47 protein-coding genes and 1 CRISPR repeat array (2 of these 48 cut by a window edge) are annotated in these 57671 nt (G+C 65.2%); of the genes, 18 read left to right on the top strand and 29 right to left on the bottom strand.

Going from position 1 to position 57671, the window contains the following annotated elements:
• From paaN to AAG895_RS17975, 14 genes are all read left to right on the top strand, one after another.
• A protein-coding gene (paaN, locus tag AAG895_RS18040; RefSeq protein WP_345793350.1) for a phenylacetic acid degradation protein PaaN crosses the window boundary here: on the top strand, positions 1 to 1173 show its 3' portion. It extends 495 nt beyond the left edge of the window; only the last 1173 of its 1668 coding nucleotides appear in the window; its start codon lies beyond the left edge, outside the window; its stop codon occupies positions 1171 to 1173.
• A 10-nt stretch (positions 1174 to 1183) separates the two neighbouring features.
• Entirely contained in the window at positions 1184 to 1978 is a 795-nt protein-coding gene (gene paaG / locus AAG895_RS18035; protein ID WP_345793349.1) for a 2-(1,2-epoxy-1,2-dihydrophenyl)acetyl-CoA isomerase PaaG, read from the top strand.
• Entirely contained in the window at positions 1975 to 3534 is a 1560-nt protein-coding gene (gene paaH / locus AAG895_RS18030) for a 3-hydroxyacyl-CoA dehydrogenase PaaH (RefSeq protein ID WP_345793348.1), read from the top strand. Before paaG ends, paaH begins: the two co-directional genes overlap by 4 nt.
• Positions 3527 to 3994 carry a hydroxyphenylacetyl-CoA thioesterase PaaI gene (gene paaI, locus AAG895_RS18025; RefSeq protein ID WP_345793347.1) on the top strand — a complete coding sequence of 156 codons (468 nt, stop codon included), beginning with the start codon at positions 3527 to 3529 and terminating at the stop codon, positions 3992 to 3994. Before paaH ends, paaI begins: the two co-directional genes overlap by 8 nt.
• Before the next feature lie 37 nt (positions 3995 to 4031).
• Positions 4032 to 5357: a phenylacetate--CoA ligase PaaK gene (gene paaK, locus AAG895_RS18020; RefSeq protein ID WP_345793346.1), complete on the top strand. Its 1326-nt coding sequence runs from the start codon at positions 4032 to 4034 to the stop codon at positions 5355 to 5357.
• Between the two features lie 10 nt (positions 5358 to 5367).
• Positions 5368 to 6573, top strand: a complete 1206-nt coding sequence (gene pcaF / locus AAG895_RS18015; RefSeq protein ID WP_345793345.1) for a 3-oxoadipyl-CoA thiolase — start codon at positions 5368 to 5370, stop codon at positions 6571 to 6573.
• Positions 6574 to 6589: 16 nt separating this feature from the next.
• Positions 6590 to 7375, top strand: a complete 786-nt coding sequence (locus tag AAG895_RS18010; RefSeq protein WP_345793344.1) for an enoyl-CoA hydratase/isomerase family protein — start codon at positions 6590 to 6592, stop codon at positions 7373 to 7375.
• Between the two features lie 116 nt (positions 7376 to 7491).
• A complete protein-coding gene (paaA, locus tag AAG895_RS18005) occupies positions 7492 to 8496 on the top strand; it encodes a 1,2-phenylacetyl-CoA epoxidase subunit PaaA (RefSeq protein ID WP_345793343.1) in 1005 nt (334 codons plus the stop codon).
• Complete coding sequence (gene paaB, locus AAG895_RS18000) at positions 8493 to 8792, top strand: 1,2-phenylacetyl-CoA epoxidase subunit PaaB (protein WP_345793342.1); 300 nt, start codon at positions 8493 to 8495, stop codon at positions 8790 to 8792. Before paaA ends, paaB begins: the two co-directional genes overlap by 4 nt.
• The gene (paaC, locus tag AAG895_RS17995) at positions 8792 to 9574 is read left to right on the top strand and encodes a 1,2-phenylacetyl-CoA epoxidase subunit PaaC (protein ID WP_345793341.1); all 783 of its coding nucleotides are present in this window, start codon (positions 8792 to 8794) and stop codon (positions 9572 to 9574) included. Before paaB ends, paaC begins: the two co-directional genes overlap by 1 nt.
• 11 nt (positions 9575 to 9585) lie before the next feature.
• Positions 9586 to 10080 carry a 1,2-phenylacetyl-CoA epoxidase subunit PaaD gene (gene paaD, locus AAG895_RS17990; RefSeq protein ID WP_345793340.1) on the top strand — a complete coding sequence of 165 codons (495 nt, stop codon included), beginning with the start codon at positions 9586 to 9588 and terminating at the stop codon, positions 10078 to 10080.
• Positions 10081 to 10099: 19 nt separating this feature from the next.
• Complete coding sequence (locus AAG895_RS17985; protein WP_345793339.1) at positions 10100 to 11197, top strand: 2Fe-2S iron-sulfur cluster-binding protein; 1098 nt, start codon at positions 10100 to 10102, stop codon at positions 11195 to 11197.
• A 169-nt stretch (positions 11198 to 11366) separates the two neighbouring features.
• Positions 11367 to 14033: a GNAT family N-acetyltransferase gene (locus AAG895_RS17980; RefSeq protein WP_345795333.1), complete on the top strand. Its 2667-nt coding sequence runs from the start codon at positions 11367 to 11369 to the stop codon at positions 14031 to 14033.
• 182 nt (positions 14034 to 14215) lie between these two features.
• Positions 14216 to 14827, top strand: coding sequence for a hypothetical protein (locus AAG895_RS17975; protein ID WP_345793338.1), 612 nt, complete (start codon positions 14216 to 14218; stop codon positions 14825 to 14827).
• A gap of 27 nt (positions 14828 to 14854) precedes the next feature.
• Here the strand turns inward: AAG895_RS17975 and AAG895_RS17970 are convergent, their stop codons facing one another.
• Genes AAG895_RS17970 through AAG895_RS17960 form a run of 3 tightly spaced genes read right to left on the bottom strand, consistent with a single transcriptional unit; the run spans position 14855 to position 17813 of the window.
• Complete coding sequence (locus AAG895_RS17970) at positions 14855 to 15979, bottom strand: hypothetical protein (RefSeq protein ID WP_345793337.1); 1125 nt, start codon at positions 15977 to 15979, stop codon at positions 14855 to 14857.
• Positions 15976 to 17115: a hypothetical protein gene (locus tag AAG895_RS17965; RefSeq protein ID WP_345793336.1), complete on the bottom strand. Its 1140-nt coding sequence runs from the start codon at positions 17113 to 17115 to the stop codon at positions 15976 to 15978. Before AAG895_RS17965 ends, AAG895_RS17970 begins: the two co-directional genes overlap by 4 nt.
• Positions 17115 to 17813, bottom strand: a complete 699-nt coding sequence (locus AAG895_RS17960) for a hypothetical protein (protein ID WP_345793335.1) — start codon at positions 17811 to 17813, stop codon at positions 17115 to 17117. Before AAG895_RS17960 ends, AAG895_RS17965 begins: the two co-directional genes overlap by 1 nt.
• Before the next feature lie 427 nt (positions 17814 to 18240).
• On the opposite strand from AAG895_RS17960, the gene AAG895_RS17955 reads away from it, so the two are divergent.
• Positions 18241 to 19695 carry an integrase gene (locus tag AAG895_RS17955; protein ID WP_345793334.1) on the top strand — a complete coding sequence of 485 codons (1455 nt, stop codon included), beginning with the start codon at positions 18241 to 18243 and terminating at the stop codon, positions 19693 to 19695.
• Between the two features lie 575 nt (positions 19696 to 20270).
• Positions 20271 to 20801 (top strand): hypothetical protein, encoded by a 531-nt coding sequence (locus tag AAG895_RS17950; protein ID WP_345793333.1) that lies wholly within the window; start codon positions 20271 to 20273, stop codon positions 20799 to 20801.
• Positions 20802 to 20841: 40 nt separating this feature from the next.
• On the opposite strand, the gene istB is transcribed toward AAG895_RS17950, so the two are convergent.
• The 3 genes from istB to AAG895_RS17935 are packed head-to-tail and all read right to left on the bottom strand — an operon-like array spanning position 20842 to position 23220.
• Positions 20842 to 21630 carry an IS21-like element helper ATPase IstB gene (istB, locus tag AAG895_RS17945; protein ID WP_345793332.1) on the bottom strand — a complete coding sequence of 263 codons (789 nt, stop codon included), beginning with the start codon at positions 21628 to 21630 and terminating at the stop codon, positions 20842 to 20844.
• A gap of 42 nt (positions 21631 to 21672) precedes the next feature.
• Complete coding sequence (gene istA / locus AAG895_RS17940; RefSeq protein WP_345795332.1) at positions 21673 to 22713, bottom strand: IS21 family transposase; 1041 nt, start codon at positions 22711 to 22713, stop codon at positions 21673 to 21675.
• Positions 22714 to 22722: 9 nt separating this feature from the next.
• Positions 22723 to 23220, bottom strand: coding sequence for a hypothetical protein (locus tag AAG895_RS17935; RefSeq protein ID WP_345793331.1), 498 nt, complete (start codon positions 23218 to 23220; stop codon positions 22723 to 22725).
• 71 nt (positions 23221 to 23291) lie between these two features.
• On the opposite strand from AAG895_RS17935, the gene AAG895_RS17930 reads away from it, so the two are divergent.
• Complete coding sequence (locus AAG895_RS17930; RefSeq protein ID WP_345793330.1) at positions 23292 to 23606, top strand: hypothetical protein; 315 nt, start codon at positions 23292 to 23294, stop codon at positions 23604 to 23606.
• 30 nt (positions 23607 to 23636) lie between these two features.
• Positions 23637 to 25337, top strand: coding sequence for an IS1634 family transposase (locus AAG895_RS17925; RefSeq protein ID WP_345791802.1), 1701 nt, complete (start codon positions 23637 to 23639; stop codon positions 25335 to 25337).
• Between the two features lie 21 nt (positions 25338 to 25358).
• Here AAG895_RS17925 and AAG895_RS17920 read toward each other — a convergent pair whose 3' ends face one another.
• The 23 genes from AAG895_RS17920 to csm6 all read right to left on the bottom strand — a co-directional run.
• Positions 25359 to 27707 carry a type IV secretion system DNA-binding domain-containing protein gene (locus AAG895_RS17920; RefSeq protein WP_345793329.1) on the bottom strand — a complete coding sequence of 783 codons (2349 nt, stop codon included), beginning with the start codon at positions 27705 to 27707 and terminating at the stop codon, positions 25359 to 25361.
• Positions 27708 to 27815: 108 nt separating this feature from the next.
• Positions 27816 to 28304, bottom strand: coding sequence for a NucA/NucB deoxyribonuclease domain-containing protein (locus AAG895_RS17915; protein ID WP_345793328.1), 489 nt, complete (start codon positions 28302 to 28304; stop codon positions 27816 to 27818).
• A gap of 54 nt (positions 28305 to 28358) precedes the next feature.
• On the bottom strand, positions 28359 to 28733 hold the full coding sequence (locus tag AAG895_RS17910) for a hypothetical protein (protein ID WP_345793327.1): 375 nt from the start codon (positions 28731 to 28733) through the stop codon (positions 28359 to 28361).
• A gap of 191 nt (positions 28734 to 28924) precedes the next feature.
• Positions 28925 to 30097 (bottom strand): DUF4407 domain-containing protein, encoded by a 1173-nt coding sequence (locus AAG895_RS17905; protein WP_345793326.1) that lies wholly within the window; start codon positions 30095 to 30097, stop codon positions 28925 to 28927.
• A gap of 412 nt (positions 30098 to 30509) precedes the next feature.
• Positions 30510 to 32309 carry an AAA family ATPase gene (locus AAG895_RS17900; protein WP_345793325.1) on the bottom strand — a complete coding sequence of 600 codons (1800 nt, stop codon included), beginning with the start codon at positions 32307 to 32309 and terminating at the stop codon, positions 30510 to 30512.
• Positions 32310 to 32418: 109 nt separating this feature from the next.
• The gene (locus AAG895_RS17895; RefSeq protein WP_345793324.1) at positions 32419 to 33837 is read right to left on the bottom strand and encodes a hypothetical protein; all 1419 of its coding nucleotides are present in this window, start codon (positions 33835 to 33837) and stop codon (positions 32419 to 32421) included.
• Positions 33838 to 33871: 34 nt separating this feature from the next.
• Positions 33872 to 35446 carry a hypothetical protein gene (locus AAG895_RS17890; protein WP_345793323.1) on the bottom strand — a complete coding sequence of 525 codons (1575 nt, stop codon included), beginning with the start codon at positions 35444 to 35446 and terminating at the stop codon, positions 33872 to 33874.
• 1 nt (position 35447) lies between these two features.
• Positions 35448 to 36095 carry a 4Fe-4S cluster-binding domain-containing protein gene (locus AAG895_RS17885; RefSeq protein WP_345793322.1) on the bottom strand — a complete coding sequence of 216 codons (648 nt, stop codon included), beginning with the start codon at positions 36093 to 36095 and terminating at the stop codon, positions 35448 to 35450.
• Positions 36095 to 36736 (bottom strand): hypothetical protein, encoded by a 642-nt coding sequence (locus AAG895_RS17880; protein WP_345793321.1) that lies wholly within the window; start codon positions 36734 to 36736, stop codon positions 36095 to 36097. Before AAG895_RS17880 ends, AAG895_RS17885 begins: the two co-directional genes overlap by 1 nt.
• Positions 36736 to 37899 (bottom strand): DUF4407 domain-containing protein, encoded by a 1164-nt coding sequence (locus AAG895_RS17875; protein ID WP_345793320.1) that lies wholly within the window; start codon positions 37897 to 37899, stop codon positions 36736 to 36738. The genes AAG895_RS17880 and AAG895_RS17875 overlap by 1 nt, the downstream gene beginning before the upstream one ends.
• Positions 37900 to 38389: 490 nt before the next feature.
• On the bottom strand, positions 38390 to 41506 hold the full coding sequence (locus AAG895_RS17870; RefSeq protein WP_345793319.1) for a DNA-directed RNA polymerase: 3117 nt from the start codon (positions 41504 to 41506) through the stop codon (positions 38390 to 38392).
• A 104-nt stretch (positions 41507 to 41610) separates the two neighbouring features.
• The gene (locus tag AAG895_RS17865) at positions 41611 to 42870 is read right to left on the bottom strand and encodes a hypothetical protein (RefSeq protein ID WP_345793318.1); all 1260 of its coding nucleotides are present in this window, start codon (positions 42868 to 42870) and stop codon (positions 41611 to 41613) included.
• Positions 42871 to 42882: 12 nt separating this feature from the next.
• Complete coding sequence (locus tag AAG895_RS17860; RefSeq protein WP_345793317.1) at positions 42883 to 45204, bottom strand: hypothetical protein; 2322 nt, start codon at positions 45202 to 45204, stop codon at positions 42883 to 42885.
• A gap of 413 nt (positions 45205 to 45617) precedes the next feature.
• Positions 45618 to 46207: direct repeats of the CRISPR family, unit length 36 nt; unit sequence GTCGAACTGCCCCGAGCTTCAGAAGGGGATTGAGAC.
• 152 nt (positions 46208 to 46359) lie between these two features.
• Entirely contained in the window at positions 46360 to 46692 is a 333-nt protein-coding gene (gene csx16, locus AAG895_RS17855; RefSeq protein ID WP_345793316.1) for a CRISPR-associated protein Csx16, read from the bottom strand.
• A 196-nt stretch (positions 46693 to 46888) separates the two neighbouring features.
• On the bottom strand, positions 46889 to 47875 hold the full coding sequence (gene cas6 / locus AAG895_RS17850; RefSeq protein ID WP_345793315.1) for a CRISPR system precrRNA processing endoribonuclease RAMP protein Cas6: 987 nt from the start codon (positions 47873 to 47875) through the stop codon (positions 46889 to 46891).
• A 2-nt stretch (positions 47876 to 47877) separates the two neighbouring features.
• Positions 47878 to 49044 (bottom strand): TIGR02221 family CRISPR-associated protein, encoded by a 1167-nt coding sequence (csx2, locus tag AAG895_RS17845; protein WP_345793314.1) that lies wholly within the window; start codon positions 49042 to 49044, stop codon positions 47878 to 47880.
• Between the two features lie 90 nt (positions 49045 to 49134).
• Positions 49135 to 50424: a type III-B CRISPR module RAMP protein Cmr6 gene (gene cmr6 / locus AAG895_RS17840; protein WP_345793313.1), complete on the bottom strand. Its 1290-nt coding sequence runs from the start codon at positions 50422 to 50424 to the stop codon at positions 49135 to 49137.
• 9 nt (positions 50425 to 50433) lie between these two features.
• A complete protein-coding gene (gene cmr5, locus AAG895_RS17835; RefSeq protein WP_345793312.1) occupies positions 50434 to 50823 on the bottom strand; it encodes a type III-B CRISPR module-associated protein Cmr5 in 390 nt (129 codons plus the stop codon).
• Between the two features lie 15 nt (positions 50824 to 50838).
• Positions 50839 to 51768 carry a type III-B CRISPR module RAMP protein Cmr4 gene (cmr4, locus tag AAG895_RS17830; RefSeq protein ID WP_345793311.1) on the bottom strand — a complete coding sequence of 310 codons (930 nt, stop codon included), beginning with the start codon at positions 51766 to 51768 and terminating at the stop codon, positions 50839 to 50841.
• 127 nt (positions 51769 to 51895) lie between these two features.
• On the bottom strand, positions 51896 to 53053 hold the full coding sequence (locus AAG895_RS17825) for a type III-B CRISPR module-associated Cmr3 family protein (protein ID WP_345793310.1): 1158 nt from the start codon (positions 53051 to 53053) through the stop codon (positions 51896 to 51898).
• Positions 53054 to 53056: 3 nt separating this feature from the next.
• The gene (cas10, locus tag AAG895_RS17820) at positions 53057 to 56053 is read right to left on the bottom strand and encodes a type III-B CRISPR-associated protein Cas10/Cmr2 (protein ID WP_345793309.1); all 2997 of its coding nucleotides are present in this window, start codon (positions 56051 to 56053) and stop codon (positions 53057 to 53059) included.
• A gap of 12 nt (positions 56054 to 56065) precedes the next feature.
• Entirely contained in the window at positions 56066 to 57115 is a 1050-nt protein-coding gene (locus tag AAG895_RS17815; protein WP_345793308.1) for an RAMP superfamily CRISPR-associated protein, read from the bottom strand.
• 114 nt (positions 57116 to 57229) lie between these two features.
• Positions 57230 to 57671 carry the final stretch of a CRISPR-associated ring nuclease Csm6 gene (gene csm6, locus AAG895_RS17810; RefSeq protein ID WP_345793307.1) on the bottom strand. It continues 704 nt past the right edge of the window, so the window shows 442 of its 1146 coding nt (coding positions 705-1146); the start codon falls outside the window, past its right edge — the gene reads right to left on this strand; the stop codon is at positions 57230 to 57232.

Raw genomic sequence — 57671 nt, 5'->3', positions numbered from 1 at the left:
GAGCAGAGCTTCGTGCCTTCCGAAGCCACCTGGGAGAAGCCGCAGGGCAAGAACCCGCCGCTGGTCATGAAGAAGCACTTCGAGATCGTCGGCCGCGGCATCGGCCTGGTGATCGGCTGCGGCACCTTCCCGACCTGGAACACCTACCCGGGCCTGTTCGCTGCGCTGTCGACCGGCAATGCCGTCATCGTCAAGCCGCACAGCAACGCCATCCTCCCGGCGGCGATCACCGTGCGCACCATCCGCGCCGTGCTCGCCGAGAACGGCATCGACCCCAACCTGGTGAGCCTGTGCGTGGCGACCCAGCGCAGCGTCACCCAGGCGCTCGCCACCCATCCGGCGGTCAAGTCGGTCGACTTCACCGGCAGCAACGTCTTCGGCCAGTGGCTGATCGACAACTGCCGCCAGGCCCAGGTGTACGCCGAGCTCGCAGGCGTGAACAACATCGTCATCGACTCCACCAATGCCTACAAGGCGATGCTCGGCAATCTCGCCTTCACGCTTTCGCTCTACTCGGGCCAGATGTGCACCACCTCGCAGGCGATCTTCGTCCCGGCGGGCGGCATCGACACCGAGGACGGCCACAAGAGCTACGACGAGGTGTGTGCAGACCTGGCGAAGTCCGTCGAGCGCTTCCTGTCCAAGCCGGAAGTCGCCTTCGCCGTGCTCGGCGCGATCCAGTCCGCCGACACCGCCGAGCGCATCGACATCGCCAACAGCGGCGCCTTGGGCAAGGTCGTGCTCGCCTCGCAGGCGCTCGACAACCCCGAGTTCCCGGGTGCCAAGGTACGCACCCCGGTGCTGCTGGCCTGCGACGCGGCCGACGAGAAGGCCTACATGGAAGAGCGCTTCGGCCCGATCAGCTTCATCGTCAAGGTCGCAGACACCGCTGCCGGCATCGCCCTGTCCGAGCGCGTGGTCAGCACGCATGGCGCCCTCACCGTCGGCCTGTATTCCACCAGGCAGGACGTCATCGACGCCATGACCGAGGCCACCTGGCGCGGCAAGGTCGCGCTGTCGATCAACCTCACGGGCGGCATCTTCGTGAACCAGTCGGCGGCCTTCTCCGACTACCACGGCACCGGCGGCAACCCGTCCGCCAACGCCTCGTATTCGGATTCGGCCTTCGTCGCCAACCGCTTCCGTGTCGTTCAGCGTCGTTACCACGTCTGAGGAGCCGCTCGTGGAATACAAGAACATCCTGTTTTCCCTGGAGGCGGGCGTCGCCCGTCTGACGCTGAACCGCCCCGACAAGCTCAACAGCTTCACCGGCGAGATGCACGCCGAGCTGCGTGACGCACTCGACCGCGTCCAGGCCGACAACAGCGCGCGCGTGCTGGTGCTCACCGGCGCCGGGCGCGCCTTCTGCGCCGGCCAGGATCTCGCAGACCCCGACATGGCTGCGGTGGGCGGCAAGATGCCCGACATCGGCAACGTCGTCGAAAAGAACTACAAGCCGCTGGTGCTGCGCCTGCAGAACCTGCGCGTGCCCACCATCGCCGCGGTCAATGGCATCGCCGCGGGCGCCGGCGCCAGCGTGGCGCTGGCCTGCGACCTGGTGGTGGCAGCGAAGTCCGCCTCCTTCCTGCAGGCCTTCAGCAAGATCGGCCTGGTGCCCGACACCGGCGGCACCTGGTTCCTGCCCCAGCGCGTCGGCATGGCGCGCGCCATGGGCCTGGCGCTGCTCGCCGACAAGCTGCCCGCCGAGAAGGCCGCCGACTGGGGCCTGATCTGGGCCGCCTACGACGATGCCGAGTTCGCTGCCAAGGTCGACGCGATGGCCGTGCAGCTCGCCGCGATGCCGACCAAGGCGCTGGTGCGCACCCGCCAGGCGATGCACGCCGCACCGGGCCACACGCTCGAGCAGCAGCTCTCCTTCGAGGGCGGCTTCATGCGCGAGCTGGGCTGGAGCCCGGATTACGCCGAGGGCGTCGCCGCCTTCATGGAAAAGCGCGCACCGAAGTTCACCGGGGAATGAGTGTGACCGACATCCAAGCCTCCAAGGCCGCAGCGCAGCCCTTGGCCCTCTCGGCGGTCGTCGCCGTGGTCGGCACCGGCGCCATGGGTGCCGGCATCGCCCAGGTGGCGGCTGCCGCCGGCCATGTGGTCAAGCTGCTCGACAACCGCCCCGGCGCCGCCGCCAAGGCGATCGACGGCATCCGCGCCCAGTTCGCCAAGCTCGCCGACAAGGGCAAGATGAGTGCCGAGGCCGCCCAGTCCGCCGGCGCGCGCCTGGTCGCCGTCGAGCAGCTCGGCGACCTCGCCGAGGCCGCGCTGGTGGTCGAAGCCATCGTCGAGAACCTCGAAGCGAAGCAGAAGCTGTACCGCGAGCTCGAGGACATCGTCGGTGCCGACTGCATCTTCGGCACCAACACCTCGTCGATCTCGGTCACTTCGATCGGCGCCGCGCTGCAGCGCCCCGAGCGCCTGGCCGGCCTGCACTTCTTCAACCCGGCGCCGCTGATGAAGCTGGTCGAGATCGTCTCCGGTCTCGCCACCGAGCGCGCCGTGGCCGACACCCTGTTCGCCACCGCTGCGGCCTGGGGCAAGACGCCGGTGCATGCGCGCTCGACGCCGGGCTTCATCGTGAACCGCGTCGCCCGCCCGTACTACGCCGAGGCGCTGCGCGTCCTCAACGAAGGCGGTGGCGACTGCGCCACACTCGACGCGATCATGCGCGACGCCGGCGGCTTCCGCATGGGGCCGTTCGAGCTCATGGACATGATCGGCCATGACGTGAACTTCGCCGTCACGCGCTCGGTGTGGAACGCCTTCTACAACGATCCGCGCTTCACCCCCTCGCTGATCCAGCAGGAGCTGGTGGATGCCGGTTTCCTCGGGCGCAAGAACGGCCGCGGCTTCTACGACTACCGCGAAGGCGCCGAGCGCCCCGCGCCGCAGGTCGCGGTGGCGCAGCAGGCGCCCGACGCGGTCGTGCTGCACGGCCATTCGGCAGCCGTGCACGCGCTCGCCGACCGCCTCTTCGAGCGAAACATCCCGCACTCCTGGGGCGAGGCCGGCGACGGCCGCATCGCCGAGGTGGGGGGCGCGGTGCTCTTCGTCACCGACGGCCGCACCGCCACCCAGCGTGCCGCCGAGATGGGCATCGAGAACGTGGTGCTGATCGATCTCGCGCTCGATTACGCCACCGCGACCCGCATCGCGGTCGGTGCCGCGATCAACGCCTTCGCCCCCGCCGTGGGCGCCGCGATCGGCCTGCTGCAGGCCGCCGGCTTCGAGGTCTGCCGCCTCGGCGACACGCCGGGCCTGGCGGTGATGCGCACGGTGGCGATGCTCGCCAACGAGGCCGCCGACGCGGTCAACCAGGGCGTATGCGATGCCGCCGCCGCCGACGCGGCGATGAAGCTCGGCGTGAACTATCCGCGCGGCCCGCTGGAGTGGGCCGACAAGGTCGGCCTGCCGACGATCTGCACCGTGCTCGCCAACCTCGCGCGCTTCTACGGCGAGGACCGCTACCGCGTCTCGCCGCTGATCCAGCAGCGCGTCTTTGCCGGAAAGAAGATCCATGACTGACACCCGGACCCTCCCCACCGACCCGCAGGCGCTGGCAGAAGCCGTCGCCGCGGCGATGTGGTCGCGCGACCGCGCCGCCCAGGCGCTCGGCATCCGCATCGAGGCCGTCGGCCCCGGCACCGCCACGCTCAGCATGAAGGTGCGCGGCGACATGGTGAATGGCCACCACATCTGCCACGGCGGGCTGATCTTCAGCCTTGCCGACACCGCCTTCGCCTACGCCTGCAACGCCTACAACCGCAACACCGTGGCCTCGGGCTGCAACATCGACTTCGTCGCCCCCGGCAAGGAGGGCGACACGCTCACCGCCGAGGCAGTCGAGCGCTCGCTGTCGGGCCGCACCGGCGTCTATGACATCACCGTGCGCGACAGCGCCGGCAAGCCCGTCGCGCTCTTCCGCGGCAAGAGCTACCGCATTGCCGGCGAGGTGATCGCCGGACTCGACGCAGAACAGGCCTGAGCGGCCAAACCGAAAACAGAGAGGAGACGATCACACCATGACCGTGAAGACCCCCCAGCCCGGTGACCTCGAGCCGATCGAGACCGCCAGCCGCGACGAGATCTCGGCGCTGCAGCTGCAGCGCCTGCAGTGGTCGGTGCGCCACACCTACGACAACGTCGCGCCCTACCGCAAGCGCTGCGAGGAGAAGGGTGTTCATCCTGATGACCTGAAGTCGCTGCAGGACCTCGCCAAGTTCCCCTTCATGACGAAGACGGACCTGCGCGACAACTACCCCTTCGGCCTGTTCGCCGTGCCGCGCAGCCAGGTACTGCGCCTGCACGCCTCGAGCGGCACCACCGGCAAGTCGGTGGTGGTCGGCTACACCAGGAACGACCTCGACAACTGGGCCAACGTCGTCGCCCGCTCGCTGCGCGCCGCCGGCGTGCGCGCCGGCGACATGGTGCACAACGCCTACGGCTACGGCATGTTCACCGGCGGCCTCGGCGCCCACTACGGCATCGAGCGCGCCGGCTGCACCGCGGTGCCGATGTCCGGTGGCCAGACCGAGAAGCAGGTGCAGCAGATCATGGACTTCCGCCCCGACGCGATCATGGTCACGCCGTCCTACTCGCTGGTGATCGCCGAGGAGTTCGAGCGCCTGGGCATCAAGCCCGAGGAGATCTCGCTCAAGGTCGGCATCTTCGGCGCCGAGCCCTGGGGTGAAGGCATGCGCGCCGAGATCGAGCGCAAGCTCGGCATCGACGCCATCGACATCTACGGCCTCACCGAAGTCATGGGCCCGGGCGTGGCCAGCGAGTGCATCGAGACCAAGGACGGCCCGGTGATCTGGGAAGACCACTTCTACCCCGAGATCATCGACCCCGACACCGGCGAGGTGCTGCCCGACGGCGAGGAAGGCGAGCTCGTGTTCACCTCGCTGACCAAGGAAGCTTTCCCGGTCATCCGCTACCGCACCCGCGACCTCACCCGCCTGCTGCCGCCGACCGCGCGTTCGTTCCGCCGCATCGGCAAGATCACCGGGCGCTCGGACGACATGCTGATCGTGCGTGGCGTGAACGTGTTCCCGACCCAGATCGAGGAGCAGATCATGCGCGACAAGCGCCTGTCGGGTAACTACCAGATCGTGCTCACCCGCGACGGCCACCTCGACAACGTCGAGATCCGTGTCGAGGTCCAGCGCGAGCTCTCCGGCAAGCTCAGCCGCACCGAGACCGAGAATATCGCCCGCGAGCTGCAGCACCACATCAAGACCATCATCGGCATCTCCACCAAGGTGAACGTGATGGAGTTCGAAGCGATCCCGCGCACGCTGACCGGCAAGGCCCGCCGCGTCATCGACCAGCGCCCGAAGCAACTCTGAGGAGCCGGCGATGACTCAAGCCTTCATCTGCGACGCCATCCGCACCCCGATCGGCCGCTACGGCGGCACCCTGGCGGCGGTGCGCGCCGACGACCTCGGCGCCGTGCCGCTCAAGGCCCTGATGGCGCGCAACCCCCAGGTCGACTGGGCCGCGGTCGAAGACATCATCTACGGCTGCGCCAACCAGGCCGGCGAAGACAACCGTAACGTCGCGCGCATGTCCGGCCTGCTCGCCGGGCTGCCGATCGAGGTGCCCGGCACCACGGTGAACCGCCTGTGCGGCTCCGGCATGGATGCGGTCGGCCTGGCCGCGCGCTCGATCAAGTCGGGCGAGACCGAGCTGATGATCGCCGGCGGCGTCGAGAGCATGTCGCGCGCGCCCTTCGTGATGGGCAAGGCCGAGTCCGCCTTCTCGCGCCAGGCCGCGATCTACGACACCACCATCGGCTGGCGCTTCATCAACCCGCTGATGAAGAAGCTCTACGAGACGCACTCGATGCCGCAGACCGCGGACAACGTCGCCGCCGAGTTCAACATCTCGCGCGCCGACCAGGACGCCTTCGCGCTGCGCTCGCAGCAGCGCTGGGCCGCGGCGAACACCGCCGGGCGCTTCAAGGACGAGCTGGTGCCGGTGGAGATCCCGCGCAAGAAGGGCGAGCCGATCGTGTTCGACACCGACGAGCATCCGCGCCCCGAGACCACGCTCGAGATGCTGGCCAAGCTCAAGGGCGTCAATGGCCCCGAGCTCAGCGTCACCGCCGGCAACGCCTCGGGCGTCAATGACGGCGCCTGCGCGCTGGTGCTGGCCTCCGAGGCCGCTGCCGCAAAGCACGGCCTGACGCCGCGCGCCCGCGTCGTCGCCATGGCCACCGCCGGCGTGCCGCCGCGGATCATGGGCTTCGGCCCGGCGCCCGCGGTGCGCAAGGTGCTGGCCAAGGCCGGCCTGACCCTCGAGCAGATGGACGTCATCGAGCTCAACGAAGCCTTCGCCGCGCAGGCGCTCGCCGTGGTCCGCGATCTCGGCCTGGCCGACGACGAGGCGCGCGTGAACCCGAACGGCGGTGCGATCGCCATGGGCCACCCGCTCGGCATGAGCGGCGCGCGCCTGGTCACCACCGCCGCCTACGAGCTGCAGCGTCGCAACGGCCGCTACGCCCTGTGCACGATGTGCATCGGCGTCGGCCAGGGCATCGCGATGATCATCGAGCGCGTCTGAGGCACGGGACAGGGCCATGACCTACGAAACCCTCGCCATCGAACGCCGCGGCGCGGTTGCGACGATCTGGATGGACCGCCCGGAGGTGTTCAACGCCTTCAACGAGCAGCTCATCGCCGAACTGGCCGCCGCCTGCGCCGCGCTCGACGCCGACGCCAGCGTGCGCGTGGTGGTGCTGGCCGGTCGCGGCAAGCACTTCTCGGCCGGCGCCGACCTCAACTGGATGCGCCGCGCCTCGGACAGCACCGAGGCCGAGAACCTCGCCGACTCGCGCAAGTTCGCCGCCATGCTGCGCGCCCTGTCCGGGCTGTCGAAGCCGACCATCGCCCGCGTGCAGGGTGCCGCGCTCGGCGGCGGGACCGGGCTCACCGCGGCCTGCGACATGGCGATCGCGGCGGACGACGCCAGCTTCGCGACCTCCGAGGTCAAGTTCGGGATCATTCCGGCGGTGATCAGCCCCTACGTGCTGCGCGCCATCGGCCCGCGCCATGCGCTGCGCTACTTCCAGAGCGCCGAGCGCTTCGGCGCCACCGAGGCGAGGGCGATCGGGCTGGTCAACGAGGTCGTGCCGGTGGCCGAGCTCGACGCCGCCGTCGATCGCCTGGTGCAGGCGCTGCTCGCCTGCGGCCCGCAGGCCCAGCTCGCCGCCAAGCAGCTGATCGCGGCCCTTGCCGGGCGCCCGATCGACGACGCGGTCAGCGAGGAAACCGCCATCCGCATCGCCCGCCAACGCGCGACCGCCGAGGCGCGCGAGGGCTTCGCGGCCTTCTTCGAGAAGCGCCCGCCGGCATGGATGGCATGAACACCCGTCGCGCCCCGCGCGCGGCGGACCTTTGAGGAGAGGGCGGGGTCACAGCCGTGCGCGCCCCGCGTTCCGTTCCGGTATCCCCCGGAGCGGTGTTTGCTAGGAGGAAACACATGTACACGCAGGCAATGGACATTCCGGACGAGTCCGGCAAGAAGCTCGCCGTCGTCGCGACGCAGAGCGAGCAGGAAGCCGCGTTCGAGGCCCGCATCGACGCCGACGGCCGCATCGAGCCACAGGACTGGATGCCGGAGGCGTACCGCAAGACCCTGGTGCGCCAGATCAGCCAGCACGCCCACAGCGAGATCGTCGGCATGCTGCCCGAAGGCAACTGGATCAGCCGCGCCCCCAGCCTCAAGCGCAAGGCGATCCTGATCGCCAAGGTGCAGGACGAGGGCGGCCACGGCCTCTACCTGTATTCGGCTGCCGAGACCCTGGGTACCGGCCGCGACGAGATGCTCGAGGGCCTGCATTCGGGCAAGGCCAAGTACAGCTCCATCTTCAACTACCCGACGCTCAACTGGGCCGACGTGGGCGTGATCGGCTGGCTGGTCGACGGCGCCGCGATCATGAACCAGATCCCGCTCTGCCGCTGCTCCTACGGCCCCTATGCGCGCGCCATGATCCGCGTGTGCAAGGAGGAGTCCTTCCACCAGCGCCAGGGCTACGAGGCCCTGCTGGTGATGATGAAGGGCACCGACGAGCAGCGTGCGATGGTGCAGGACGCGGTGAACCGCTACTGGTGGAAGTGCCTGGCCATGTTCGGGCCGCCGGATGCCGACAGCCCGCACAGTGCGCAGGGCATGCGCTGGGGCATCAAGCGCATCAGCAACGACGACCTGCGCCAGAAGTTCATCGACGCCACCGTGCCGCAGGCGAAGGTGCTGGGCGTGACGCTGCCCGACCCCGACCTGAAGTGGAACGAGGCGCGTGGCCACTACGACTACGGGCAGATCGACTGGGCGGAGTTCTGGAACACCGTCGAGGGCAACGGCCCGTGCAACAAGGAACGCCTGGCGACCCGCGTCAAGGCGCACAAGGATGGTCAGTGGGTGCGTGACGCAGCCCTGGCTTACGCTCGCAAGCAAAAAGAACGCGCAATCAAGGAGGCAGCATGAGCACCGCACCCGCACTGAAGGATTGGCCCCTCTGGGAAGTTTTCGTCCGCAGCAAGCAAGGCCTCGAGCACAAGCACTGTGGCAGCCTGCACGCCGCCGACGCGGCGCAGGCGCTGCACATGGCGCGCGACGTCTACACCCGCCGCCAGGAAGGCGTGAGCATCTGGGTGGTGCCGTCGTCGGCGATCACCGCCAGCAATCCGGATGACAAGGGTGAGCTGTTCGATCCCGCGGCCGACAAGATCTACCGCCATCCGACCTTCTACGAAATCCCGGAAGAAGTGGGGCACATGTAATGAGCACGCCGATCGACTACCTGCTGCACCTGGCCGACAACGCCGTCGTGCTCGGTCAGCGCAACGCCGAATGGTGCGGCCACGGCCCCATCCTCGAAGAGGATCTGGCGCTGGCCAACGTCAGCCTCGACCTCATCGGCCAGGCCCGCCTGCTGTACCAGCGCGCGGCCGAGCTGATGGGCGGCGACGCAACCGAGGACAAGCTCGCCTACTTCCGCGATGCGCACGAGTTCCGCAACTACACCCTGCTCGAGCTCCCGCATCACGGCCCGCTGGTCGGCTACGCCGCGGCAGACCGCGACTACGCGACGACCATCGTGCGCAACTTCCTCTACGCCACGCTGATGGTGCTGGTGTGGGACAAGCTGCAGCACTCGAAGGACGAGAGCCTGGCGGCGATCGCCTCCAAGTCGCTCAAGGAAGCCAGCTACCACCTGCACCACTCGCGTGACTGGCTGGTGCGCCTGGGCGACGGCACCGAGGAGTCGCACGCCCGCGTGCAGGCGGCGGTGAACCACCTGATGCCCTACACCGAGGAGTTCTGGACCACCAGCCCGGCCGAAGGCGCCGCGGTGGCGGCCGGGGTGGGCATCGACGTGTGGGCGCTGCGCCCGCAGTGGGACGAGATCGTGAACGAGGCGCTGGAAGAGGCGACGCTGACGCGGCCGAACTTCCACGGCTACGTCACCGAGGGCAAGGTCGGCCTGCATTCCGAGCACCTGGGTTATCTGCTCGGCGAGATGCAGGTGCTGGCCCGCGCGCATCCCAACGCGACCTGGTAAGGGCGGACGCCATGAGCAGCACCGTCGACAAGGTCTGGGCGACGCTGGAGCCGCTGACCGACCCCGAGATCCCGGTGGTGACCCTGCGCGAGCTGGGCATCCTGCGCGACGTGCGCGAGACCGCGGACGGCATCGAGGTCGTCATCACGCCGACCTACAGCGGCTGCCCGGCCATGGGCCAGATCGAGGACGACGTGCGCGCCACGCTGGAGCAGGCCGGCATCGCGGCGCGGGTGATCACCCAGCTCGCGCCGGCCTGGACCACCGACTGGATGAGCGAGGAGGCGAAGGAGAAGCTGCGCCAGTACGGCATCGCGCCGCCGCACGCCACGCCCAAGGACGTCAGCGTGGTGAAGTTCGTGCGACGCAGCGCGGAGCCGGTCGCCTGTCCCAAGTGCGGCTCCACGCATACCGTCGTCACCTCCCAGTTCGGTTCCACGGCCTGCAAGGCGCTGTACCGCTGCCTCGACTGCCAGGAACCCTTCGATTACTTCAAGCCCTTCTGAGGGCCGGAGCCAAAACGACATGTCAGCACCTCGTTTTCAAGAACTCTCCGTCAAGCGCGTGAGCCCCGAGGCGGCCGGCGCGGTGGCGATCACGTTCGACATCCCCGCCGCGGAGAAGGCGCGCTTCGCCTTCGAGCCGGGCCAGTTCCTCACCCTGCGCGCCACCATCGACGGCCAGGACGTGCGCCGCAACTACTCGATCAGCAGCCCGCGCAGCCGGCTGGCGACCGCGGGCGAACTCGAGATCGGCATCCGCCCGGTCGAAGGCGGCCTGTTCTCGAACTGGGCGGCGAAGTCGGTCAAGGCTGGCGACACCCTTCAGGTGATGCCGCCCGACGGTCGCTTCGTGGTCAAGAAGAAGCGCGCCATCCACCGCGTCGGCTTCGCCGCCGGCTCGGGCATCACGCCCATCCTGTCGATCGCCGCGACCACGCTGGAAGAGCAGCCCGAGTCGAAATTCACGCTGATCTACGGCAACCGCCGCATGTCCACCGTGATGTTCAACGAAGCGCTGCAGGACCTGAAGGACCGCTACCGCGACCGCCTGACCATGATCCACGTGCTGTCGCGCCAGGCGCAGGAAGTCGACCTGCTGCAGGGCCGCATCGACGGTGACAAGGTGCGCGAGATCATCAAGGCCTTGCTGCCGGTCGGCAGCATGGACGAGGTCTTCATCTGCGGTCCGGACGAGATGATCAGCGCCACCGAGGCCGCCCTGGTCGAGGCCGGCGTACCCGCCGACCGCATCCGCACCGAGCGCTTCACCGCCACGCTGCCACCGGGCGCCAAGCCGGTCGGCGCCTCCAGCACCGCCGAGGCGGTGGCCACCGCGGCCAAGGACATCACGATGACCCTGGTGCTCGACGGCAAGGAGCACGAGATCGCCATCGGTCCGGACGACCACCTGCTCGACGCCGCGCTCAACGCCGGCCTCGACCTGCCGTTCTCGTGCAAGGCCGGCGTGTGCTGCACCTGCCGCGCCAAGGTGCTCGACGGCGACGTGGTGATGGACAAGAACTTCACCCTGGAAGCGGCCGAGGTGGATCAGGGCTTCGTGCTCAGCTGTCAGGCGCGCTGCACCAGCAAGAGCCTGAAGCTGAGCTTCGACGAGCGCTGAGCGCGCCCGCCTACGGAGCTGGCCGTCCACGGCCACGATCGCAAGCGGCCGTTTCGACGGCCGCTTTTTATTCATGCTGCGCTCGCCGCGCGCGCTGATGAAGATCAACGAAGCGCGCCGGCCTCTGCGCCTAGACTGTGGCCCTCCCGCCCGCACGCCCATGATCGCCATGCTCAACGCCCACTATCTGAAGTCGCTGTTCGAGCCCGCCTCGGTCGCCGTGATCGGCGCCTCCGAGGAGGCGCATTCGGTCGGCCGCGTGATCTTCGGGAATCTCGTCGACGGTGGCTTCCGGGGCGGGCTGCACGCGGTCAACCCGAAGCACGATACGGTGTTCGGACGGCCCTGCCACCGCAGCGTGGACGAGATCGGGCGCCGCATCGACCTCGCCATCATCGCGACCCCGGTACGCACCCTGCATGCGCTCGTCGAGCAATGCGGCCGCGCCGGCGTGCGCAACGCGGTGATCGTCACCGCGCTCGACCCTGCCGACAGTGCGCTCCACGCCCGCCTGCTGGAGACCGCGCGCAGCGGCGGCGTGCGCCTGCTCGGCCCGGGCAGCCTCGGCCTCCTGCGTCCGGCCGATGGGCTCAACGCTGCGCTGACGCGGATTGCGGTGACGAGCGGCGAACTGGCGCTGGTGTCGCAGTCGGGCGCGATGTGCTCGGTGGTGCTCGACTGGGCGGCCACCCACCAGATCGGCTTCTCGTCGGTGATCTCGCTGAGCGCGGCGATGGACGTCGATTTCGGCGAGACGCTCGACTACCTGGTCCATGACGAGCGCACGCGCTACATCCTGCTGCATGTCGATCGCGTCCGGAACGCACGCCATTTCATGAGCGCGCTGCGCTCGGCGGCGCGCATCAAGCCGATCATCCTGCTCAAGCCCGGCCGCCACGAGCATGGGCACCGCGCCACGGTGGGCGAGGTCTCGCTCGCCGACACCGTGTTCGACGCCGCCATGCGGCGCGCGGGCGTGGTGCGCGTGCAGAACGTCGCCCAGCTGTTCTTCGCCGCTCGCGCGCTGGCCTCGGGGTTCCGGCCGCGCGTCGAGCAGCTTGCGATCGTCACCAATGGCGGTGGCCCGGGCGCGATCGCCGCCGACCGCGCGGGCGACCTCGGTGCGCCCCTGGTCGAGCTGTCCGGGCGCACCAAGGAGGCGCTCGCCGCGCTCCGCCTCGGCGGCGCGGCGGCGGCCAACCCGCTCGACCTCGGTGGCGACGCGTCGCCGCAGCGCTACCGCGACGCCCTCCGCGCGCTCGGCGAGGATCCGGCGATCGGCAATGTGCTGGTGATCCTGTCGCCGCACGCCCTGACCGACCCGGTGGAGATCGCGCAGGCCATCGTCGAGGTCTCGCGCGAGCTCAGGCTGGCCTTGTGCTGCTGCTGGATGGGTGGCGGGCAGGTCGCCGAGGGCCGGGCGCTGCTCGAACAGGCCGGCATCCCGGTGTTCCATGCGCCGGAGACCGCCGTCGAGCTCTTCCACAATGTCTCCAAGTTCTACCGCCACCAGGCCCTGCTGCTGCAGACCGCGGGGCAGTCCGCGCCCGCCGGGCGCAGCGGCGGCGGCGCGCGGCTGCTCGTGGAGGCGCTGCTCAACCAGCGCCGCACGGTGCTGTCGGCGATGGAGTCGAAGGCGCTGCTGCGCAGCTTCGGCGTGCCCGTCACCCAGACCCTGGTCGCGCGCGACGTCACCGAGGCGCTGTTCGTCGCCGAGCAGGTGGGCTTCCCGGTGGTGATGAAGGTGGATTCGCCCGACCTCACCCACAAGTCGGAGGCGGGCGGGGTGCGCCTCGACCTCAGCGCCACCGAGTCGGTGTGGAGCGCCTACAACGACATCGTCGCCAGCGTCCGCCTGCGCCATCCCGAGGCGCGCATCGCCGGCGTGTCGATCGAGCCCTACCTCGAGCGCCCGCACGCGCGCGAACTGCGCCTGGCGGTGTTCCGCGACCCGGTGTTCGGCCCGGTGATCAGCCTCGGCGCGGGGGGCGCCGCCGCCGGCCACGTGGGCGACCGCGCCCACGCGCTGCCGCCCCTGAACGGCGTGCTCGCGCGCGACCTCATCGACGCGGCCCAGGTGGCGCAGCTGCTCGACCGCTGCGCCGGCCTGCCGGCGGTCGATCGCGACGCGCTCGAGCGTGTGCTGCTCGCCGTCTCAGACCTCGCCTGCGAGCTGCCCTGGGTGAACGAGCTGGTGATCGACCCGCTGATCGCCGACGAACACGGCGCCATCGTCGCCGACGCCCGCGTGGTCATCGACCACGGGCTGCCGGCAGGCAGCGACCGCTATGCCCACATGGCGATCCATCCCTACCCGGGCCATCTCGTTCAGGACTGGAAGATGTCCGACGGGCGCAGCGTGCGCGTGCGTCCGGTGCGCCCGGAGGACGCCGGCAAGGTCCAGGCCTTCTTCGACCGCATGAGCCCGGAGACCCGCTATTACCGCTTCATGGAGGCGATCGAGGAACTGCCGGCGGGCCTCATCGCGCGTTTCACGCAGATCGACTACGACCGCGAGATGGCGCTGATCGCGCTCACCGGGACGGGCGACGACGAGGCCATGATCGGCAGCGCGCGCTACACGCTGGCGCCGGACGGCGAGTCGGTGGAGTTCGCGCTCGTGGTCGCCGACGACTGGCAGCGCTTCGGCCTCGGGCGCCGCCTCATGGGTGCGCTGATCGACTGCGCGCGCAGCAAGGGCTACCGCAGCATCGTCGGCGACGTGCTGGGCAACAACCCGAAGATGCTGCGCCTGATGCACAGCCTGGGGTTCTCGGTGCAGCCGCACCCGGAGGAGAACACCCTGCGCAGGGTGGCGAAGCCGCTGCACGGGTGACCGAGCGGCGAACCCGACGTCCCCGACCCACGGCCGCGTGCGGACTCGCATGCCGGCTGCGCTGCGAGTGTGTGCGCTCAGGCAGTCCGGTCTCCGCCGCCCCGATCGACGCGCGCGCGCCTTGGCTGGATCGTGTCCTAGAATGCAGGACCGACTTCACCCCCTTTCCAGGAGTCCGCCCGATGCGTCGCCCAATCGTCCATGCCGCCCTGCTGGGCGCCCTCGGCCTGTCCGCTCTTTCGATCCCTGCGGTGGCGCAGGCCCAGGGCACGGCGGCCGAGATCCTCGAGCGCGCGCGCGGTCAGGCGCGCGAGATCGAGGAGCTGCGCAAGGTCCTCAACGGTCCGGACCAGAACCTGCGACTCGCCACCTTCGACGCCATGGTCAAGAGCGGCGACGAGGCGCTGCGGCTGATTGCCTACGAGACCGGTCTCGTGAGCGCCGACAGCCTGCTGCGGGCGATGGCCTTCAAGGCCCTGCTGCTGAGCCAGAACAACCTCCACCTGACGCTGGCGCCCGATCCCTCTGCGCCGAAGGCGATCCAGGAGGCCTCCGCCGAGTATCTGGTCAAGAACGGCAGTGGGCTGGTGGTGCCGATCGACGGCCGCAATGCCGAGGCCGGGACCTTCAAGTCGGGTCATTGGCAGGGGCAGGTCAGTGGTACCGAGCTGGTGTTCAGCTACAGTTCGCGCATTGCCGGGACGATGAGCCTGCGCGACGACAACGCGATTGCCGGCGTGGTGCGTCTGGAATCGGGCCGTACCCAGTTCCTCGCCTCGGCCAAGCTGCGCTGAGCGGGGCGCGGTCGCTGCGCCCCGGTGCTACTGCACCAGGCCGATGCGGCCGAGACTGATGACGCCGCCGCCGCCCACCGTGGCGCTGAAGCTCAGCCGCAGGAGCCGGGTACGCAGCGGCGCGAGGGCGATCCGCGCGACGCCGTCGCGGTAGTCCAGCGGCATCGAGGTGATGGCGCGCCAGGCGCGCGCGTCACCGCTCGGGTTGATGAACAGCTCGACGTGGGCGGGCAGCTGGCCGGCGTCGGCGACGCCGCGACCGTCGAGCACCACGCCGCTGATCGTCACCAGGCCCTCGCCGGCCTGCAGGTCGATGGTCACCGGCCAGCGGGCGGGGATGCTCGCCCAGGCGGGCGCCTCGGCGCCGGCGGTGAGGTTGGCGGCACGATGCGCCTCGTCGATCGGCAGCGCACTCCATGCGAGCACGCGCGGGCCGCTGGCGGGCGCGGCCGGCAGGGCGCCGGAGCTTGCCGCTGCCGCCTGGTCGGGCGACTCGGCCACGACCGCCGCCGCGGGGCTCAGCAGGTGGGCGTCCACCTTCGACATCAGCGTGTCGATGCGGGCCACGGTGCCGATGCCCGAGCGCGCATTGACGGACAGCAGCATGCCGACGCTGACGCCGTCTATGAGCAGCAGGCTGCCGCTGAGGCCCTTGCGGATCGGGTTGCCCTGGTGGGTGGGCTGTACGCGCAGGGTGCCGCGACCGTCGTCATCGACGATGGTGACACCGAGCTGGGCCACCGTGCCGTCGCCGTTGATCGAGCGCAGCGTGCCCAGGCGGCCCTGCTGCAGCAGGCGCTCGACGGCGCGCCGGACGCTGAGCGCGCTCGCCCCGCAGTCGTTGCCGATGGCGCCGTCCACCCGGGCGAGGCTGAGATCGTCGCCGAGGTCGGCGTGGTCCACGGTTTCGCCGAGCAAGCCTTGCGTGCCCTCGCGGCGCAAGGCCGGACGCCCGGCTTCGCTCACGACATGGGTCGGCAGGATGGCGTAGCACCGGCCGCCATGGTGGGCGAGAAAGGCCTGCCCGATCTCGAGTGCATTGGCGTCCTGCGTCGTCACCACCGCCTGCTGCGCGGCGACCGGGGCGACGCAGGGCAGCAGGGCGAACAGTGCGAATGCGCGGAGCCTGGTGCGCGAGCGGGGAGCGCTCATCGTTCATCCTCCTGGGGTCGCGGTGTGCCGGCGCGCCATTCACGACATAGCGCGCGCCAGGCCTCGGCCGGCGACGTCGCTAGTTCGCGGCAGCCAGCGATGCCCCCGAGCACGGTGATCAGCGCGGCGAGGACCGCCGACCACATCATCAGCAGGCGGTCGTGCAGGATGCCGACCCACCATCCCGGCTTGAACTCGTAGCCGCTGTCGCCAAAGCGTTCGATGCGGATGCTCTCGGCGCGCCCGAACGCGACCACACCCAGGCTTGCCGGTGCGTCGCCGCCGCCCAGCCGATCGAAGCGAACGAAGCCCTTGGGGTGAAAGACGCCGTCCCCGCCATGGCGCTCGAGGCGGACCTGGTCGCCGGGCATCAGCGCGACCTCCTCGACCTGCGAGCGCTTTGCCAGCGATTCCTCCGAGGCCGTGAATACCGTCAGCGTTCCCTCGCGCAACATGCTCGAGTCGGACCAGGTCACGTCGCGACCGACCCGCACGCGTTCCCCGGTGAAGGGGAAGACGAGGTCGCGCGGCCGGGCCTCGCCCGCCCAGATCAGGTTGAGGCCGGGGGGCAGGGCGAGCGCCTGCCCGGATACCGCCAGGCGCAGCGGACCCGGTCCGCGGATCGACATCTGCAGGCCGCCATCGCCGCGCGTCTCGAGCCCGACCTGGAGTGCCGCAGGCTCTGCACCCGGCGTCGCGGCGCCATCCGCCGAGATGCCGGGACCACCCAGCACCAGCACATGCTCCGCGTTCTCGCCGCTAGGCAAGGCGTGCGCGAACCAGCGCCGGCCGCCGCAAGGCGAGGACGCTTCCCGCGGCAGCAGCGCGAGTGGCGCCGGCAATGCCTCGGTGGCGCAGACGATGGCGCCTTCGATGCGCCACTGCGTCTCGCGCCCGGCGGCGAGCTCGATGTCGGCTGCCTCGGTCTGCGCGCCGATGCTGAAATACCAGCTCGGCGGTGTGTGCAGGTTGAGCGCGAGCAGCACGACGACGACGCCCACGAGCAGCCAGATCGCGAGTACGCCTGCCCCCAGCGCCAGCTTCCACAGGAAGCTCGCGCCTGCGCCGCAGCGATGCAGCGCCCTGGGTGTCGAGCGGCGGGGTGGCTTGTCGCCCGCCCGTGGTGGCCCGGTCATCAGTCCTGAGGCTGCAGTACGAGGGTCAGCGTCACGGCGGGCATCTCGCGGCCGTAGCGTTCGCGCTCGATGCCGACCTCGACCCGCTCGGCACCGTCCTTGGGCCACGGGATGTCGCACCAGTGATCGAAGCTGGTGCGCCGGCCCTCGGCAATCGGCGAGCAGCTCCCTTCCAGGCCGTGCGCCGCGCTGCGGTAGAAGACGTCGGTGGCACCGAAGGAATTGACGAACACGCGGATCGCCGCAGGCGCCGGGCCGCTCGCTGCACCCAGCACGTAATAGAGGTTGGTGCCGTGCTCGCAACTGCCAGCGCTCGCGCGCATGGCGAGGTCGCTGGCTGCATAGCCGTCGAGGCGGTCGCGCAGATTCGAGCGGTAAGGCAGGCGCACCGCCTGGCCGGCGCCGGCTTCAGGCAACCTGAAGGTGTTGCGCGAGTAATAGACGCCATCTCGCGACAGCATCGTCAGGCACACCTGCGCGTCGCCGGCCGCGTGCTGCAGGAGCAGGCTGCCGACCGACTTGCCGCCCTGCACCGCCGTGCTGGTCACGCCGACCACCACCGAGCCGCTGACCGCGACATCGACCTGCTCGGTCTCGAAGAAGGCGCCCACGAGTTCGGCCTCGAGCGGCGGCGCCGCCACTGTCCCGCCTGTCATTGCCGCGAGCAGCGAGCCCGCCAGCAGATGCCTGGTCATCATCGTCCTTCTCCATGTCGAACGCGGCTGCCGAGCAGGATGGAGCCTGTTGCCAAGGTATGAAGAGCGAGGCCAAAACGCAAGCCTGCGTGCAGCGGCCCAGGCAATGCGCAAACCGGGGGTAAGGACCTGCGGACGCGGTAAAGCAAAAAGGCCAGTTCGTGAGAACTGGCCTAAGTGCTTGAGTTTATTGGTGGGGGCACTAGGACTCGAACCTAGGACCAATTGATTAAGAGTCAATAAATATAAAGATTCAGGTGTTCCGATACTGTCCATATTGTTCCGGTTCGTGAGAAATAACACGCAATAAAACAGATAGTTAGTAATATCCTTCTTCCGAGGTGTTCCGGATTGTTCCGATGTAAGCCAGCGCCGAACGGCAACCAAACGGCAACCGGAATAATGCGATTGGCAAGTAATCGGAGGAAGTATGGGACTCAAGGTCAAGGAGCTGCAGGCGGCGAAATCCGGGGAGTGGCTGTCGGATGGGCCGGCAGGATCGGGGCGTGGTGCTGGGGTATTGCTCTTCCGTCGCACGTCGTCAGGTGCGGTTATCGCCTACTTCCGATACACGCTGCCTGACGGACGTCGCGACTCCCTTCCGATTGGACAATACGACGAGTCCGGGCGTCATGGCCTGACGCTGGCTGCAGCCCGCAGCAAGGCTGGCGAGCTCTCGATGGTGTACCAGTCCGGGATCCGTGACATCCGGGAGCACCTTCAGTCTGAAGAGGAGGCTAGACAGGTGGCCGCGCAGTCTGAGCGGGAAGACCGACAGCAGGCGCAGCAGCGGGCTGAAGAACGCGCGCGTCATACTCTCAGGGCGCTCTGCGATGCTTACGTTGCGCTTCTTGAGCGCGGGGGGAAGCGAAGTAGCGCGTCTGCCGCACGCTCGGTCTTCAAGTGTCACGTCTTCCCCCATGCGGACGTCGCCGATAGGCCGGCGCGAGACTTAAATGCCCGACAGATCGCGACGGTCATTCGTCAGGTCCGAGAGCGCGGCAACGAGCGCACCGCCGGTTTGCTGCGGAGCTATCTCGGAGCGGCATATAGCGCGGCAAAAAAGTCACCGTTCGATGCAAAGCTACCAAGCGAGCTCGTCGGCTTTGAGATTGAGCACAATCCGGTGACCGACATTCCCGCCATTCCTGTCCGGACACGCGCCCGGACCCTGTCCGCGCATGAGCTGCGGGCTTACCTCGGGCATCTGCGCCGTGTTGGCCGATCGGATTTGCTGGGGTCTGAGAACGTCGACTACGCACTAATTGTTGCCCTCCTTGCCGGCGGGCAACGAATCGCCCAGCTCCTGCGGGCAAGAGTCAAGGATTTCGATCCCGAAACCTCCACGCTCTCGCTACTTGACGGGAAGGGGCGGCGCCCCACAGCCCGCGAGCATCTTCTTCCTCTTGGGCCACGGGCGTCGTCGATTGTTGCGCATCTGGCAGCGCGTGCCGTAAAGAGGGAGTTCGCTCGTGCGAGAACGGAGGAACGACAGCCCGATACGGCCAATTGTCCGATCTTCTCGTCCGGCGGGCGCGTCGCGCTTGCGGAGACGACGGTCAGCAAGCGAATCACAGAAATCAGCGACTGTTTGGGCGGTGAGCCATTCGATGTGCGCGATGTACGCCGCACCGTTGAGACGATGATGGCGGCGATGCGTGTAAGCGCCGACTACCGTGCTCAGGTCCTTTCGCATGGTATTAGTGGCGTGCAAGCGAAGCACTACGATAGGCACGACTATTTCGATGAGAAACAAGCTGTCCTCGCCGTATGGGAGGCAAGGTTGAGTGCTATTGAATCAGGATCGAAGATCGAGGCCGGCACTCAGTTTGGCAGGCGGGAGAGAAGCTTCAGGGTTGATCAATTCTTGGAAATCCTCAGCTGATCAGAATAATCTAAAAATTACGCTCTGCATGCAGAGTGTAATTCTTGCAGTTTGACTGACTGCGATACGTGCTGACGGGGTTAATTCCGGGTCCTATTTTTTGTAATGTACCTACCATGCGCTTCGAGAATCCTCGATGCAATTCATTAACGAACTTCGCATGGGTACTGAAATGGGCGAGCCAATATCAATTCTACGTCGTAAACAGGTAGAGTCGCGAACAGGGCTGTCACGGTCGACGATTTACGAAAGGATAAAAAGGGGCTCGTTTCCAACCCCAATATCACTGGGGGCCAAGGCTGTTGGTTGGATCGAGGCCGAGGTGGATACGTGGCTTTCGGAGCAAGTTTCCATAAGTCGAGTAGCTCGTGAGGACAGCCGGGCTCGGGGGGAAAGATGAGTGCCATGGGATCTGCGGCATGCCCTGCTTGCAGCTAAGGCGGTGGGTGCGATACGTCACATCCTAATGGGGCCGTTGTCGATAGAATGCTGCTCAATCGTTTCCTTGAGCCAGCTGCACCGCAGGTGTCACGTTCTTGCAGCGGCGGCTCTAAATATTTCCAAGGTCTTGAAATATGCCGATCCTCCCCTCGAGAGATCACTTCTACGTGATGTCCAAAGCGTTCGTTGCGGCTGAGTCGCAGCGATTGGCTGAGGTTGTGAAGGCAATGCTTGCCGAGCATTACCCGGGAGAGTCGCTCGAGTTGAAGGCAAGCGACCATGACGGTCCGCAATCTGATACTGATCGCCCTGGGCCACCAATGCTGCGCCTCGCATACCATGGGCTGATTTCTGACGATCTGCAGTTCAGGGATGACGGTAATGACTTTGCGCGACTGCAGGGCCTTTATCAGTTCAGTGTCGTTGTTCACATGATGCTGGTGAAAGAGGATCGAGATGCACAGTCGATCTCGGAACTCCTCAGTCGCCATGGGCAAAAGGCAGCCCATGCCCGCCATGCTGAAAACCGCGAAATCGCAGACAGTATCAAGGCTTGGTATCGAAAGCACCACACGGAGTACCGAAGCATGGATGCAGCTGCGGAAGCAGTGATTAAGCTCCTGTCACTGACCGCCACAATAGAGCCACCGATGATCGGCATATAGAAGCCACTCGAACCGGGCTCTGACGGACGTCGTTGGGGGGTCAAGAATCGATGTTTTTCGGGGTGCTGGCAAGGGCGCTTTTCGCCCGATTCGGACCCTGTCGCGGGGCACGGTAAGAGGCCCCGTCGAGGGTGAGGCAGTAGGCGTTGTGGCGCAGGCGGTCGACGGTGGCCGAGGCCAGCAGCCGGTTGCCGGGGAAGGCCTGGTCCCACTCGGTGAAGTCGAGGTTGCTGGTGACGATGGTGGCAGCGCGCTCGTAGCGCTCGGCGATGAGGTCGTGCAGATCCTCGTCGGCGGGGGCGCGAAGGGGTTTGAGGCCGAAGTCGTCGATGATCAGCACCGGCACGCGCGCCAGTTGCTGCAGCTTGCGCTCAAAGGTGCCGACCGCGCGGGCGGCGTTCAGACTGGCGAGCAACTGCGCGCAGGAGGCGAAGATGACGTCGTGCCCCTGACGCACGGCGCAGTGCCCGAGCGCCTGCGCGAGATGGCTTTTCCCGGTGCCGCAAGGACCGACGATCAGCACCGGGGCGCGCTCGTCGATGTAGCGCCCGGTGGCGAGATCATGGACCAGGGCGCGGTTGGTCGAGGGCAGGCGGTCGAACTCGAAGCCTTCGAGCGTCTTGCTGGCGCGGAAGGCCGCGCGGCGCAGCCGGGTGCCGAACTTCTTCTGCTCGCGCCGCGCGATCTCGTCCTGGATCAGCAGGGCGAGAAACTCCGTGTAGGCGAGCTTGGCGTCGATGGCCTGGCGGTTGCGGGCGTCGAGCGAGTCGAGGATGCCGGAGAGGCGCAACTGCTTGAGCTGCGGCGCCAGTTCGGTGGCAGGGTTCATGGTGAGGCTCCTTGGGTGAAGTGGGCGCGCGCTGCGCCCGGGTCAGTGAAACGTGGGGCCGTCGTCTTCGAACAGCGACGCGGTGGCGCGCGCGAAGCGGGCACGGCCGGCATAGGGCTCGGGGGTGATCGTGCTCACCGGCACGAGGTCGTGACCGCCGGCAAGGATGGTCTTGACGGTGCGGTAGTGCGGGCTGTCGTGGGCGATGGCCCGCTCACAGGCCGCCTCGAGGCGTGCGGCGCCGTACTGGGCCTTGAGCGCGAGAACGCCCTGGGCGGCCCGCAGGCGCTCGCTGATGCGGTCTGAGAGCAGTTGCCCGATCAGCTGCGCGCACGCGTCTCCGATCTCGCGGGCCTGCTGCAGACACCAGCTGCGGTCGTGCGCGAAGAAGCGCTGGGCGGCCGGTGGCAGATGATCGGAGACGGTGCGACGCTCGCCGGGACGTCGTGCGCGGGCATGCGTGGCGACGGGCTTGAAGTCGTGATAGACGGTGACCACGGCGTCGGTGGCCCGCAACCACAGCGCCTTGCCCACCAGCGCGAACGGCACCGAGTACAGCGCACGCTCGAAGCTGACGTGGCAGTCGCGATGCACCGTCACCGCGTGCCAGGTGCCCAGGTCCGGCGGCACTTCGGGCAGCGGCAGCAGGGTGCTGCGCTCGAGGGCGAAGGTGTCGAGCGGGCGCACGCGGGTGGTGCCGTGAATGCGCAGCCCGGCTTCCTTCAGCACCCACTCGCGCACCTGGGCATTCAGATCGGCCAGATCGCGGAAGCTGCGCGTGGGCAGGAAGTTGCCCTTCACGTATTTGACGCCGGCCTCGACGATGCCCTTCTTCTGCGGGTCGTGCGGCGGGCAGGCGTCGATCCGGAAGCCGTAGCCCTCGGCGCACTCGGCGTAGGCGCGCTGCACCTGCGGGTCGTGCATGCACGCGCGGGTGATCGCGCACTTGGCGTTATCGATGATGAGCCGCGCCGGCACGGCGCCGAACCACTCGAAGGCGCGGCGGTGGCAGCCCAGCCAGGTGCGCACGCTCTGGTCCCAGACGAACTCCACGTACTGGTGACGCGAGAAACAGAGCGTCATCACGAACGCTCAGGTGCGGCGGATCTCACCCGTCGCCGGATCGACCAGCTGGGGGCCGGCGCCGAAGTCCACCTGCGCGGCCTCGCCCGGCGCGAAGGTGAGCCGCACCGTCGTCTCGGGCGGCTGCTCGCGGCCGATCTGCGCGATCAGCCGGCGCACGCTCGAGTAGTGCCCGCTGAACCCATGCTCACGCTTGAGCGTGGTGTGGATCACCACGCCGGAGACGCCCTGCGCGAGCCACCGCTCGACCAGCGGCCGGTACGCGGCAATCGAGGACTGGGCCGTCACCGGCAACTTCGGCTGCCCAAGCGCGGCAGCGATCTCGGCGTCCTCGGGCAAGGGCCGCTCGGGATCGAGCCAACCCTGGGCGCGAGCCAGCTCGCGGAACCGGGCCGCCTTGCTGCGCCCCATCAGTTTCGAGCGCGCGATCTCGCGCTCGGAGTCGCCCTGGCGCATGCGCATCAGGGCCTGGCGGTACTCGTACATCTCGATGCTCCTGCGGGCCACCGCCTACCTCCTGCCAAACAAAAAGGCAGCAGGGTAGCGAGGGACCGATCAAGGTCGAGACGTCCGTCAGAGTGGAAGTGGCTCCATTACGCCGATCCGGCGCTGGCCTCTATGTGCCGATCCGCGACTGGCTCCTATATGCCGATCACGGACTGGCCTCAATGTGCCGATCACGCGGTGGCTCCATTGTGCCGATCATCGGTGGCTCTATTGTGGCGGTCAGTGACACGCCGTGGCTGGAATCCAATTCCGGCCACCAGGGTTCGACACTTAACCCCGATTTTCGCGCCTTTTCGGAAAGTGACTCCAGTTCCGGCGCGGGTTTGAAGGCCATGATCGCAAAAGTGCTGTGGTGGCACGTTTGTAACAGCCACCGCCAAACTTGACGGCACTTTGTAGGTCGCTAAAGTGGCGGCATGCACGTCAAGCTCACCACCTCCGGAGGCCGCCGCTACGTCCAACTCGTCGAGTCCTATCGCGACGAGGCGGGACGAGTGAAGAAGCGCACCGTCGCCACGCTCGGCCGCGCCGAACAGGTCGATGGGTCGCTCGACGCGGTCATCAACGGCCTGCTGAAGATCACCGGTCGCGAACCGATGGGCGCCAAGCCGCCGGCGCCCACGGTGTCGTTCGAGTCCGCGCGGGCACTCGGTAACGTGTGGGCGCTGACCGAGCTGTGGAAGTCGCTGGGCTTCTCGGAGCTGCGGCGGGTATTTCGCCGTACGCGCCGCACCACGGACGTGGAAGCGCTGATCCGGCTGATGGTGCTCAACCGCCTGTGCGACCCTGAATCCAAACTCGGCGTGCTGCGCTGGGTGCAGACGGTGGCGCTGCCCGACTTCGGGCCGAAGGCGGTCACGCACCAGCAGTTGCTGCGCAGCCTCGATGCGCTGATGGATCATCAGGACGAGGTCGATGCGGTGGTCGCCGGGCTGCTTCGCCCGCTGATCGATCAGGATCTCTCGGTGGTCTTCTACGACCTCACGACGATCCGAAGCGAAGGACTCAGCCAGCAGGCCGGCGACGTGCGCCAGTACGGCATGGCCAAGGAGGGGCTGATTGCCCGCCAGTTCATGCTGGGTGTGGTGCAGACCGCCGAAGGGCTGCCGATCTACCACGAGGTGTTCGACGGCAACACGGCCGAGACGCGCACCCTGCTGCCCACGCTCACCCAGGTGCTCGAGCGCTTCCCGTCGGTGCAGCGCCTGGTGCTGGTGGCCGACCGGGGGCTGCTCAGCCTGGACAATCTCGAAGCGCTGAAGGCCGTGCGCTTGGCCAGCGGCAAGCCGCTCGAATTCATCGTCGCCGTGCCCGGTCGGCGCTACAACGAGTTCATCGAGCTGCTCGAACCCTTCCACGAAGCGCAGTGCGCTGGCGCCACGCAGGAGGTCATCTCGGAGCACACCTGGAACGACCTTCGGTTGGTGGTCGCGCACGATCCCGCGACGGCCGCAACCAAGACCGAGCAGCGCAATGAGCGTGTCGACGCGCTGATCCGCCAGGCGGACCAATGGTCGGGCAAGCTCACCGAGCAGGATGAAGGCGTGAAGCACCGAGGGCGCAAGCTCTCGGACAGCGGCGCCAAGGCGCGCTTCTACCACGCGGTCAGCGAAGCGCACCTGTCGCGCATCATCAAGGTGGATCTGAGCGAGGAGCTCTTCAGCTACCACATCGACGACAAGGCGAAGCGTCTTGCCGAAATGATGGACGGCAAGCTGCTGCTGGTCACCAACGCCGAGGGCCTCGCCGCGCAGAGCGTGATTCAGCGTTACAAGTCGCTCGCCGATATCGAGCGCGGTTTCAAGGTGCTCAAGTCCGAGATCGAGATCGGCCCGGTGTATCACCGCCTGCCCGAGCGGATCCGCGCGCACGCGTCGATCTGCTTCATGGCGCTGATCCTTCACCGGGTGATGCGCAGTCGCCTGAAGGCGGCCAATGCGGGCTACACGCCCGAGCGGGCGCTCGAGCAACTGCAGCGCATCCAGCATCACCGCGTGCGCCTGAACGGCGGCGAGCCGGTGGCGGGGGTGTCGACGCTCAGCACGGAACAGAACGAGGTGCTTCATGCATTGGGGATAGAAAAACCAGCGGCGCCGGAGCAGTTGGCGCTGTTGTAGTGGCATTTTTGAAAGTGCGATCTAGCAAAAACAAGCACTTGCGAGCGTAACTGTCGAACTCGGGCGGCCATCCTCGAGAGCCGCACGCTCGAGTGGATAGGTGCGGAACGCAACCGCCGGTGCGACGGCCTTTCCCGTCCTCATTCGTGCGATGCAGAATCGATCGGGCAAGGAGTTTAGGTCGCTCGATGTAATTTCTGTAGAGAGAAATTCTGCAACTCGTGCTGCATCGTGGGCACCCAGTCTCATGAAGATTTGCGTTCCGGAGTTCGATAGAACACTCTGAAGTGTCGTGGAGTCCAGTTGGCCAAGATTCTGGTGTGCGATGGTCAATGTCAGACCGTATTTGCGCGCTTCCGCAAAGATGCTTTCCATTGATGAAAACGCAGTGAAGTTCTGAAATTCATCCAGATACAGGTGGAAGGGAACTCGATTCTGTGGAGCGACATCATTGCGGCCAAGGGCTGCGGCAAACAGGCGGCTAGTCAGCAACATGCCGAGGAATTTTGAATCGGATTCGCCCAGCGCACCTTTGGACAGATTTACAAGCAGGATCTTCTTATGGTCCATTGCGTCGCGGAGGTTTATCGTGCTGCGTTGCTGGCCGATGACGTAGCGCACGAGTGGATTTTCCGTGAACTCGGCGAACTTATTCAGCACATAGGGGGCCATGTTACGCAGATCTTGGTCTCCCTTCGCGCGATGGGCGATGCCCCGCCAGAACAGCCGAAGCTCGCTATTCTGGCTACGGTTGAGAAGGAACTCGCGGAAGATGTCGTCTGCAAAAAGCTGTGGAATGTCGAGGAGGGTCGCGGGCGCGTCAGGGTTCTCCATGGCCAGGGTGACGGCATTGCGCATGTACAGGAAAAACATTGGTCCGAGCGATTCCGGGACGCTGGAGTAAAGTCGGCGAAAGATCTCGCCAAGGTCTCGAACGGCAATGTTGCACTCCATTTCGGGGTGAGGGCCGGAGAGCTCGAGCGGGTTAATGCCCGGAAGTGCATCGAACCGAGTGAAATCGAGCGCGATGATGTCGTCTTGACGGCTTGCTGGAATGCTCTCCAGCGCCTGGGCGTATAAGTCTCCATGGGGATCGAACAGAGCAACACCGCGACCTTCCATGATGTCCTGCTGCAGCATCTGCAGCATCAGGGTGGACTTACCGGTACCGGTCGCACCGACGATGTAGCAGTGCTGTGAGCGCGCGTCCTCGGCGAGACAGACCTGTTTCATTCCAAAGGGCGTCGCGCTCTCGCCAAGGAGGATTCCCTCGGCAGACGACTCGAACTGCACGATGGGTCTGCTCGGCGGAAAACCGAGCACCTTTAGTATCCGAGGATCGGGGAACAGGGGAGGCACGGCGCTGCCTGCTGGGAAGTAGGACGCGAGATCGCCAGGCTGGACCTGCGCCGCGTGGATTTCGGGCTGTAATTCCTGGATCGAATAGGTTCGACCCTGCAGGATCTCGTCCCCGGCGATCCTTGCGAGCGAGTCTGGCGGTTGCGTTTCGGAAGCAATGCTGAGCGCGAGATGCGCACCTGAACGGTGAGCCATCCAACGGAAGAGGATGTCTTGCGCCTGGCCCGCTTGGTCGGAGGTCAAACGTCCAGCCACATGTGTTTGACGGCCTGTGATCAACTCTGTCGATGGCGAGGCGAGTAGTTCTTCAGTGGCGGCGGCAACTCTTTCGAGCTCCGATTCGGAGATGATTCGACCTTGGAAGTCAATCCGCACTTCGCAATCGTGCCGCTGAGAGGGCAGGGCGGAAACGATGCACTCCAGAAACGATTGATGGACCAATGCCGGGCTCGGAAGCCTTACCTGGGAGCTCTCGCCGGTTGGTCCGGAAGCGAGGAGGCCCAAGGGGTGCCGTGGTTTGCTTGCAAGACCATGTGGGGTGAGTGCAATCAGGAATGCTGGACGCATGGGTGTATTCAGAACCATCGGTTCTCCGGATTTGAAGGAGAACTCTGGGAAGCCAGCTGCCAGGGCGATGCCCAGATTCCGCCCGAGCATAAGGACGCGTCGTATTGCTTCCGGCTCCGAAGGCATCCTCGAGCGGCACTCTATCTGCATGGTGTATCGGGGGGCGCCGGTCGTGCTGCCGGTGATGGCATGTACAAAGCTGACCCCATCGTTCTCGCCGAGACCGTGCAGGAGGGCGCCAAGGGCTCGCTGCCTTGCCGCTTCACCCCCCGCAATCAAATGGTTTCCTGTGCGGCGAGCCTCTGCTGCGGCGACAGCGTTGCTTGAGACACCCGCGAGTTCGAAGGTCAAGATCGCCGTAGATGGCTGGAAGGTGTTGGCGAGAGCTTCGGCTGCCTTGACATGGGATTCGCAAACGGCAGTGTGCTCAGCAGGTGCGCTCATGATCTTCTCCTCCCTCTCGAGTGAATACCGGGCGCGCCCTTGCAGGTGTGCCCTCAGCCTTTGTTCCGCCCATTCGTGTTGATCCGATGCCCAGGTTTCACCCCCTGCTTAATCGCCGATGAGGACGCGGATGCGTGCGCCTTCGGGGAGATCGCGGGTCTGGTGCCCGAGGCTCTTGCCCGCACCACGGTTGTCCCCTGCGTCGATGTAACGGACGTTGGCGTTGGCGCCGCCCTCGCGGGTCATCGCGAAGGGGTATTCGTCTCGGTCCATGCCCTTGGCGGTCTCCGGCTTGCGCGGAATGTGCTTGAGCGACTGCGCCCGCTGTTGCTGGGCATGCGCACGATCGATCGTCAGGATGGTGGGCTGTCCCATCCGCTGCGCATGCTCAATGTGCGCGGCGGCGGCCGGATGCTTGCTTCGCCTGATCAGGACATCGGTGGGTTTCGGCGTTTGACGGGCCATCTGCCTGGCAGCCGCTCGTGCGGCCGCTGAAGCGATGGAGCCGCCCCAGGCCTCACCGGGCGTCCCCACCAGCATCGTCGTTGCGGTCAGGAAGGTGATTACACCCGTGAGCAAACGCTTGGTAGTTCTCATGACGCTCTCCTTACAGTGGGGGAATGACAGGTGAAGCAGGCTAAGCTCGGACGGTCAAAGGACCAGGATCCAGATCGAGACTGCAGAGATGATCAGCAGAGCCAGCCCGGCAGGTGTAAGCAGCAGCGTCTTCACCAGGCTGCTGATGAGATCACCTGCGACATGGACTGCAATCTGGCGCATGGCTTTGCCGAACAGCGAGAAGACGGCGGCAACGAGCAGCAAGGGGGCTGCCCAGACTGGCAGCACCGAGAACAGGCCGTCGAAGACCGGTTCCAGCATTGGCGAGAACGCGAGGAGCAGAACCAGGGAGATGATCACGCCAGCCATCCGCCTTAGTCCGACGATGATGAGGAGTCCGGCGAGGACCAGCAGCGGCAGCACCGCCTCGGTCGGCATGAACAGTGCTGCGATTCCGAACGTATTCATGACTTCTCCTTTACTCGGCGGACTTGGGTTGCGACGGGTTTTGTGGCCAAGCTGATGGCATGGGTTCGGAGCTGGTGGCGGGGGTATCTGCAGCAGCGCCGGTCTACAAGCGGGGCTGCGATCCAGTCGCGCGCGCCCGCGCGAGCAGGACTCCGTGAGGAGCTACGTTGGTGCCGTGCGCTTCGCCAGGGTCAAGAAGCGAGCTCTTCCTGGGAGACGGATTCGTTGCTCGCCGGGGCCGGTTCGAGTGTCGAGCGCGTGCCGACGCCCGGCAACGGGGCCAGACGGACCTCGAGCGGCTCGAGTTCTTCGGCGATCTGGTCGCGGATCTGCTCCGCGTATCGCGCCATTTGGGCGGCGAGTGCGCGGTCCTGGACGCGACGTACGAGAGCGAAGGTTTCGTCGTTTGCCGAGCGGTTCAGTGCGATCCACATCATCATTTCGGGGAGCATGCCGACGAGCAGCCAGAACCCGACGGTGAGTTGTGCGGCCGGTTCGGAGAAGGTCATCTGCAGCAGGGCCTCCACGCGCTTGAAGTGTCCGCCGATGATGCGGCGGACCTCGGCGTCGATCCGGGTGTTGATCGCGCTCAGGCGGGCGCGGGCGTCGGCGCTGCGGGTCTCGACGTCACCGAGCTGCGCGAGCTCTTGGCGGGCCGCATCGATCTGGCGCCCGAGGCGCTCGGCGTTGACCCGGTGACCGCCGGCCTTGGTCCCGCAGCCGCGTACACGGGCAACATTTCCGGTGACGTTGCCTTCGCACTCGTTGCGCTCGTTGGCCCACTCCTGCGCTTGTTCGGCGACCATCTGGGCGATCGCGGCCTGCAACTGATCGGCGCGAGCGGCGGCAGCGGCAGTGCGGCTGACCGCCTGGCGGGCGGCCTCGAGCTCGGGACGGAACTGCGCGTCCTGCTCGATCTGGGCACGCTGCGCTTGGGACTGTCTGGCCAGCACGCGGTCGATGTCGTCGTGGAACGTGTTCATGCTCATCAGGAACGCACTGATGGCGACGATGAAGAGCGAGCCGATGCGCACGACGTAGGAGCCCAGGCGCGAGACGTTGGGGGCGCCCCGGGTCTGGATGCGCACGTGCCGGTCGATGGTGGCCAGGGCCGTGCCAGCGGTGACGCCGAACAGGGCGGCCGCGAACAGGGGATAGCCGAACGCGCCCAGTGCGATGTTGAAGACGGCCCAGGCGAAGAAGAGGGCGCAGTAGATGATGGCCAGGGCGTGGAAGACGATCTCGGAGGCGAGCCTGGGGGCGGTCTGGATGAGTTCCCACTCGTGCGGGCAGACGGCCATGAACCTGGCCAGCGCGTAGCGGACGCGTTCGATGCCGCTGTACTGTTTGCTGTCGGTGCTCATGTTCTTCTCCTCGGTGGTGGGGACGATGAAGTGCTGCTCGCATGCGGCGCGACAGGTCTGTGGCGGGGCAGGTGCGAAGCGATCAACGTGCGTTGCGGCCGCAGGCGGCGGACAACGTGAGGAGAAGAAGCGAGTGCGCGTCGGTCGACGGACTCGTCTGGGAGAAGCAGCGAGGGATGCTGCGGTGGCGGTTACGTGTTGCGGTTGAGTTTTGAGGTGAAACGGGAACGAGTGGCAGGCCTCGAGCCTGAAACAGGTCGAGGCGCACTGCAGGCGCGAGCAGGACTGCTCGCGAGGGGAAGGCGCACGAACGCGCGCGGGGGAGGGACCGGGAAACGCCGGCGGACCGAACCATCCGGTCCTTTGCTTCCGGCTACAGGTGGGAAAAACCCGGTCGCCCGATCAGCGACCCTCAGCCGGGCGCAGTGAAACGGATCGCGTCCCCGTCGATAGTGGCCTGGACCGTTCGCTCAACGTCGCCCGCAGGTTGTTGAAAAAGATAGTCCGACAGCGGGTCGGTCAACAATCGGTCCAGCTCAGGCTTGAGGCCTCTTCCGCCGAGTAGCAATGCATCGGGGTGGGAAAGAGTCCGTTGGACGACGAGCTCGATCACGGAATTGTCGACCCTCAGATCAATCCCGTGCAGCCTACGGCAGGCGCGGCTGACATTGATAATGAATTTCTGGCAAACCCTGTGCAAGTCGCGCAGGTAGTCGAACACAACGATCGATTCGGCACCGCCGAAGCGGCCGAGCAACTCCGGGCGCCCAAGGCCGGTAACGAACTCGTCTCTGATCGCGTCCCGCACTTTCTGCTGAATCTCCGCAAACGGCGTCTCGTAGCCGAACCGGGCTCGCCGACTGGGCCGCCCGCCCTGATCCTGAATCTCTTCATACATGCCGAGGTTCGACGTGAAGATCAGGATCGCCTGACCGAAGTAGGCGGTCTCACCTTGGCCGGATGTCAGACGACCGTCATCCAGCACACCTAGCAGGGTATCGAGGAGGCGCCGGTGCGCCTTCTCGATTTCGTCGAACAGGACGACGCTGTTCGGTTTTGCACGGATGCCCTCGGTCAGCTCCCCGCCACGCTCGAAGCCGACATAGCCCGGCGGGGCACCGATCAGGCGCGCCACTGCATGTTCTTGACGGAGCTCACCACAGTCGAAGCGCAGCAGTTGCTCTTGCCCGAATACGATCTGGCTGATGGCCTTCGCCATCTCTGTTTTGCCCGTTCCGGTCGGTCCAGCGAAAAACAGGACCGCTCTCGGTCCCTCGGATCCTTCACTCTGGTGAGCTGCAGCGAGGCCGGTAATCGCCTTGCGCAGGGCCGACACAACTGCATTTACGGCGGCCGGCTGGCCTGCCACCCGACGGTCAAGCACCTCTTGGGCCGAGGCGATCGAATGGCGAATTCTGTCACCAGCCCAAGGGCTGAAGCTCGCACCGATCCGAACCGCCCTGCCGAGTTCCTCCAGATCGTGCAGGCGTGCAATCCCTTGGCGTATCGCTGTATGCAGAAGTGCATCGACCTGGTCGAGCGTCCAGTCCTCCGTTGAGTTGCCAAGTGTTTCCGCTACTGCCGAGATATCCGCTCCGCACTGTTTCGCGAGCAATCTGCCGCGTAGCTCCACATAGCGATAACGGACATCGCGTGAGGCAGCAGGAATATGAAGGGTCCGAACCGAAGGGGATGCCAGGATCGCATGCGGGATGGCAGTAGTTTGGCTGGTGCGCAGGAAAAGGATCGTCGATCGTTTAGCAACGCGGGAAAAGCGCTCGATCGCCTGGAGACTCTGAAAGTCGGCTTCCCGTGGATTCGATGGGTCTTCGAAGAGGAGGGCTGCATTGATGACGAGGGCGAACCTCGTTTCACCACCCAGTGCCCCAAGCTTGGAAAACGCGCTGAGAGCTTCGTCGAACTTGATTGGCGACGGAGTGCCAATGCGTCTGGGCAGGCTCGTTTCCTCCAGCAGCTCGTCAGGGCCGTGCTCTAGGGATATCTCGCCGCTGCAAGGGTCGAAGAGCCACGTTGCCTTGGCCTGTATCGATTCGTGGCATATGCGCTCGAAGCCCTGCAGGCGCAGACCATCCCCTGGGGCGGGTACCAGAAAACGGTCGAATTGGCGACGCCCCGCCACTGCGATGGTGCTTGAAACGTGTGCTGCCAGAGTGATGTTCTGCCCAAGTGCGTCATCGAATTGTGCGGCCATCTTCGTCATCCTCTTGAGTCAGGAGCATCTCAGTTCAAGCAGCGCTGTATATGGAAGACGTGCGGCATGGGGTGCTTCCCGTCGAGATGCCCCCACAGGCACGTCACCTTCAAAGCTCCGATGCGAATCGATTCCGTGCAGCCGCTGGCCGGCGCGCGCGTTTGATTCGCCGTTCGTGCTCGATAACCTCGCTCTCGGTATGCACATCCCCCGTACGCTCAGGGGCGGCAGCTTGAGCGAGACGGTGGCAGACATCGGTAGTGAGCTTTTCTTCCAGCTCGGCCGATGAACTCGCATCGGTCTTGAGCTCCAGTTCGGTGGCGTATCCCCCGTCCGGAGATTCGAATTCCTGTGCCTCGAGCCAGACTTCCGGGTGCGACAGATCCACCACGACCAAACCCCCGTCGTCATCGCGCTGCAGGACTTCGAATCCCTGGGTGCGCATCGCCTTCACCCAATCGGCTTTTGCGAGTGCGGTCTTCAGATTCCGGCGGGCGTCCCGGCCGAGCTGATCGAACTCGCGCTCGATGCTCGGGCTCATTTCCTCGGTCCCTTCGGCAATGCGCTGCAACTTGATGACCAGGCTGCTCCAGCGTCTTGAAAGATCCGGACTGTCCTGGAGCAGTTCCGGAGCCCGCTGCATCAGCTCGATTGCGCGCTGGGTGCTACGGCGTCTGTGTTGTTCTCTGGACACCCAGCGCTTAACCTGGGCGGTAAGGTCCTGCTCGTGCGAGTGTGCCAGCGCGTGGGTGATCAGGCCTCTGGTGGATGCGGGCAGGTCGGCGAGATTCAGCCCCGCAGCGGTAAGGTGCATGTCCAGAGACTCCTGCAGTCGGTGTCGTGCTTCATTCCTGCACTTCGCATCGTGTCGCTCCTGCGCAGCCCCGGCGTTACTGGCCACGACCGTGCCGCCGGCAAGCGAACTGGCACGGCGCCGGGCATCAAGTCGTGCATCGAGGTCAGTCTGCTGCTGCGCCAGATCCCGGATCAGCCTCTCGAGCAGCAGGGCGTGCCGCTCCACCGATTCCAGTTCGTCATCGACGGCTGGCCGTTCGGGGATGGCTCCCGCCCGGTGAGATAGGCCCAGCTCGCTTGCCGTCGCCATGATCTCGCGCATCTGAAGGCGGAGCTGCTCCTCATGGTCCGCGATAGTGCGCCAGGCGGCTGCCTTGGCCTTGCGGCGGGCGAGTAGGCCCTCGGCCGTCTTGATGGCTTCATCGACCTTGCTCGAAAACGCCTCGATCTGCTGGGCCATTCGGTCCGCGAACCTCTCCAGCACATCCGGATCGTTTCCTTGAGGCACGAGAAAGCTCGGAACAGCGGGAGCAATGGCGTTCAGGTCGGGCAGCCGGACCGAGGCTTCATCGAGGCGACGGATCACCGCCTGCAGATGCGTTTCGTGTCCAGCGATCCGCTCATTCAGTTGAGCCGTGCGGGCGGCGGCTCTCGCGGAGGCTTCGCGCTCGCGGACATCCTCCAGGGTGGCTTCTATCGATGTTGAACGCATGGATACCGTCGTGGTGGACATGGTCCGCTCCCTTTTTTTTGCCCTGTATCGGTTGTCAGGACGGTGGCGAATTGAACGCGCCGCGCAGGTCGGCCTCGAAGAGGTCCGTCATGGTTTGTGCCGCTGCCTGATCGCCCTTAAGCGCGCGCTGCGCAAGGCTGATGAGCGAGCGCTCCGCTTCCTGGTCGCTCAAGTCCAGTTCTCGCCAGGTCCGGGGCGCGTCGGGGCGCACTGCTTGGGACAGGCTCAACAGAACCCAGTCTGGGCTTCGCCCCTGGTCCTGTGCATCCTTCATCGCCTTGGCAAGCCCGACCCACGCGGTGCTCTCCGCCCAATCCAGAATCTCCCCGATCCGGGCCGTCGCTTCGCCCCAGCGTACGGGCCTGCAGGACGCCGCCAGCAGGTCTTCCAGTCGCCAGAAAGACTCGCCGCCCAGGCTGAAGGCCGCCTTCGACGCGCCTGGCGCCAGCGACCCCCATGGCGGCACACCAGGAAGCTCATTGGCCGACGTCGAGCGTGACGCGATCTCGAGATCGCTCGGCAACCAACGCCCTTCCGGATGGGGCCACAGGCAGCCCATCAGGACGCGTCCAAGTCGGGGGTCGGCGATCGAGCCGAATGGAATTGCCCCGGCCTGCAGATCAGCGTGTGTGCATGGCTGGCCCCACGCTGCTTGGGCAAGGATCTGCCCGGCCGAGAATACCGCAGCATTCCTCGAAAGGATCGTTTGCGACAGCACCTCTGGGGCAGCCCAGATCCGAGACAGGAGCGCGCTTCGGGCAAACTCCGGTCTGTACGGGCTGAGCGACTCCATCGCGCTGGTTTCGGCGAGCGCTCCCGCTGCGACCAAGGACAGGTGCCCGTCATCGGACCTTACGATTTGGGCAGGATCGAACGATATGGGCTGCAGACCTTCACGATTGAGGCTTGCGAGCCACGTGGCGAGGGAGGGCAAGAGCGACAGAGCCCGCTGCTCGGAAGGGTCGGTCATTGCAAACCACTTGTTCAGTAGCGGACCGCTGAGCGATGGCGAGATCAGGTCATAGTCGGCACGTGCCCCTCCGAGGTCCAGCGTCCCATGAGCCCATACCCTTGGGGCTTCGCGTGCGGTCATGACTTCCAGTCGTCTGTATACCGACACTGTGGAGAGGGACCCCGTGCGATAGCGAAAGAAGATGCCGTTGAGCTGGCCACTCTTCACCTCATTCCGAACTGGCCAGATATCCGCCGCCTCGGTGCTATCGACCGGCCCGACAGCGCGCCAGCCCGCCCGGAGAACATCATCCGGAAGGGGGGAGACCTCCTCGGACGACGCATCCGTTGCAGGTGGACTTGTCGTCTCGGTTTCTTCGCCCGTCGTGCGCGGGCGCAGGCCAAGGCGGCTGATGAAACTCGCGAGACGGCCCTCGCGATCCGCAGATGCGGGTTCGGAGCCGCTACCCGATGCACTGTCTCGCGGGCGCACCGAGTCGTCCGAATCCGTCGCGCCTCCAACCGGTCCCGGGGGGCAGGGTTTCCCGCCCTCGTCGCCGGTTGTTGGCAGAAGGCGGGCTCCATCCTGCGGGCAATAGTCCTCGCCCTCGTATTCCGTGCGACACTCGGGACAGATCCGCATCGTCTTCATGTTCATGTCAGTCGTTCGTCCGGGATTTTCTCGTGTGCCAAGACCATTGCTCGAAACCCGATTGTCGCGCTGCGCGCCGCATTCGGGTTGTGTCCGGCACCCCGACGGTGATGATCGCGCCTTCCGGCCCCGAGCCAATCTGGATTACCCCTTGGGGCCATTGCTCCCAGCCCTGATAGAGATCACGGGCCAGATTGCTCAGTAGCACGACGTCTTGATTTCGCGAACCGCTTAGCGGGGTCGACTCGAGTTCCTGCCTGAAGGGACCGGTGATAGCAACGTCGAGTGCAGCAATGAGCTGCGGATGACGCGCAGCCAGGGTCGGCCAGTTCAGTCCTGAGTAGAGCACGATCTCGGCTTCAGGAAACTCACTCCGGAATGCTTCGGCCAAGGCTGTCACCGCATCGGCCTGGTCGGTCGGTTCTCCGCCGCTGATGGTGAGGCCGGAGGGGGTTTTTGGCTGCCTATGTGCAAGCTCCATCAAGCTCGCAATACGGATCCGCGTGCCGCCTTCCCTCGGCCAGGTGTGCATGGATGCACAGCCGGGGCACTTTGGAAGGGAGCAGCCCTGCACCCAGACCCCCATTCGGTGCGGAGTCGCCCCCAGGACGCCACGGGCAAGCCCGAATGTCAGCTGGCTGATGTTGATGAGCATCACTCCAGCTCCTTCACGCTGCAATGGAAGACGTGCTGGTACACCTCGCCACCACGCGTAAGCAGGGTGAACCGGACCGAGCCTGATTCGCACGGAAAAACGACCGATCCAGCAAGGTGTCCCGAGGCCTCCCCTGGGAGCAGGGTTGGCTGGCGGCCGAACACCTCGTCGGGGGCGATCATCAAATAGGCACAATCCCCGGCGGCGAAATGCAGGCTTATGGGTTGCCCCCACAAGCCTGCAGCCCGGGTTGGGCAGCGGAGCAGTTTCCTTGGCGCTTCGGGTGCATCGCCCGCGCTCTCTAGGCGACTCCAGATGCTTTCCACCTCCTCGATCAGCGGCAGGACATGAGCCAGCAGGCGGAGTGTGCAGGTTGGCGTCTCTGCAAGCGCGCCACTGGCGAGCCCTTTCGCGAGCAGCTGATGCCAGACGGGCAGAACCTCGGCGACAACCCGATTGCGGTCATGGTCGTTCAGAAGCGCGAACGCCATTAACGCGGGGTCATCAGGGAGGTGGCTGCGAGAAATGCCGCTTCTTGCAAGCGCGTCGCGCTCTTGCCGGACCCGAAAGTAAGCCCGATGTGTGTTCTGGAGCAACCGTTCGATGGCTGGTGCATCCTGTGTCCTGATGGCATCTGGCATCACGAAGCAAGCTCCTTCTGCGACGGTTGTTCGTTGCTGACGCGTGCGGTGTCGCGAGTGCGAGGTGCGGGCACGGCGGCAAGGCGGACCTCGAGCGGTTTCAGCCCCTCAGCACTCACATCGCGCAGTTGTTCACTGTATCGCGCCATTTGGGCGGCGAGTGCGCGGTCCTGGACGCGACGTACGAGAGCGAAGGTTTCGTCGTTTGCCGAGCGGTTCAGTGCGATCCACATCATCATTTCGGGGAGCATGCCGACGAGCAGCCAGAACCCGACGGTGAGTTGTGCGGCCGGTTCGGAGAAGGTCATCTGCAGCAGGGCCTCCACGCGCTTGAAGTGTCCGCCGATGATGCGGCGGACCTCGGCGTCGATCCGGGTGTTGATCGCGCTCAGGCGGGCGCGGGCGTCGGCGCTGCGGGTCTCGACGTCACCGAGCTGCGCGAGCTCTTGGCGGGCCGCATCGATCTGGCGCCCGAGGCGCTCGGCGTTGACCCGGTGACCGCCGGCCTTGGTCCCGCAGCCGCGTACACGGGCAACATTTCCGGTGACGTTGCCTTCGCACTCGTTGCGCTCGTTGGCCCACTCCTGCGCTTGTTCGGCGACCATCTGGGCGATCGCGGCCTGCAACTGATCGGCGCGAGCGGCGGCAGCGGCAGTGCGGCTGACCGCCTGGCGGGCGGCCTCGAGCTCGGGACGGAACTGCGCGTCCTGCTCGATCTGGGCACGCTGCGCTTGGGACTGTCTGGCCAGCACGCGGTCGATGTCGTCGTGGAACGTGTTCATGCTCATCAGGAACGCACTGATGGCGACGATGAAGAGCGAGCCGATGCGCACGACGTAGGAGCCCAGGCGCGAGACGTTGGGGGCGCCCCGGGTCTGGATGCGCACGTGCCGGTCGATGGTGGCCAGGGCCGTGCCAGCGGTGACGCCGAACAGGGCGGCCGCGAACAGGGGATAGCCGAACGCGCCCAGTGCGATGTTGAAGACGGCCCAGGCGAAGAAGAGGGCGCAGTAGATGATGGCCAGGGCGTGGAAGACGATCTCGGAGGCGAGCCTGGGGGCGGTCTGGATGAGTTCCCACTCGTGCGGGCAGACGGCCATGAACCTGGCCAGCGCGTAGCGGACGCGTTCGATGCCGCTGTACTGTTTGCTGTCGGTGCTCATGTTCTTCTCCTCGGTGGTGGGGACGATGAAGTGCTGCTCGCATGCGGCGCGACAGGTCTGTGGCGGGGCAGGTGCGAAGCGATCAACGTGCGTTGCGGCCGCAGGCGGCGGACAACGTGAGGAGAAGAAGCGAGTGCGCGTCGGTCGACGGACTCGTCTGGGAGAAGCAGCGAGGGATGCTGCGGTGGCGGTTACGTGTTGCGGTTGAGTTTTGAGGTGAAACGGGAACGAGTGGCAGGCCTCGAGCCTGAAACAGGTCGAGGCGCACTGCAGGCGCGAGCAGGACTGCTCGCGAGGGGAAGGCGCACGAACGCGCGCGGGGGAGGGACCGGGAAACGCCGGCGGACCGAACCATCCGGTCCTTTGCTTCCGGCTACAGGTGGGAAAAACCCGGTCGCCCGATCAGCGACCCTCAGCCGGGCGCAGTGAAACGGATCGCTTGACGATTGGCAGGCTGTCGTCACATGGCTCGAGCGCGTTGGCAATCCGCTCACGTAAAGAAATATTCGGAGTCCCTGACCCGTTCGATCCAGTCGTCCTTGAAACCAACCGGGCTTTCCGACCCCCGTTTTGCGAAAGTCCCTTCGTGCGCACCCGATCCCCACTTCTGTGCCAGGTCGAGCAGCTTCCCCGCGAGCGTCGATGACCCGTTCGTCCTTTGCTCCCCATCTGAATGGGCCGCTGCAGCCGCCAGGTTGTCGCACCACACCTCGAACGCTGCGAGCCGATCGATGCCTGGAGGGTGGGTGTCGACAAAGGCATCCCGGATACACTGGCTCAAGACAGCCATGTCGCATGCGTGCGTTCCGAATGAGTCGTGAATGCAGCTGACTGACGTCACCCCCCTGCTTCGGGCGAGATTGACTGTCCTGACCAGGTGCGAGGCGTCTACGCTGTGAATGAAATTGGGCAGGATTCCCGTGCGTTGACCATGCTTCGAGATATCGTCCTTCAAGTGTCTCAGCACATATCTGAGACGATGGTCGAGCACCTTCACATCAAAGTCATGCCTCGTCAGCTTGAACGCGTCCTGCAGGACTGGTAGTCCGCTCGGTGCCACCCACATCACGGGAATTCCCTGGCGCAGGACGGGCTCGATGCTGGTCGAAAGCCTTCTCTTGAAGTTGTGAATCGCAGGAAATTTCACATCGAGAACTTCGGAAAAGTGCTCGGCGACGTGCCGCGCGCAAACCTTCGTCAGCCATGAGGCAAGACAGGCACGGCGACGATGTGCATCGCTCTTGAACTTCATCTCGACGGGAGCCCACTGGTCTCGATCGGGTATCGACTCGAAGAACGCTTCCTCGGGTGTCGGCTCGTCTGTCGACGATTCCCTCGCGAGCCTTCTAACGAGAGCCTTGCCGATAACGCCTTGGTAGTTCGACAGCCCTGCACCGTAAGGAATGATCATGACGACCTCTTTCGCCATGCTACGGTCTATGAGCTCTTGACGTGTCCTGAAGAAGTCGATTGCGAATTGGAGCGCGCCGTCCGTTGCCGCACCCTGGCTCTTTCCGTTTTTTCGCCGAATTGCAGGCGATGGAAGTAACAGGATCCGACGACGGACTTCCGCTGCCACCTCCGAGTAGATGTCACGCGGATCGTCCAGAGGTAGCACACACGTTGCGCGGGCAAGTTCCTCATCGCGGGTGATGGCAGCGATGTGCTGCAGACCGTTGCAGGTTCCATCGACATGAACCGGCAATCGAAGCGGCACATCCGGCCCTTTCTCCTGATAGTCTGCCCACGCAAAACAGAAGGCGAGGAACATGAACGGGCTCTTCGCAGCCCGCCACCACGGATTCCTCAAGGGGTCCCTTGCGCTCGCCAGAATCTCGGGAGAATGGGCCTCGATCCACTTCACGCGCTGGTCGAGCGTGGGCGCCGACCGTGTCCTGTCATCGAAATGGTCCAGTATCGTGCTGGACTGGATCTGCTGGCTGCCATGTATGGCCAGGTAGCGCACGCCATCTCCGGATAGAGGCTTCGCGTCGGCGAATTCCAGCAAGGCGCGGTTCAGATCGTCACCCTGGGGATTCAGTATTCCGGAAACCGGGTACAGCCGGCCGCGCGAGTCCGCTTGATAGGCGAAGTAGATGCGTTTTCCAATGGCATCGAGAAGGGTACTCAAGGCAACCCTGGTTGCCGCTCTCGCCCCGGGCCCCTTGACGTGTCTGCCGCTGCGCGAATAGAAGGATTGCTTCAACCACGCCCGCCAATCCTTCTTGCTGAACGTTGCCCGGCTTGGCTTTACTTCCTGCTTCGACTCCTCTGGCATCAAATCCTGCAGGGAATCAATGCCTCGGCTTGGCCGGCTGGTGCCGATGCGTACTCGATCGGCAACCGTTCCCAAGCCTCTGGGGAAGAGCTCAGCATCGGCGACCCGAATCACGGAAACCCCCGAGATCGCATAGAATTGCTCGACAACAGCCCAGACACGCAGATTGATCTGCCATGCCGTCTGCTGCAGTGCGTTGGCGGCCGCGAAGGCGGCGTTCAAACCCTCGTCGCCGTCGACGGCTTGCAGGAAATCGCGGATCCGCAGGTTCTTCCAGTGAAACTTGTAGAAGGGCAGGGTGCGCCAGTGAAACGCCCCGTGCCGTATCCCCCACTCGCCCCAGTCCTTGGGAGGTTCCACTAGGGGCGCGTTACGCTGCAGGACGAGTCGGTCGTCGCTCAGCTTCTTTACCCGCCGAAGCAAGGCAGGGGTGGGCAGGATCTTTTTTGTTCTCGTGCGCCCCATCTGGGCGAGCGTGAACCAGCGCTCGTCCATGCACTCGATGACGAGGTGTGTCACGGTCGCAGCAAACTGCAGCCCGTCATCGTAACTGACGCCTTTTTCCTCCTGCAGGCGCTCTCGAAGTTCCTCGGTGAGCCACAGTTTTTTGTGATGCCGGTTGGTATCGCGAAGCACACGAAGATTTCGCTGCGCCACTTCGGGACGCTGCGAGCAGACGGCGAACTCCAGGGCGAATGTTTCCCATACTGCGTGATAGACAGACTGTTGGGAGGCCAACGAATGTTCGCCGATCGCGAGATCCTCTTCCTCCGGGGCGTTCGAATCGATGCCGTCTTTCTCTCGCTCCGGCTCGACGTCCGCCTTCATTTCGAGCTCTTCGGAGGTCTCTGGTCCTGTTTCAGGTTCGCCGCCCGCAAGTGCATCGGCAGAGGGCTCGAAGGTATGCAGGTCGTCGCTTGTGAGGGAGGGAAGTACGGCCTCGATCAGACAGTGGAGGGTGGAATAGAAAAGGAACCGCGCCCGATGGCTAATGAGCGGTGCTTGCTCTTCAAGCTCCAACTTCTGCCATACCGTCTTTACGAATGTTGGCCGCCCGATGAGAGGCGCATGCTCCCCGAGGGGGGCGTTCCCGGCCTCCGGCGGGGCGAAGCCGAGCAGGCGCAACAATCGCGATTCGAAGTGCCTCAACGCTTCCGTGAGTTCGCCGGGGGCCTGCTTGTCACCACCTCGCAGGTGACCGAATACGGCCTCACGGAAGAGCGCGTCGGTCAGCATCCGCGAGCCCGACTCGCTCAGGTCTCCGTCGATGCTCTGGTAACGGCTGACGACCTGCTCCAAGGCTTGTTCGCGCGCGATCTGTGAGCTCATGCTTTCCTCATGAATCCGTGGTTTGCTGAAAGTCCAGCGCTAGAGACGGTGGCATCATCATCCATGAATGACGGTTGCCACGACGCTCGGATGGCTCCGGCTGATCAACTCAGACCCGCAAATTTGAGCAGCGACGACCGGTCGCAACACAGGGCGACCTGGTTGGCCTGGCAGCGAAGCTCGAAGTTCTCCCAACGATTGCTGCCCACTTTCTGCTTCAGGCGTGGTGAAACGAACAGGGCTTTTCGGGTCTTCCCGAAGCGTTCGGTCAAACTCGAAACCTGATTCTCCAGCTCTGCTGGAGCGTGCCCTTTTGCCAGACCTGCCTTGACTTCGATGAGCCGTGTCTGCCCCCGATTGTGGAGCACCAGATCGGCTTCGCGATGTGTTCCACTGTGGGTGGCATCCGGGCCAACCTTCAGGTTGCGCGCGATGGCGGAGGCTGGCAGGCCCGCCGCAATCAGCCAGTGGCCGCAGAGTTGCTCCAGCCAGTTGGCGTTCACCCAGGCGACGAAATCCCTCTGGCGCACACCTGGCCTGTTGCCGGGCAGCTCGAGGTGATCGTCTTTGAGACTAAGAGCGCCGTCTTGAAGCTTGCAGAATCGATCAAGCCAGCTCTTCAGTTCTGAGCGATCCAGCGTGGTCGGAAGCGGAACCTCGACACGCTCGCATCTGTAGTTGGCATAGTCGCGTCCGCTGCTCCAGACCGACTCCAGCAGGTCGAACAAGCCGGCCAAAGTCGGGTCCTTTTGCAGTTGCGCCTTCCAGATGGCCTCAGCCAGAGGAAGGCTGGCGGCGTTGTCGAAAAGCCGATTGAGGCGGACGGGTTCGATGTGATCGTTATGCAGACGCGCAACGGCTGCAGGCATCACGTCCTCGATCTTGATGAGATCGCTTCGCTCGAGGGTGAGGGTCCCGGTAGCATCGGCTTTCAGGCTCACAGCCTGCAGTTCCTGACGACCGTTGGCCTTGTAATCCAGTATCTCCCAGTCGCCGACAGATACGAGGGCGAGGATCATGGCCTTCGTGCCCCCGGTGAAGTTCAGGTAGCGGTGCTTGTCCCGCAGATCGTCCTGCAGCAGATAAGGCTTCAGCACTCGCTGAGCCCAATCCTGACACTCGATCACATCATCGCCGCCAAGTCGGAGTGAGTGAGCTTGCTGATCCGGTCTGTGGATTCGGGCGCCCGGCAAAGCTTCGCGCAGCTGATTCGCCAGACGCTTGGCCGCCTGTTTGAATCTTGCGTCATCGCTGACCACCAGCACCACGTCGGTCGGCCGGCGTGCCACACAGGCCTCGAACTCCGGCAGGTTGTATTCCGAAACGACGCAGGTATACACGACAGGATTCAGGGGCTCTGTCATGGCGGCGGGGGCTCAGTGGAAGTTGAACGGCAGACACTGCCGCAATGCGACGTGGATGTCGTCGATGCTGCAGTTCCCCGTGCTGGCTTGTGCTTCAAACGCAGTCAGCGCTTGGTGTGGTGCGTTGGGCAGGCGTTGCTGGAGATCTGCCGTCATGTTCCGGGGCAGCGTGATGCCGGTCGGAACGCCGAGTGCTTGAGCGACCACGTGAAGAACCTTGCCCATCCATTGCAGCGTGGGCCCGTTATCCTCGTTGCGGCATTGCTGGACTGCAATCGAGAACTGGCGTTTCGCCGGGGTGTGCTGTCCTGCGTCGAGAAGCAGCCAGCCGCGATAGGCGTTGATCAGCGGCCAAGGGTGGTCTTGCTCCGACTTCCACTGGGGCTGCGCGCCGAGGTAGGCATCGCGAGCCACCTTGAACGTCTCGGGGTGAGCGACCAGGGCGCGAAGCCACAGGTGATGTGCATACCGCTTTTCCTGCCCGCTTTGAGCCAGCGATCGACTGATCGCATCGGGTGCCCCCTTGTGGATTAGCTTCCTGAAGTGCTCGGTCAGGTCCTTCTCGAGCTGGTCCATGGGTTGGCCCGGATCGTCGAGGGCCGCAATGAGGCGGTAGTTACGGGTCTGAGCGATTTCCCGCTCGGCCTGATCGGAGTTGCTGAGGCGGTTGAAGGCCGCTATTGCGCGCTCGAAGTGCTGCTTCGCCGCCGAACTGTTGCCCGCGAATGCCTCGATCTGCCCCAGTGTCGAGTGCAGCTTTGCATGATTGAGCAGGCCCGGCACGGCAATTGGTTCCGCAAGCCACTGTTCGATTGTTTCCCGCATGACATCGAATTCGAAGACGTTCGAAGTCGATACGGCGATGCGCAGAATGGCCTCGCACGCTTCCGCCGGCGCTTCGTCATGCAAGGTTTTGCAAAGCTCGATGCACCGCAGGAGTCGGGCTTGATCAAGGTCGCCACGGTGATTGTCCAGCGCCAGACGGCTGGTTTCCAGCGCAAGCGCCTCCGCAGGGGGAAGTCCGCTGCCCGTTGGCGCCCATGTCTGCAGCCACGCGAGCGCTTCCCCGAGTTCGTGCAACTTGAAGGTCTTTGCCTGCATGCGCTGACGCACTTCACCGAGACATGCGTTCCAGTAATTCGTCAGGTGCTTCTGGTCGCTTCGGTGTCTGCCCAACTTGTCGAGGGCGTACTTGAGCAGTCCGCCTGGGGGTTCGGAAGCTGCCGCCGCGCACAGTTCATACCACTGTGCAGCGGGCAGCTCCCTACCTGCGTGCAGCGCAAGATAAAGGCGCTCGAGGGCCTGGTCGGCAGGGCGCAGCAAGCAACTGCCAAGCCACGCGGTCTTCTTCAGTCGGTCCCTGCTGGCCGCCGCCTGGCTGCCCCAGGTGAATGCGATCGCATCGACATAGCAGTTCTGCGGGAAATCCTTGTCCATGAAGCCGATGCTGAGGCGCAGTCCCTTGTAGCGTTCCGCAGCCAAGCGCAGGAAGTCGCTCTCGAGAATCTCGCGCAGGACGCGCAAGTCGACATCGGGAGTGTAGCCCCGGTTCTGCTCGATCAGAATCTCCACCTCTGGAGCCTTGCCCGCCTCGAGCGGCAACTGCGCAAGCACCCAGCGCACGAGTAGCGCCACGTGGCTGATCCAGCGATTGGCGAGGATGGCGGGATCCTTCACTGTAAAGCCGAATATCCCCACGCGATGCGCCAGCAGATTCTGGACGACTGCATCGACGGCTTCGACGCTCTCGTCTGCGGAGTGGCACGGACCAAGTTCGGGAAGATCGGCCCGATCGGGAATGGCCAGCGCGACCAGGCGCCCCAGCGACCAGTCACCGATGTTCAGACCGTCGGCCTGTTCATCGAAGTGGCGGCCGGTTTCGTCGATCAGTACCCGCCAGTGCGCGCTCGGTGCCAGATGGCGCAGGCTGTTGGGGTGATGCGCCCCGGCGGGGATGTGGACCTGATTGATCGTGCTGGTGTGGTTGTTCGGGTTTGCGGTAGCGTGATGCTGCCGGCGGTTGTTCCACTTGGCCCGGGTGATGCCGAGGTGTCTTAGGATTTGTCCGTCCCGACCGCCGTGCTCGGTCAGCCAGGCGTCAATCGCGTCGGTGTCGCCATTCTTGTTCAGCACGCTCGTTAGTTTGGCGGCCAGTGCGCGCGCCCGCGCGCCCCGGATGCATGCTTCGTCGAACGCTCTCAATAGTCCAGGATGTTGGCCCAGATTCTCCTCGACGGCCCGCCGCAGGTCTTGCAACATGCCCTCGTGCTCCGGGCTTGCCTCGAATGCGGAGTAGAGAAATGCGTGATGAAGAACGTCCTTGGGATCAAACATTTCGAAATCTCCGGCCAGTGGAATTCGGTCTGCAGCGCGAGGCTGTCGCAGGGGCGAATCCGATCGACGCAACCAGCGAGACGGAAAACGTCTCGTTCGAATCGCCGGCCGGCAAATGCCCTGTTCATGTGGATTCTCGCATGTGAACGAAGGCGATGGGCACATGACAAGCTTGTCGCGCCGCCCGCGCTGGGCCCACGGTGCTGGCGGGATTCCATGGGGCTTCGGTGGGGTGTTGATGTGGCTTGTCCGGGAGGAGTGTCGCGGCGTGGAGAAGAGATCGTCAACGCTTTGTTTTAAAAGTGGAAATCAGTGTTTCAGGGCGTCTCTGATAATGATGAAATCATTATTCCGCAGATCGTGCAGAATTGCGCTTGCAAGCCATTGACAGAATTGAGCTTTTTCATGCTAGAGTCGAACTGCCCCGAGCTTCAGAAGGGGATTGAGACCCGACCGTTCACGGTCAACTCAGCATCGGTACAAAGTCGAACTGCCCCGAGCTTCAGAAGGGGATTGAGACAGCGTGCCGTCCGGAGAGAGGTTGAACTTCCGGAGTCGAACTGCCCCGAGCTTCAGAAGGGGATTGAGACTCGAGCAGGATGAAGATTGCCTGCTTTTTCTCTTGTCGAACTGCCCCGAGCTTCAGAAGGGGATTGAGACTGATTCCGCACAATGTTGGTTTGGACCAGACCAGGTCGAACTGCCCCGAGCTTCAGAAGGGGATTGAGACACGCGAACGTTGCCTTGAGACCGGAGATAGCGGTCGAACTGCCCCGAGCTTCAGAAGGGGATTGAGACCCGCAGTACGGGCAGGTTGGGTTGAGATGCTCCGTCGAACTGCCCCGAGCTTCAGAAGGGGATTGAGACGTCGAAGGTCGATGGATGCATGTTTCTCCAGGGTCGAACTGCCCCGAGCTTCAGAAGGGGACTGAGACTCACCAGCGACGTTCATCACCGTTTCGGTGCAGTCGCACTGCTCCGAGCTTCAGAAGGGGCGTGAAACTTCCGGCATGCTCGGCGTGGGCTGTGCGCCGGTTTGCTTTACCCCGGGTTCTCGCGGGGGGGTTGAAACTCCTATGTGCGTTCCCCTGCTCGGGCGGTTCATTTACGACCCGAGGAGCGCAGAAGCGTAACAACCCGCCGGAATGGGTGCGGCTACTCGCAATCCGGCCCTTCATGTTCGCCTGGCAATCGGTGCGGCCTTGCTTCGACGAAGTAGGCCTCGAGGCGAGCCTTGTAGGCCTCGAGTTCGTCGGCTGAGAGCTCTCGCCCACGCGCCTCTGCAGGCAGGTCCAGCGACAGATTCAGGTAGCAAGCCTTTCGCTCGCAGACGCGGGCGACCAGGTTGACCGGCAGGATGCCGATGACCGTATCTCCCGCTGCGACGGCGTCCGGATCGAGATGATCGACCTGTCGATCGATCTCCAGGCCTTTGCGCCGGGCCCACTCGATGGCCCCGGTGTGGCGAGTGACGAACCAGGTGGTCATGTGCTTTGAAGTCCTGAGAGATTGGCTTTCGCGTTCATAAGGTTCTCCTCCTTGTGTTCGATCCGGCAGTGCTCGGCCGCCCGCTTGTCCGACGGCATCGGCGAGGTGGGCATCTGTTGCCGTTAAAGCAGTCCCGATCGCGCTGCGATCGGGACAGGGACGCGCATGATTGGGGCAGTTGTTGCGAGCGATACGTTCATGCGTTCGTGGAAGGTGAGGTCTCGAGGTGGTAGGCGCCGAGGCCCAGGGTGGCATTCTTTCCGACGTGCAGCCATTGGCCCAAGCTCAGCCAGGGCATCAGCGGCTCGAGATCGCCGGTCAGTGTCCATGTGCCCAGCACGCCGCCTAGTGTCATTTCCTGCTGCTGGCGGCAGGAGTAGCGCGACCAGTCGTGCCAGTGCAGATCATGTCGTTGATCGAGCCGGGCAGCGTGTCGCACAAGCTCGGGTGCGTTCGGGATGAAGTTGGGTCGATCGGCATGGAATTCGGCCAGCAGGGTGATGCGTCGCAGCAGGTCTGCGATGAGCTTGCGTGGGGACAACGCGTGTGGGCGCACGGGCTGGCCCTGGTGCTGAAGGCGCAGAGGCGTTTTGAAGGTCAGCTTCGCTTGCGTGATGGGCGCAGCCGACGACGATGGGGTGGCGGCAACAGTCATCAACGCCTGATGCGGTGCAATGGCCGAGTCGCCCCGCCGCCAGATACCGGACCAGTCCGGTTCGGAAAACGCACTGGCATTCTGCACTTCGATGCGCTCGATTATCCCAGACACACGGCTTGCGCCAAGTCCCTGCTCGATTGCGCGCTGCAGGGCGAAGCTGATCAGCGGGAGGTGATCGAGGGCCCGCCCGAAAAGGACGAGGTTGAAGGCGAGGGTGCCGCCCCGTTCGACTTGCGTGGTGCCGATCGGAGGTGGTTCGATCACGTAGGGGTTGGGAATGTGGCTGAAACGCTGCATGTCGTGGCGCTCGGGCGCCGGCGCCGCGAAAACGGCTGGATAGGGGCAGGTGCTGAGCAGCGGGCAGCCTTCACAGGTGGGCTGCTGTGTCATGCAGCTGATGTGACGCAGGGATGCACCGAACTGGCCTCGCAGGAGGGACCCGGCATAATTCGGCAACCTTAGGGGCTCGCGCACGCGGAAGGTGTAGCGGTAGCGAGCAAGGGGAAGCGTTTGGGCGGGCGGCATGGTCAGGCCAGCACGCGGATGAAGCGCTTGAGCGCCTCGCGCAGGGCGTCCTCGTCGTTGAGCAGCTTGGCGGTGTCGTTGTCCTGCGAGCGCTGGCCGTGGGCGAGGGCGTTGCGTAGCCACTCAAGTTTTCTGAACTGCTTGTTGTCCTGGCCCAGCGCTTTGCGGGCCTCTTCGCGCTCGTCGCGGTTTTTTGAGATCCCCTTGCGCCGGTCGATTTCGCGCGTAATGAGACCCTCGAGCAGGAAGATGGTAGTGCGCAGATAGTCGCGTCGAGCGAGGTAGGCTTCCGCGAGGGCGAGTTCGCGTTGGCCACGTTCGGGCTTGCGCACCCAAGCGACGCGGGCTTCGAGTTCGGGGCGGAAGAGGCTGCCGAGCGGGCCATGGTGAGTGGCGATGGCCTGGAGTGAGGCACTGAGCTTTTGCTTGGCGCCTTCGAGATGATTGACACGCTCCTGGAACGCTGCGGATTCGAGGATGCGCGCCAGGCCTTCGGGCATGCCGTCCTCGGCAAGCAGGCCGGAAAAGACGCTGTAGTCGCCGTCCTTGTCGTAGCTCGACAGGGCATCGACCCAGTCGAGCATTTTCAGCATGCCCTTCAGGCGCAGCACCGGCACCTCGTCGCTGGCCGCGTCCTTCATGTCGTAAGCACCGTAGTAGATGTCTTCGATGAGCACGTTGCGCACGCGTGACAGGAAGCGCGCGGCGATCAGTGCCAGCATCGGCAGGTGGCGGAAAGAGTGGGTGACGTCGATGGCGATGTGCTCGCCCTCGGTGAGGCTCGCTGCGAGCTGCCCGAGCAGCTTGGCCTGGCCGGCCTCGTCGCGGGCGTAGTCGATCAGGACACAGTCGACCGGGTGGCCCAAGCGCTCGGACAGGCGCCCCGCGTGGCCGTCGAGGAGAGCGGCATCGACCGTGTCGGACTCGACGGCCTCGATGAGCTCGAGTAGCGAATCGTCGCTCTGGCTGGCTTCGCGCTCGAAGAAGACGTCCCACATGCTGCCCGAGGTGCCGACCAAGATCAGCCGGTCGGGCTTGAGATAGTCGTTGAGCGCCAAGCCGAAAAACGGCACCTCGCGTACGAAGGCCTCGTCGAAGCGGTACTTGGCGTTGCGATAACCGTCTTTCTCGTAGCGGCCCTTGCCGAGAAAGCTGATGAGGGTGGTCATGCGCAGTTTCCGTTGAATTGCACTAGCGTCCAGCGATCCGTGAGCCAAGCACGCTGTTCCGTGCGTCGTGCTGGTATAGGATGCACATGCTTATTCGCCCCGCAGGGCGGCGATGCACAGCCTTTTGCGGGCGTCCTTCCAGTCGTCCTTGCGGTCGAGTTTTTCAATCACCTTCGGTAGCCATTCAGTGAGTGCATCGGCCAACCGGATGCGGTCGGCACCGCTCCATTGCCGGGCTTCGTCCAAGGCCTGTTTGCTCAGCTGCAGTGCTGTGGAGAACAGGCCGCCTCCAGGGTTGTACTGGTCCTTGCGGCCACTCCCTTGCTTATCTCTGCAGCGCTCGACGAACTCGGCGATGGTGCGTGCCTGGGGACTAAGAGTGGCCAACTCGGCTTCGCGTGCCTCGCGTGCCTGTTTCTCGGCCCTTTCGGCTGCTTCCTGTTTAAGCTTGCGGCTCAAGGCCTGGTCCTGACCTATTCGCCCATAGCCGACTGCGCTCTTGGCGCCGAAGCCCATCCATTCGCCGGCATGTTCGACGGCGGCAGCGAGCAGCGTGGGCCAGTCGGTGCGCATCGCGCCCGCATCGGCGGAAATCTGCGCGGGGTTGCACTGGACGTACAGCGTACATTCGCAGCCTGCGGCGACGGCGAGGAAGGGGATGGGGTTGGGTTGCTCGTTGGCGTGCGGGGTGCCGTTGCCCTGCAAATAGCCCGAGTGGTGTGGCGTCATGATTTCCACCGCGAGCAGCGGGGCCTTGTCGCTGGCGGGCCGGAAGAAGAGGTCCCAGAACATTAGGGCACCACGGGTGCGGGTGGCTTCGGTGTCACCCGATTCGGTTTCAAGACCGAACAGGATGTCGATGGCGTCCTTATTCCAGCCGGCGCTGTCGCCCCATTCGCCGCTGGCGAGTTCCTCGGCGGCACGACGGATCACGCCCTTCAGTCCGCTTCCAGCCAGATAGGGCAGGCCGTGCGGGCTGAGGAAGGCGAAGCCGTTCTCCAGCGGGTGCTCGTTGCCAAGCCCGGTGGCGAGTGGGGCGGTGAGGCGGGCGGGATGGGCGAACATCGTTACGCCGACGCTGGCCGCCAGCGTTCTCTGGCGTTCGCAGAGGGCCTTGAGTGCGGCGCGGCTTCCATCCGGAAGAACGCAGGCCCGCTGGGCCGCTTCGGTCTTCCGCTTGGAAGGGATGATCCAGTCCTCTCGGGTGAGGGGCTGTTGGGGCTCACGACCTCTGCGCCCATTCGCAGCCCATTCCGCGAGCTCAAGCCGATATTCCTCCTGTTCGCTCGACCAGAGGTCGAAATAAAGGGTAAAGCGATGGCCGGGAGGGCACGCACTGAAGTCTTGGCTCACATAGCTGGGAATGCAGGGTTTAGCCATTTTGGGTCCTCACAGCGCAGCGGCGAACTGACGGATCCAGCGCAGGATGAGCAGGGCTTCGTCGGTGGCTTGGCGGTATTGGTCGGGCGCGAAGTCCAGCATTGCCTTCATGCCAGCTTCGAAGCCCACATCGCGATCAGGACCACCACCTCTTACGCTGAGCCAGCGACGGATGTGTTCCGCGAGTGCTTGATGGTGGCGTTCGTTCTTGCTGTTAAGGAATGCCAACGTTTGCATCAGCCCATTGTTCATGATCAGAGCGGGGGCGGCTTTGGCAAGATTTCGGTACTTGTCGCCGGATACGCCGATACCGCTCTCGGCGTACTGCCAAGCGTATTGGGCGCGTTTCTGCTCCAGTGTGACCGGGGCTGATTTGGTGCTTTTGGCGGGCGTGCTCATCACGGATCTCCCTTTTCAGAGGCTGACGCCATTGATGAGACGCGCGGCGACCAACCCACGCCCGGTGGTGGCGTCGCCACCGACCTGAAGCAACTGGCCGTTAATGGCGCCGATGACCTGTGCGAGCACCGTTTGGGCGTCGAGTCCGTTGTCCTTGCCGCTGCGTTCGCGGCTGGCCATCAGGCTGCCCAGCATCAGCGTCTCGGGCGGGAGGTTCTCCGTGTAGAACAGGCCGCCGCTGTCGGCGGCTCCCGTATTGTTGTTGATCCGGACATGCGGCTCTACCACGGTGGCGTTCTTGCTGAACCAGTTGAAGTCCTCGTCGGCGAGCAGCACCAGATGGCGGGCGAACTTGTCGCGGAAATAGGCGTGGGCGTCGCCGGTGGGTAGGGCCTTGTCAGCCAGCCAGCGGGCAACTTTCTCGAGTTTCTCGGTTTGGGGCGCGTCGTTGCGATATTCGAAGGCCTCCAGATGCAATTTGTCGGTGTTCAGCAGCTCGGGATTGGCCACGCAGGTCTGGCCGGGCGCGAGTGCAGTGGGCGTTGCAGGCATGCCGGCCACGCCGAGTTGGGCGAGCAGGCGGGCCGCACGGGCCAAGGCGTGGGCGCTGGTGGCGTACACATACCCCTGTTTGACCGAACGTACCGGGAAGGCGACGAGTTGGGCATCACCCAGGCTGATGGCACCGGCGTGAAGCGTGGCCGCCCGGGATTCGGGTCCGAACAGGCGGTCGAGCAGCTTCTCGCCCTTTTCGTCCTCGGTCCAGCCGGGCAGGCTGTGGAAGCGATGGCGGATCGCGCCCTTGAGGCCGGACCCAGGGAACACCGGGTGCTCGCAGTGGCGCTCGCGGGCGATGGGGTTGTCGATGAGGCCGAAGGCCTGGCCGGAACCCATGTGAACCGGGCTGGTTGCGTACAGGAAAAGTGCGGCGTGGGCTTGGAACATGGGGGTTTTCCTCGATGCGATTCAACGGGCGACGTTGTGAAGGTGACCGGCTGCTGTATCCAGCCTTTTCATGGCTCTGTCTTCTGGGCGATGGATCCGAGTTCGTCTTTCCGCATGCGAAGTATCCTCAGTTCCAGTGTGCGAGCAGGCAGGCGTTGAACCCTTCGGCTCGGCGGGTACGGTCGTCGCAGGGCAGGCCGTCGCGCTGCAGGGCGTCGAGCGCGGACGGGTCGCCCTGGAAGTCGTCAAGCCAGTACACGCTGCCGGTAGGCGCGGCGCGCAGCGCGGGCTTGGGTTGGCGGCGGGCGACGTCCCAGCCGGAGACGGTTTCGAGCCGGGGCACGGCAGCGCACACCAGTCGCGCCGAGGCGCCATGAAAATGCCAACGACCGTCGCCCGGGTTGCCGTTCATGTCGGGCAGATGCCAGCCCTGCGGGAAGATGCCGGGGCTGGTGAGCAGCAGGCGGAAGCGCCCGACGCGTGCCAGCGCGGCGCTGTCGCACGCCGGCAGAGCGCATGCGGCCTCGCGCACGTGCGCGCCGTGACCGTCGCCACCGAAGCGCAACAGGCCGTCTTGCGGTAAGACGCCGTGCGCGCCCTGCACGCGCGTCACAAAAGCGACACCGGGTTTCAGTGCAATCGCTTCGCTGGTGTAGAGCTGCCCTTCGGCGACGGTCCCCATGCCGGCTTCGAGTGCGATGCCAAGGCGTGGGTCGAGCCGCCACAAGTCGGACGAAGCTACCCAATGGCCCTTGCGCTTTTCGAGGGCGTCGCCGCGCTGCCAGGCAAGGATGCCGGCGACGGTGAGCCACAGGCCACCCTTGGGCTTGCCAGCCTCGGGCTGGCACAGCACCGGTGTGAGCGGCAGGGGGTGGCTGCTGGCGAGTGCCGAATGCAGTTGCGTGGGCTGCAGCGTGGTGGCGCGCTCGGCCTGGTCGACGCTGAGGTCGGCGGGCAGGGGCAGCAGGGCTTCGAACGCGGGCGCGTCGGCATTGCCCGTGTTGCGGGCCAGGCCGAAGTGAGCGATGCGGAACGTGCCGGGTGCCTCGACGCTGCCAAGGCTGGTGGCAAGCGCAGGTTCGATATCGGCGCGATCAGCAGCGAATGCGGCCGGGTCGATGCGGGCGTCGGCCAGCATGCGGCTGCGAAGGGCGCCGGCGGCGACCGAGGGCCAGGGTGGCATTACGGCTTCGCCGTGGCTGCCTGCGTCGGCGAAGAGCTTATTGCCGCGCAGGACGAGCACATCCAGCGGCTCAATGAGCAGGGTGTGGGCGATCTCGTGCATGGATCAGTGCTCCAAGGCGATCAGCTTGTTCTTGTGGGCGCGGCTCTCGCGGGCGAGGAATTCGGCGACCGCCAGCACGTCGGTGACGACCTGGTCGGGCGTGATCCCTGAGTCAGTGTTAACCAGCCGTGGATGCAGGGCGAGCGTGGCAAGCTTGCCGCCATATTCGTCGGCGAGATCTTTCCGTGCGCCTTGGCGTTCCAGACGATGGGCCAAGTTGTGGGCGAGCAATGCCCTCAGTGTTGCGGTCTCCATCTGCGTGGGTAGATGTGGCATCCAGCCTTGGGTAACGAAGGCGGCCTTGCGCGAGGTGTCGTCGCCGGCGAAGAGCGCGCTAAGGCTGGCGAGTAGCTGCATCGGTGAACCGTCCAGCGTTGGCTTGTGCCCAATGGCATGTTCGTCGAGCCGCCACGGCAGGGTGAGCTCGGTGGCGCCACCACCGCGCTTCATAAGCGTGATGGCGAAGGCGTCGCGTCCGCCCTTGCTCTTGGCGCGCCTTTCGGCCTCGCGCAGGCTTCGCAGCACCGCGCCGAGCGGGGCGCTGTGATGCGCGATCACCGCGCCCGCGCTGGCAGTGGCGTGCTCGCCCATCAGCCGCAGCAGGCGGCTGCCGAGTAGGGCGTGGCCGCCACCCAGCGTGAGCCCGTCGAGGTCCAGTTGGAGCGATCCGGCCAGTGGGCCGGGTTTTTTGGGGTCGTCCTTGTCATGCAAGGACAACCCGCCGTAGGCGGCTCGCAGCAGGGTGAGGCAGGCGAGCAGGTCATCGACCGCAACCAGCGCCATCACATCGTCGCCGCCGGCATAGAGGAGCTTGCCCTTGCAGCGGTTCTCGACGATGTCCTGCGCAAGGGAGAGCGCAAAGCTGTTGAGCGCGCTGGAAATCGCCATGTGACGGCTGGGCGACACGGCACGGGCGGCGTCGAGGTATTCGGTGAGCTCCCGGCGGTTGAAGTGGGCGGCCAGATGGCTGCGGATCTGCGGGTGGAAGGTGTCGCGGGTGGGCAGGGGATAGGCCTCGCTGCCGCCGGAGATCCATGCACCCATCTTGTCGCCGTCGAGCAGGATGAGCGCGTAATAGGCTTCGGGTTTGTCTCCCAGCAGTTTGCGGACGAGATCTGCACTTGCGTTACGGGCTTCGGGGTCGTCGGGACTGTCGTTTTCCATCAGCGCTGGCAAGGCGCGGGCGAGGCGGCGTTGTTCGGCGTCGAAGAGTTTTCCGCCCATCAGTTTGCGGATCAGGCGGCGCGGCAGGGCAGCGTAGTCCAGGACGTTGTCGCGCTCGGCTTCGTCGGCCTTCACCAGCAGCTCGCGACCGGCGTTGCCGATCGGCGCTCCCTCCGCTAGCCAATGCTCGAGCGAGGTAGACACGGCCAGAGTGTGCGTGGACACCACGAAGCGGCGCACGTCTATGTCGCATGTGCCCAGTTCGTGCTCGACGAACCAGCGCGGCCACATGCGCTTAAGCATGGCGAGTGCGGAGAGGTGTTCGTCCTTGCGGCTGAGGCCGGGGCGTTTGTTGATGGCGCGGTTCCAGAGGGTGTCGGTTTTCTTGCGCTCGCCCTTTGGAATGGCGAGATGGTTGCGGTCGTGGGTGAGCCATTCGGCTTCTCCGGTGAGGTCGCAGCGATAGCCCTGATCGCCACCATTCGGGCGTTGGGGGGCGACGCGCACGCTCTTGGCGCTGGCGACGACGCGGTCGAGCAACTCGTAGAGAGCCGGGTAGAGCACGCCGGCGTTGGGGCGGTAGAAGCGCGTACCTTCGAGCTCAAGCGGCTTCTGCAGGCGCTGCCACGCGGGGCTGGCGAGGAAGCCCCCGTTGCCGAAGAAAGGTTCGCCGGCTTTGTTCAGCTCGGTGACGTCCGGTGTCTTTTCGCCTTCCCTTACCAGCGGGGCAAAGGGTACGGCTGCCCAGTGCACTTCCGGAAAGCCGCCGAGCTGGGCGGCAAGCTGGGCGTGGCAGGGCAACTCGGGCGTGTTGTCGATGTCGGCGGCGTCGAGCAGATCGGCGAGCATGCCCTGGGCGGTGTCGCGTACGAAGTCGCGCACCGCGCGGGTGATGGCTTCGGCCAGTGCCTGCGCCTGACCGGCAGGGACGATGGCGACCAGTTTGTTGGGCAACGCGGCGGCGAACAGCGGGTTGGCGTCGGTGCGATGCTCCGCCCATTCACAGTCGAGGAACCGCTTGGCGTTCACGCCCATCTCGTCGCGCAGCCAGAGGTCGACCAGCGGCACGCCGCGCAGCTGCGGGAAGATCACCGCGTCCGGGCCGAGGCGTTCGCAGATCACCTTCAGGCCCGCCCACGCGATGCGCGAGAGCAGGTGCGAGCCGGCCCACAGGTCGGAGGTGGTGCGCGCCTGGGCGATGAAGTCCTGCACCGGGCCGAAGGCCATCGACAGCAGCGCCGGGTTGGCGTCGGCATCGGCGGCAAAGGACGAGGCGAAGGCGGCGGACAGGTCGAGGTGCGTCCAGATGGTGTGGTCGGGGATGCGCGTGTCGGCGGGCAGCAGCTGCCAAAGTGCGCGCAGACCGTTGGTGTCGAGCTCTGGGCCGAAGCGCCAGAAGGCGAGCGCAGTTCGGCGGGCATCGGGCCGGCCAGTGGCATCGCGTTCGATCAGTGTCTGGAATTGATCGGTCGATAGGCTGCGTATCTGACTGGCGTCGATGCCGAGCGTCTTGAGGTCGAATTGGGTACCCGAGAGGGGGTGGATGAGCACCGGGCTTTGGTCGTAGTGCACCTGTGTCCAGGCAGCGTAGCGGCCGTCCTTTTCGCTGCGGGGAAAGTGTGGACGGTCTGCAGCGCGGGCCCAGTGGTCAGCGCGTTTCACATGCACGGCCAGCGCCTCTGGCAGACCATTGGGGAAGAGGGCTTGTTGCAGCGCGCGTACTCTACCGCCTTCCTGGCCGGCGGGGTCGCGGAGGAGTCCCAAGGCCTTCTCGGCGGGGGCTTGGGTCCAAGCCGCGAGTTTGGCTAGCCAGATGTTTTGCGTGGTGTCGGTCATGGCGTTTCCGGGTCAGGCGAGACGCGCGAGTGTGGGCTGAGCGTCGAGGAAGCGGTGCACGCGCTGCCAAGTGTTGAGCAGATCGAGGTCAGCATGGGGGAGGGTTGGCTTGCAAGGCGTGTGATAGATCAGTGCGCGCAGGCGACCCTCCGCTTCGATGTGGAGCTTGAAGCGCAATGTGTTGGCGAGGCGACCTTTGCCGCTGCCTTCCCAGGCCGATACCTTGTGGTTGGTGACGGGGTAGGCGAGTGCGTGGCGGGGTTGTGCTGCCGGGTGGGGTTGCCCGCCGTTGAACTCGAGGTGAGTACGAAAGGCGATCTTGGTTCGTGCGAGGAAGGTCATCGCCTCGTGCCAGTCCCTGAAGGTTTCCCTGCTACGCCACACCAGGACACCAGCGCCATCGCTGCCGATAGCGTGCGGCCAGTCGACCTCCAAGGATTGTTCGAGCGCGCGGGTGCAGCCGGATGCCTCCAGTGCCGACGCGCTCAGGGGCGCAAGCGTGGGCGTGCCCTCTTCGGGCGCCCAAACTATCGAGCCCCAGCCGTTGCGGCTGCGCCCGCCGACAGTGCCGAACCAATGGGCGAGGGTGAGGGCGCATTGCAGGTTGGGAGATTCAGATTCGCTGTTGGGCAACGCAATACGGAGGATGTTGCTCTCTTTGGATTGGAGCGCAGCTCCAAACTTCAGCTTGCCGCGATCAATCGGCCCGTAGCCCAAGTAGTTCAGCGGCTCCACTTTATTCTTGGCGCGCTCTGCCTCGGGGTGGTAAATCATGGGCAGCGGTTCATGCGAGTGCATCGTGCCTTCGTGCCAGTGCGCGAGCGAAAGGCGGATCTGGCTGCGATGGTTTTCGCCGCCGGCTTCGTCCGCTGCTGTGCCGAAAAGTCGAGTCTCGTGATTCTTGATCTGGCGATGGTCGTAGCCCAGCCTGTGTGCCATCGCGATGCGCCACCACTCGCGGAGGAGGGCCTTGATCGGCGGCGTGCGCCAAGCGCCGCGTTGGTCGGCGCCACCCAGGAATGCAGGGCTGGCGAGTTTCAGGAGGTAGGTCTGTTTGATCATTCTTCGTTCCTGGTCTTGGCCCTAGCAGCGCCTCTTGTCCGACGCCGCGATGGAGAACTTGGCGCGATATATGCCTGCCTTATCGAGTGTGAGCGCCTTGAATGAGGCCTTGGCTCAACGCAAGCTTGCCATGCGCCGTGAATCAACTATCCGAACGGTGTCTGCCTGCAATGCGAGCTTGTAGCGGTGTGGCTTGCTTCCACCATCATCAATGAGATATGGCCCAGCGGCAATATCCAGTTCGCGTTTCAGCCGCCTGCGCAACTTCGATAGCCGCATCGAGAAGTAATGCCCGTCCATGCCTCTGTGTAGCGAGTGTTCGGTGGCATCGCGATCGCCGAGGGGGCCGCAAATAGTCCGGAGTTCCTTTAGGTAGCGCTCACTCCATTCGGGGTCGGCAACGTCCTTGGGCGGTGCGGGAAGTGCGGGTTGATCTTTCATGGCGCGACGCGCGAAGACGGTCAGCAGGGCCAAGTCGGCAGGGGGAAGCTGGAAAGAACGCCCAGCGGCCCGCACCGTACGGCTAATAAGGTCGACCTCCAACGAGGCGGGGCCG

Origin of the sequence: Thauera sp. JM12B12 (genome assembly GCF_039614725.1) — a bacterium.
In the GTDB taxonomy this organism is placed as follows: domain Bacteria; phylum Pseudomonadota; class Gammaproteobacteria; order Burkholderiales; family Rhodocyclaceae; genus Thauera.
This window is presented reverse-complemented; position numbering and strand designations above follow the sequence as displayed.

Excerpts from the sequence above, each read along its gene's own strand:
- AAG895_RS17980 (WP_345795333.1), top strand. The coding sequence starts at position 11,367 with ATGCTCAACGCCCACTATCTGAAGTCGCTGTTCGAGCCCGCCTCGGTC.
- AAG895_RS17865 (WP_345793318.1), bottom strand. The coding sequence starts at position 42,870 with ATGACAGAGCCCCTGAATCCTGTCGTGTATACCTGCGTCGTTTCGGAA.
- AAG895_RS17925 (WP_345791802.1), top strand. The coding sequence starts at position 23,637 with ATGCACGTCAAGCTCACCACCTCCGGAGGCCGCCGCTACGTCCAACTC.
- AAG895_RS17815 (WP_345793308.1), bottom strand. The coding sequence starts at position 57,115 with ATGATCAAACAGACCTACCTCCTGAAACTCGCCAGCCCTGCATTCCTG.
- AAG895_RS17875 (WP_345793320.1), bottom strand. The coding sequence starts at position 37,899 with ATGAGCACCGACAGCAAACAGTACAGCGGCATCGAACGCGTCCGCTAC.
- csx2 (WP_345793314.1), bottom strand. The coding sequence starts at position 49,044 with ATGACCACCCTCATCAGCTTTCTCGGCAAGGGCCGCTACGAGAAAGAC.
- paaK (WP_345793346.1), top strand. The coding sequence starts at position 4,032 with ATGACCGTGAAGACCCCCCAGCCCGGTGACCTCGAGCCGATCGAGACC.
- AAG895_RS17900 (WP_345793325.1), bottom strand. The coding sequence starts at position 32,309 with ATGGCCGCACAATTCGATGACGCACTTGGGCAGAACATCACTCTGGCA.
- AAG895_RS17895 (WP_345793324.1), bottom strand. The coding sequence starts at position 33,837 with ATGTCCACCACGACGGTATCCATGCGTTCAACATCGATAGAAGCCACC.
- paaH (WP_345793348.1), top strand. The coding sequence starts at position 1,975 with ATGAGTGTGACCGACATCCAAGCCTCCAAGGCCGCAGCGCAGCCCTTG.
- AAG895_RS17825 (WP_345793310.1), bottom strand. The coding sequence starts at position 53,053 with ATGCACGAGATCGCCCACACCCTGCTCATTGAGCCGCTGGATGTGCTC.
- AAG895_RS17870 (WP_345793319.1), bottom strand. The coding sequence starts at position 41,506 with ATGAGCTCACAGATCGCGCGCGAACAAGCCTTGGAGCAGGTCGTCAGC.
- AAG895_RS18010 (WP_345793344.1), top strand. The coding sequence starts at position 6,590 with ATGACCTACGAAACCCTCGCCATCGAACGCCGCGGCGCGGTTGCGACG.
- csx16 (WP_345793316.1), bottom strand. The coding sequence starts at position 46,692 with ATGACCACCTGGTTCGTCACTCGCCACACCGGGGCCATCGAGTGGGCC.
- AAG895_RS17915 (WP_345793328.1), bottom strand. The coding sequence starts at position 28,304 with ATGAGAACTACCAAGCGTTTGCTCACGGGTGTAATCACCTTCCTGACC.
- cmr5 (WP_345793312.1), bottom strand. The coding sequence starts at position 50,823 with ATGAGCACGCCCGCCAAAAGCACCAAATCAGCCCCGGTCACACTGGAG.
- cas6 (WP_345793315.1), bottom strand. The coding sequence starts at position 47,875 with ATGCCGCCCGCCCAAACGCTTCCCCTTGCTCGCTACCGCTACACCTTC.
- AAG895_RS17905 (WP_345793326.1), bottom strand. The coding sequence starts at position 30,097 with ATGAGCACCGACAGCAAACAGTACAGCGGCATCGAACGCGTCCGCTAC.
- istA (WP_345795332.1), bottom strand. The coding sequence starts at position 22,713 with ATGACGCTCTGTTTCTCGCGTCACCAGTACGTGGAGTTCGTCTGGGAC.
- AAG895_RS17950 (WP_345793333.1), top strand. The coding sequence starts at position 20,271 with ATGCCGATCCTCCCCTCGAGAGATCACTTCTACGTGATGTCCAAAGCG.
- paaA (WP_345793343.1), top strand. The coding sequence starts at position 7,492 with ATGTACACGCAGGCAATGGACATTCCGGACGAGTCCGGCAAGAAGCTC.
- paaI (WP_345793347.1), top strand. The coding sequence starts at position 3,527 with ATGACTGACACCCGGACCCTCCCCACCGACCCGCAGGCGCTGGCAGAA.
- paaD (WP_345793340.1), top strand. The coding sequence starts at position 9,586 with ATGAGCAGCACCGTCGACAAGGTCTGGGCGACGCTGGAGCCGCTGACC.
- AAG895_RS17985 (WP_345793339.1), top strand. The coding sequence starts at position 10,100 with ATGTCAGCACCTCGTTTTCAAGAACTCTCCGTCAAGCGCGTGAGCCCC.
- istB (WP_345793332.1), bottom strand. The coding sequence starts at position 21,630 with ATGAACCCTGCCACCGAACTGGCGCCGCAGCTCAAGCAGTTGCGCCTC.
- AAG895_RS17955 (WP_345793334.1), top strand. The coding sequence starts at position 18,241 with ATGGGACTCAAGGTCAAGGAGCTGCAGGCGGCGAAATCCGGGGAGTGG.
- paaB (WP_345793342.1), top strand. The coding sequence starts at position 8,493 with ATGAGCACCGCACCCGCACTGAAGGATTGGCCCCTCTGGGAAGTTTTC.
- cmr4 (WP_345793311.1), bottom strand. The coding sequence starts at position 51,768 with ATGTTCCAAGCCCACGCCGCACTTTTCCTGTACGCAACCAGCCCGGTT.
- AAG895_RS17965 (WP_345793336.1), bottom strand. The coding sequence starts at position 17,115 with ATGACCGGGCCACCACGGGCGGGCGACAAGCCACCCCGCCGCTCGACA.
- cas10 (WP_345793309.1), bottom strand. The coding sequence starts at position 56,053 with ATGACCGACACCACGCAAAACATCTGGCTAGCCAAACTCGCGGCTTGG.
- AAG895_RS17970 (WP_345793337.1), bottom strand. The coding sequence starts at position 15,979 with ATGAGCGCTCCCCGCTCGCGCACCAGGCTCCGCGCATTCGCACTGTTC.
- AAG895_RS17890 (WP_345793323.1), bottom strand. The coding sequence starts at position 35,446 with ATGAACATGAAGACGATGCGGATCTGTCCCGAGTGTCGCACGGAATAC.
- AAG895_RS17910 (WP_345793327.1), bottom strand. The coding sequence starts at position 28,733 with ATGAATACGTTCGGAATCGCAGCACTGTTCATGCCGACCGAGGCGGTG.
- AAG895_RS17860 (WP_345793317.1), bottom strand. The coding sequence starts at position 45,204 with ATGTTTGATCCCAAGGACGTTCTTCATCACGCATTTCTCTACTCCGCA.
- AAG895_RS17960 (WP_345793335.1), bottom strand. The coding sequence starts at position 17,813 with ATGATGACCAGGCATCTGCTGGCGGGCTCGCTGCTCGCGGCAATGACA.
- AAG895_RS17880 (WP_345793321.1), bottom strand. The coding sequence starts at position 36,736 with ATGCCAGATGCCATCAGGACACAGGATGCACCAGCCATCGAACGGTTG.
- cmr6 (WP_345793313.1), bottom strand. The coding sequence starts at position 50,424 with ATGGCTAAACCCTGCATTCCCAGCTATGTGAGCCAAGACTTCAGTGCG.
- AAG895_RS17975 (WP_345793338.1), top strand. The coding sequence starts at position 14,216 with ATGCGTCGCCCAATCGTCCATGCCGCCCTGCTGGGCGCCCTCGGCCTG.
- AAG895_RS17885 (WP_345793322.1), bottom strand. The coding sequence starts at position 36,095 with ATGCTCATCAACATCAGCCAGCTGACATTCGGGCTTGCCCGTGGCGTC.
- AAG895_RS17920 (WP_345793329.1), bottom strand. The coding sequence starts at position 27,707 with ATGAGCGCACCTGCTGAGCACACTGCCGTTTGCGAATCCCATGTCAAG.
- paaC (WP_345793341.1), top strand. The coding sequence starts at position 8,792 with ATGAGCACGCCGATCGACTACCTGCTGCACCTGGCCGACAACGCCGTC.
- pcaF (WP_345793345.1), top strand. The coding sequence starts at position 5,368 with ATGACTCAAGCCTTCATCTGCGACGCCATCCGCACCCCGATCGGCCGC.